This window comes from Novosphingobium sp. 18050, assembly GCF_902706195.1.
In the GTDB taxonomy this organism is placed as follows: domain Bacteria; phylum Pseudomonadota; class Alphaproteobacteria; order Sphingomonadales; family Sphingomonadaceae; genus Novosphingobium.
On the sequence record NZ_CACSJO010000008.1, the window covers coordinates 114,847 to 172,517 of the forward strand.

Here is a 57,671-nt window from a genome sequence, read left to right on the forward strand (position 1 = left end):
CGGCGAAGCGGGCAGAAAGGCGCTCCTCCTCCGGCGTCTGGGCCATGTCGATGGGGATCAGCCAGCCCATGACATTGGTTTCCCAGTCTGCATCGTCAGGCACCGCGCCGCGTGTCAGCGGCTCGCCAGTGGTGTGGACGTGGCAGTTGACGAAGCCGGGGGTGAGCACGAAGCGCGAGCCGTCGATCACCTCGCGGGCGGAGACTGCGGCCTCAATTTCGGCGCTCGGGCCTACGGCGTGGATGCGGTCACCGATCACGGCAAGGGCGCCGTCGCGGTAGATGCGCCGCTCTGCGTCCATCGTGACGATCCAGGCGTGGCGGATCAGCAGGTCGACCGGGGTGCGCATCTCTTTCATGCGGCGTAGCTCGCGCGGGCCATGTCTTCCAGATGTTCGCCGATGGTGCGAAGCGAGCCGCGATCCGCGCCGGTCACGCAAGTCGGTGCTGTTTCCATGCGGTAGAGCGGTTCCAGTTCGAAGAATGTCGCCACCGAATTGCGGGCGCGGGCTGCGTGGTTGTTGCGCACGCGGTGGAGGTTGGCCTTGTATAGGCCGCCGGTGAAGCGCTCCATCATCTGACCTATGTTGATGACGAAGCTGCCGGGGATCGGCGTGGCCTCGATCCAGTCGCCGTCGGTACCCCGCACTTCCAGTCCGGCCATGTCGTCCTGCAGCAGAATCGTGATCGAGCCCCAGTCGGTATGCGCCCCGGCGCCAAGCAGGTTGCCGAGTGCGTCCTGCGGCTGCGGCGGATAGGATAGCAGGCGCACGCCCACTTGCGGATCGGCAAGGCCATCGGCGAACCAGTCGGCCGCAAGATCTACCGACAGCGCCAGGCACGCCATCAGGTGACGGCCAAGGCGGATCATCTCGGCCTGATACGCCTCCATCTGCGCGCGAAAGCCGGGGAGGTTTTCAGGCCATTGATTGGCCCCTTGCATTGGAAGGCCTGCCAGTACCCATGGATGGTGCGCCGGCAGGTCACGCGCGAGCATGAAGCTTTCCTTGAAGTCGGCGGCGGAGCCTGCGTCCAGTACCTGCCGGCCGGTGGCCTCGTAGCCACGGCGGCAAGGGGAGAGTTCCACCGAAACTGCCGCCTTGGCCGCTTCGTTCTGGGCGAAAAAGGCGAGGGTCTGGGCGATCTGGGCGTCCAGCAGGGCCTGCGGTACGCCGTGGCCGGTGACATAGAAAAACCCCGTTTCGCGGCAGGCACGGTGGATTTCGCGCGCGGCGCGAGCCTGTTCGACCGGGTCCGCGAAGCTGCCGGAAAGGTCGACCGCCGCGATGTGCGTCGCGGCGCGTGGGGGTTCGTAGGCGATCATGATCCCGTCGCCGCGCTCAGGCGGAAGGCATTGCCCTCCGGGTCGCTCAGCACGGCCTGATGCTGGCCGAACGGGGTGTCCAGCCCTTCACGCACCAGCGCCGCACCGTGCGCAACGGCGCGCTGTGCCCACTCGGACACGGCGGCGACCGAACCGCCGTCGAAGGTCAGGATCGAGCGGGTGCCGACCGGCTCGATCTCCGGCAGGTTGACGTAAGGGCGAACAGTTTCGGTCGCGAAGCCGATCATGCAGCCGCCGCCCCTGACCTCGCGGTAACGCTCGTCGCGTGAGGACAGGACTTCCTCCAGGCCCAGCGCATCGATGTAGAACTGCGCCAGCGCCGCGACATCGCGCGCGAGAAACGTGACGTAGGCGACGTTGAGTTTGGGCATCAGGCCGACCATGCCGCCACCACAGCCTCGGTCGTCACCAGCAGCGAGGTATGTTCGTTGAGCGCGGTCAGGGTGTGGACGTGCAGCGCTTCGTCGAAGCTGGCGCAGGCGTCGGACACCACGAAGGTATGGAAATCTCGGTGGAAGGCGTCGCGCGTGGTGGAATCGACGCAGCAATCGGTGGTGAGGCCGGTCATCACCAGCGTGTCGATTCCGCGCGCGCGCAGTTGCAGTTCGAAATCGGTGCCGTGGAAGCTGGAATAGGCGAGCTTGCCCACCTCGATGTCGCCCGGCTCGGGGAAGACGCGGTAATAGTCCTCGCCGCCGCTGCCGATGCGGCAGATGCCCTCGCTGCCCGGCGTGCCGCGGCGGGCCATCCAGGTCTTCAGGGCGGTGGAATCGGTTTCGGGCCGGGTCATCACGCGCATGAAGCCCACGGTGGTCCCAGCCTTGCGGGCGGCGGCGATAAGGGCCTCGATCCTGTCGATGGCCGCTTCGGCGGGGGACATGTCGGTGCCATAGCGGCCGATGAGCCCCTCGGGAGAGGCGAAGTCCACCTGTACGTCGACGACGATCAGGGCGGTGCGCTGCGGCGCGATCATCTCGCCCGGCTCGGCGATGTGGGGGAGATCAGCCATGGGTGACCGCCTCCATCGGTGTGGGCATTCGCGCAGGGAAGCGCTCGCGCAGCACTGGCAGCACCTTCTCGCCGAAGATCGGCAGCGAGGCGTGATAGTCGGGGAAGATCAGCATCAGCCCGTCGAGCGAGGTGTTCTCGAAAATCGCGCTCAGCCGCTCGATCACCGTTTCGGGCGTGCCCAGCACATGCGGGGTCATGAAGGTGGAGCGGGCCTTCTGGGTGAAGGCGTTTTCCTTGCCGATCTCGCTATCGAGGAAGCCGTAGGCGCGCATCATGCCGTGCAGGGCGCCTTCGTCGAATCCGGCGCGGAAGTGTGCGGCGGTTTCCTCGGCTTCGGCGTCGGTCTCGCCGAAGACCACCGTCATCATCGAATACGTGCGGATCTTCGCGCCCAGCGCTGCCGCGCCGGCCTTGGCATCGGCGCTGGCCCTGGCCAGTTCCTCGACGTTACCGCCCGAGAGGAACAGGGCGTCCATCTCGTTGGCGGTGAACTCGATCCCGACCTTTGACGTGCCGGCGCAGACCAGGAACGGCGGGCTGGCGGGCTTGGGGTCGGAAATGCAGTCGTCGAGGGTGAAATACTTGCCGTGGCTGGTGACTGAGTCTTCGGTCCACAGTGCCTTGATCGCCTGTATCCACTCGGTCGCGAGGACGTAGCGCTCGTCGTGGTCGACGCCTTCGGGCCATGCGCCCATCTGCGAGAATTCGCCCTTGTAGGCGCCTGTCACCACGTTGAGCCCGGCGCGGCCGTGGCTGATCTGGTCCAGCGTGGCGATCATCTTGGCGGTGACGGCAGGGTTCTGCAGGATCGTATGGACCGTTGCCCAGACCTTCACGCGGCTGGTCGCCTGCGCGAGCCCGGCCATCATCATCGGCGAATCCAGGCTGGCGCGCCAGTGTTCGGTCTCTCCGCCGTAGCCGCGGTATTTCGCCATCGCCATGATGAAGTCGAGGCCGATATCCTCGGCCAGCTTCGCGGCTTTCAGGTTGTAGTCGTAGGAGCCGTCGAGCGTGGGGGCGTTCTTCGACAGGATCCAGCCGCCGTTCGCCATCGGCATGAAAATGCCGAGATCGCGGCCGCCGGTGTCGGACGGCAGGCCGAATGTAGCCGGTCTGGATTGGCTCTGGCTCATGTGGCTCCCCTGAATGGTCGTGTTACTGCTGGGTGGAGGCTAGAATGGGGTGTGCCTGCGATCTTGTCACCCTGCGCCCGCGCTCTTGTCGGTGATCAAGATGCCGGGCGCGGGCGGCAAAGATGTGGCGGGGCCGGCCGCGGTACGCCACACGTCATCTTGCACGAGGGAGATCGAACGTGAGCAACTGGTTCATCACTGGCGTAAGCACCGGCCTCGGCCGCGCGATTGCCCGCGCGGCGCTGGCGGCGGGGGATACCGTGGTCGGCACTGTGCGCAGCGCGGGGGACGCAGCCTCGTTCGAGGCTCTGGGCGAAGGCGCCATCGGCATGGTGCTGGACGTGACCGATGCCGCCGCCGTCGCCGCCGTGGTCGATGCGGCCGAGGCGCGGACCGGCGGGCTGGACTTCGTCGTCAACAATGCCGGCCTTGGCTATACCGGCGCGGTCGAGGAAACCCCGATCGCGGATGCCAGGGCATTGTTCGACGTCAATGTCTGGGGCGCGCTGGCGGTGATCCAGGCGGCCTTGCCGCACCTTCGCCGCCGAAAAGCGGGGCATATCGTCAATGTCGGCTCGATCAGCGGCATGGCCTGCTGGAACGGCACCGGCATCTACGGTGCCAGCAAGTTCGCGCTGGATTGCATCGGGCGCACTCTGGCGCAGGAAGTGAACCCGCTGGGCATCAAGGTGACGAACGTGGCGCCCGGCGGGATGCGCACGGAGTTCGCCGCCTCGCGCCTGTTGGGGGCAGAGCCCAGCATCGCCGATTATGCCGAGACGGCGCATGTCGCGCGTGAGGTTCTGACCGGGCACCACGGCGAGGAGCCGAGCGATCCCGACCTTATTGCGCAGGCTATCGTGACGGCGGTGACGTCGCCCGAGCCTCCGCTGGTACTGCTGTTGGGCAATGATGCGCTGGGTTACGCCACGCGGGAGTTCGCGATGCTGGGCGAGCAGTTCGAGACGTGGAAGCACCTGACGACGTCGGTGGGTGCCTGATCCTGCCCGGTGATGAAGACATCAGGACGAGAACAAACTCTTCCTGATGACCGCGTGGACGCCCCAGTTGCCGTTCGCCACCTGGCTGATCCCGAAGTCCACACCCACCGACAGCAGCGAGATCGCCTCGTCCTCGGTGAAATCGCGCAGGGTCATCAGGAAGCGGCGGGCCTTGCGGAAGGCGTCGCGCATGGCGGCGTCGATGGAGCTTTGCTTGTAGACCTCGCTTTGCGCATTGGCGCCCAGTTCCTTGAGGTAGTCGGGGTGGGAGAAGCCCAGGATCACCCATTCGTCGGGCGTTTCGATCATCGGATAATCGATGTCGCGGATGTATTTGCGGCTGGTCTTGGCCGGGTGCAGGATGACCTGGATCACCGCCGTCATCGAACATTCGATGGCGGTGCCGCACAGTTCGCTATCGCCTTGGCTGGCGTGGGGATCGCCCATCGACAGCAGGCCGCCGGGAACCCCAACGGGCAGGAAGCAACTGGCGCCCTTGCCCAGCCGCCAGTTGTCGATGTTGCCGCCGAAGTTGGCGGGCGGGACGGAATCGATCAGTTCCGAATGAGCCGGCGCCAGCGCGATCACGCCGAAGTGCGGGCGCACCGGGATCGTCACGTCGCGCAGCACGTCGAAGTTGCGGGTGATCGTCTCGGGATCGACCGGGACGCCGGGATAGTCGTAGCGTTCGTGGACCACGCCCGAAGGGTCGGTCTGCGGGGTCCAGCGATAGGAGTAGACCGCCTGCGCAGTGGCCCGGCCGGGTTCGTCGTCCATCTCGTAGATGGTGATGACTTCGCGGTCCTTGGGTTCGGTAAGCAGGTCCTTGTAGTGGAAGCCCCAGTACGCGGCGACGTTGCTGCCGAAGGAGCGGCCCGCAAAGCGCGGGTTCTGGCTGGGGCGGGCCTCCATGTCGAGAATGCGCACTTCGATCACGTCGCCGGGGCGGGCGCCCTCTACCGCGATCGGGCCGGTGCAGATGTGGACGCCGAAGCCCTCACCTGGGCCGCGCCCCAGGGCCGAAGCGTCGAAGGGGCCGGCGCCGCGCCGTTCCACCGCCTTGCCCTCTGCGGTCCAGTGGAACACCGCCTCGGCGCCCGCATCGCCTTCGATCATGCGTTCGGCATCGTCGTTGGCGTGGTGGGTCAGGGTTTCGATGGTGACATAGTCGCCCGAACGGACTTCCAGCGCCGGGCTGAGCGAGCGGCTGAAATAGCCCCAGTGGATGGTGTCGGGCCGGGCGGGCAGGAAGTGGTGGCGGCGGGTGCGCGCGGCATCATCCAGCGCGGGCAGGGCGTCCGCGCCGGGCAGCACGCCTTCGAGTACGCTCGCGGGTTCGCGGTTTTCCAGCCGTACGTCGCGGGCCTTTTCCGGGCGGCCGCGCCGGGGGGCTTCGACTGAAGTACCCACGGATTCGGGTGATTTACGGTATTCGCGCGGGCTCATCCCGTACTGCTCGCGAAAGGCGCGGGAGAACGAGGCGCTGTCGTTGAAGCCCCACTGGAACAGGATTTCCGAGATCGAACGCTGGGCGTGCAGCGGGCTGCCAAGGTCCAGCCGGCAGCGTTCCAGCCGGCGCAGCTTGACGTAGTGGCCGAAACTCTCGCCGTGCTGCTCAAACAACTTCTGCAGGTAGCGCGGCGAGATATTGTGCTCTGACGCGATCTGGTGGGTGCTCAGGTTGGGGTCGGACAGCCGCATCTCGATCGACTGGAACACCCGTTCCAGGATCGCGGCGCGCCCGCCCGCCGCGCCGCCCAGCGCCTTGGCGGGGGCGCGGTCGAGCAGGGTGGCGGCGATCATCTCCGGCAAGGCCAGTTCGACCGGGCGGATCTGGTCGTCGGAAATGTCGAGGATGGTGTCGGCGACGGTACGCAGCAGGCTGGACATCATCCGGCCCACGGCGGTGTCGGCGATGAGGTCGCTGATCTCTGTCGGCAGCTGCGAGCGTGATTTCAGCGCCGGCAGGCTGTGCGGCACTTTGACGATGAGCAGGCGGAAATCGCCCCCGGCGCCAATCCGGCAGCGGGTGTCGCCGCCGCCATAGACCATGTCGCCTTCGCCGATTTCGACCGTAGCATCGCCGCTGGTCGCTGTAAGGCGGCCTTCGAGCAGGAGGACGAGCCAGAAACAGCGCGCCTCCTGCCGGAAGTCGAGTGTCAGGGCCTGGGCCGTGCCGGTGCAGCGGATGAACTGGATCTTCTGGCCGCTGGTGAAGCTGACGAGGTCGCCATAGATTTCCTCGTCGCCGGTATCCAGTTCAAGGCTTACACGCTGCAGTGCAAAACGCCAGGCTTCAAGCCGCTGGTCGTGCGGGTAGGCATTGGTAGTCAATCGCACGCCGGTCATGCCGGATTACCCTTGTTAATTAACCCTGAATACCGAGCCTAGTCGATCGCCTCGGCACCCGCCAGACGCTTGTGTGCGTTGCGGTAACGGTGGACCAGCCACTTGTTGAACTGGCCCTGCGCGCCCTCCTGCCAGGAGTAGCGGCCACGCGGCGCGAAGCGCGAACGCAGACCTTCCTGCACCAGTCCGTCGACATGCATGTCCTGCGCGATGATCTTGCCCGAGGCGGAAAGGTTCATGTCGAGCAGGTTCTCGAAATTGGGCTCGGCCATGGCGCCCGGCGCGAACAGGAAGCCGGTTTCCAGCTCGTGCGATTCCGGGCCATCCGGGCGCAGGATGAGGTAGATCACCATGTCGCTCATCATCACCAGCGATAGCGACGGTGGGACGTTGGCGAAGGTCATGCGGCTGCGGCCCTCGTCGGTCAGGCCGGGGAACACGGGCAGCACCGCGCGCTGGGTGGCGTTGAAGCTGGCGTCGGCGTGAAGGGTGCCGTTGAAGCGCAGGAACCCTGCGTCCTCCGGCTCGGAATGCGGGAATTCGGCGCGGCCCGATGGCACGAAATCGTGCAGCGGTCCGGCGTGGAGGCGGCTGGCGTGGTACCCGTCGTTGTTGTTCTCGAACATGACCTTCCAGTTCCACGGCAGCTTGGCCGCCGGGTCTGGCTTTGGTCCTTCGGCGTTGGCAAGGTCGTAGCCGGAGATCGCGTCCGCCACCTTGGTCAGGCGGGGGGCGAGCGGGGCGGCGTCCAGGTCGAAGTTGACGAAGATGAAGCCGTTCCAGATTTCGACGGCAAAGCGCGGCAGGCCGTTTTCCTTGCGATCGAAATTGCAGGTCTTGTTCATGGCCGGGGCCGCCACCAGCGCGCCGTCGAGCGAGTAGCTCCAGTGGTGATAGGGGCACAGGAACCCGCGCGCCTTGCCTGCACCTTCGGCGACGAGCATCGCGCGGTGCTGGCATACCGCCGACATCGCGTTGATCTCTCCGGCAAGGTTACGCGCAACGATGATGGGCTCGTTGACGGTGCGGGTGGTGAAGAATTCGCCGGCTTCCGCGATCCACGATTCGCGCCCCACACACTGCCACTCGTTAAAGTAGAGCGCGTCCTTCTCGAACTCGTAGAAGTCGGTGCCGGTGTAGCATTCCGGCGGAAGCGTCACCGCATCGGCAAGGTCGACCGCAGATGCGGAAAGGGATTCGATGAAGCTGTCTGACATCATGGGGGCGGGCATCGTTGGGGCGGACATGGTGTACTTCCCTGGTGTGTTTAGGTGCGCTTCGGGTGCGTATGGGCGCTGCTTTGGCCGGACTTTCCGCATGCCGCATCTGCGAAGGCAAGAACGCAAATGCGAACGGGGTGTTCGACTTATTCGCGGGTGTAGTCGTCCGGGATCTTCGGCGGATCGCCGGCCTTGCCCCAGAGCAGGATCTCGTTGCCCCAGGGATCGCGAAAAGCGTGGTTCAACCCGTTGAACGTGCCCCAGAAATGGTTACGCCACAGCACCGTGGCGCCACGCTCCTCGGCGGCGGCAAGGATGCGCTCGGGTGTGTCGTCGTCGCTGATGAGAACCCAGATGCGAGGCTTGCGGCCTTCTGTCGAGATGCCGCGCGGGTCGACGCCGGCGTCATTGGGATGCGGGCGGGCGTTGGCGGGATCGAAGATGCCGACGTGGAGATTGCCGATTTTGCTGTCGCTGCCGTCGGGGTTGGGGAACATGCCGCCGGGGACCATGCGGTGATAGACGCCTTCCGGTTTGTGATCGTCGCGCCAGCCGAAGACTTCGGCGTAGAAACGGCCGGCAGCGGCGGGATCGTCGGCAGGCAGGTCTACGAAGATGAGCGTGTTGGGCATGGGCGTCTTCCTTGGTGTTCGATGCCCATGGGTCTTGCGCCAATCGGGCGCGGCGCTCTTGGCGGCAGGCGTCCGGTTTGTTGATGTTGGCGCGGCGAGGGCTTCGACAGGCTCAGGGTGGGCGGAAGTTGCCCTATGCCCCCAATCCCGCTCAGGCTGAGCCTGTCGAAGCGCTCTGCGGATCGCCGAACCGCCGTCCGCGCCAAGTTCGAGGGCGCGCACGGCCAAGACCCATTTCCGCATCCCCGCGAAGTTAAGAGTCTAGATCCTCCATCCAGCAAAAGGGGCAATGCATGGCTTCGGTCACCACTTTCGGTTCGGCGAAGGCACAGGTTCGGCCTTCGGCGATCTGGCATCTCAAGGCCACGCCGGAGACCATCCACTGGGGCTACTTCTCGCCCGATATCAAGCCGGCACTGCGTATCAGGAGCGGCGACCTCGTCCATGCCGAGGCCGTGACGCACCATGCCGGCGACGATGCCAGTCTGATGTTCGACGAAGGTATCGAGCGCATCTTCCGCGAGGTGGACCCCGCCAGCCGCGCGCCGGGCTGCCACATCATGACCGGCCCGATCTATATCGAGGATGCCGAGCCGGGCGACATGATCGAGGTGCGCTATCTGCAGATGGTGCCGCGATGCAATTACGGCTCCAACCTCGCCGCGAACTGGGGGCATCTCTATGAGGAGTTCGGCAAGCAGGAGCGGGTGACGATCTACGAACTCGATCCCAACGCCAATACCGCCCACGCCCTTTATGCTTATGATTTTCCCGGTGATTACACGGTGCCCGGCACGATCACCAATTGCCCGGAATGCGACCGTCATCCGGCGTTGCCGGGCATCACCATCCCGGCCCGCCCGCACCTGGGCACGGCGGGCGTGGCGCCGGCGGTGAACGAGCCGGTCTCGACCATCCCGCCGGGCTTGCACGGCGGTAACATCGACAACTGGCGCATCGGTGCCGGCTCAACGATGTTCTACAAGTGCCAGGTCAAGGGCGGGCTGTTCTCGATCGGCGATCCGCACGTCAGCCAGGGCGACGGCGAGATCAGCGGCACCGCGATCGAGGCTTCGCTCGACTGCCTGTTCCAGATCATCCTGCGCAAGGATTTCGACTTCCCCTCGCCGTTGCTGGAAACGCCGGAAAACTGGATCGTCCACGGCTTCGGCGCCGACCTCGACGAGGCGATGAAGAACTGCTCGCTCGATATGATCCACCTGCTGCACGAGAAGCAGGGGTTGAGCAGGAACGACGCCTATTCGCTGATGAGCGTGGCGGCGGACTTCGGCATCACGCAGGTGGTGGACGGCACGCTGGGCATCCATGCGCGCATCGAGCGCCGGATGTTCCCGTCCAAGGGCATGGTCATCGACCCCGGCCGGCGCGATCTCGAGTAAAGGACACCCTCACTCCTGACGGGGTTACCTGGAGCCCGGTTCGTAAGAGCCGGGCTCGTTCTTTACGTGCATGAGTAAGGTTGCATCCGGCCTCTTTGCCCGGCCGGAACGCCAGAGCGCGCGCGGCTTGTCGACCTGTGCCTCGCACGCCGTCACGAATACAGCCGCCGGGGCGCGTGCCCCGGCTAAGCGAAGGGAGGGCGCCTTATTAGCTCGCTGTCGGGACCAGGTCGCCCAGCGCATCGGCCTTTGGCGTGCGCCGAAGGTGGGTACGTCCGTCCGCCCCGATGCCGGGCAGGAGGAACAGCAGAGCCATGCCCATGGCCAGCACCACGATGATGACCAATGAGGCCTGGTCGTAGGAGCCGGTGCTGCCGTAGCTGAGGTCCATCACCGCCGGGGTCAGCCCTTGTGCGAGGATCACGGCGGCATAGAGCACCGCATTGATCGAACCGAAGTGCTTGAGCCCGAAATAGCGCGAGCAGAAGTACGAGAGCGCCCCGTATTCCGCGCCCATTCCGATACCGAGCAGCACGCCGGCTGCCGACATCGACAGGCTGCCCTGACCGAATTGGAGCAGGCCCAGACCGGCCATCGCCGCGCCGTACATCGGCACGACCAGCAGCGGCGTGCGCAGCCGGTCGAGCAGGCCGCCTGTCACCACCTGCCAGGCAGCGGTGACGAGGGCGAAAGTCGCCACGGTGCCGGTCGCTTCGCCAAGGCTGTAGCCACGGTCGGTCATCATGGGCACGACATGGGTGAACACGGCGGTCATCCCGCCCGCGCCGCTCGCCACCGCGATCAGCAGCACCCAGAAGCGGCGGGTGGAAGCCGCCTCGCGCAGGGTCATGCCTTCGAACACGCGCGCCGGCGCACTGGGGGCGCGTGTGGGGGTATCGTGCAGCCACAGCCACATCAGCGGGAAGCCGACGACAAGGACGATCAGCCCGATCGCGCCGTAAGTGGCGCGCCAGCCGATGATCGGCAGCAGAATGCCCGCGACGATCGGCATCAGCGTGGCGCCCACGCCGTTGCCGACCCCTGCGGTGACGCCCAGCATCAGGCCGCGTCGTTCGTCGAACCAGTTGGAGACGATCTTGGCGATCATCGGCGAGGCGCAGGTCGCGCCGGCAAGCCCGATCGCCCCGAACTGCGCGTAGAACAGCCAGATGTTCCCGGTGGTCTGCGACAGGCACATCATCAGTATTGCCAGCGCCACGTTGCCGCACAGGATCAGCGGGCGTGCGCCAACCCGGTCCATGGTCCGCCCGATCAGTGGATAGCTGATGGCGGCGACGATCGCGACCAACCCGAGTACGCCCGAAACTGCCGCGCGCGACCATCCCAGGTCCTGCGAGATCGGCACGAGCAGGGTGCCGAACGTGGCGCTGATGGCAGCGGTGACGCATACGAGGTTGCCGCTTGTCGCGGCGATGGCCAGCCGCGTTGCGGTTCGGTCCCGGGAAGTGGTGGGCATTGCGGGTCTCCAATTATCGGGATTTCCCGGAGTAAATGCCCACGCGGCCTCGATCCCAAGCGATTATCGCCGCGCTGCAACAAATCCTTCGCAGCCCATCAAGTCTGCACACTTGCACATGCGCCTGGTGCACCCGATTTTGCAGACAGCGCCCGGCCGTATCCAAAAACGTGCAGGCCACAGGAAATTCAGCAAGGGACGATTCGCGGCGATGAATGTGCAAACAGCCGATATGGCGCCCACGGGGCCAGTTTCAGGCACCCGGATGCCCACCTTCTTCATTCCCCATGGCGGCGGGCCCTGCTTTTTCATGGACTGGTCAGCGATGGGCGGCCCGGCGGATACCTGGGACAAGACCGAGGCGTGGCTTCGCGCGCTGGTTTCCACTCTGCCGGAAAAGCCCAGGGGCATCGTCGTGATCTCGGGCCACTGGGAGGAACCGGCCTTCACCGCTTCCGCCGCCGTCGAGCCGGCAATGATCTACGACTATTATGGCTTCCCGCCGCATACCTATGAGTTGAAGTACCCCGCACCGGGTGCTCCGGGACTTGCGGAGCGCATCGTCTCCCTGCTCACCGAAGCGGGCCTGCCCGCGCGCACCGATGCCACGCGCGGGTTCGACCACGGTGTATTCGTGCCGTTCCTGCTGATCGATCCCGAAGCGTCGATTCCGGTCGTGCCGCTTTCGCTGAAAGCAGATCTCGACCCGGCCGAGCATATTGCTGCGGGCCGTGCGCTGGCGCCGCTGCGCGACGAGGGTATTCTGATCGTCGGTTCGGGCATGAGCTACCACAATATGCGCGGCTTCCGCACGCCAGCGGCGACGCGGCCCTCGGCCGTGTTCGACCAGTGGCTGACCGGCGCGGTCGAAGCTGCGCCGCAGGAACGCGAAGCCGACCTGACGAGGTGGGCCGATGCGCCTGCGGGCCGTCTCTCCCACCCGCGCGAGGAGCATCTTCTGCCGCTGATGGTTGCAGCTGGAGCCGGTGGGGATTCGCCGGGCACCAAGGTGTTCGGCGACAACGTGATGATGGCCGATATTTCGGGTTACCGCTTCGGCTGAAACGCCGCCCCGTCCCGGACTTGCTCCGGGACGGGGCCTGCCTCAAGCGCGAACCGTCTTGCCGCCTGTCGGCAAGGCTGTAAGGGTGCCCTCATCGGTATCGAGGCCGCGTGAAGGAGCGAAGACGTTGGCGCAGGAAAGCGGGAAGGCGGCCTCATCGAGTGCCCAGCGTCCGACCCAGGACAGCGTCGCAGCGCGCATGGCCGAGGCCGGCATCGCCGCGCCTGAGAACTGCACGCCCGGCGTCTTGTCCAACCTGATCGTCCTGCAGGATCACGTCGCCACCCTGCGCGCCTTTGCACTCGACCCGCGCAGCGCCAGCGCCATGCGCTTCGAGGCCTGACATGACGGCTGTCGATACCGTGCCGCTCACCGCGATCGCCATGGCCGCGAAAGTCCGCTCGGGCCAGGCCACGGCGGTCAGCCTGTGCCAGGCCGCGCTGGACCGCGCCGAAGCACTGGGGGGTGAACATAGCGGCTTTACCCGCCTTCTGCGCAAGCGTGCCCTGCTGCGCGCCGCATCGGTCGACAAGCTGGTCGAGGCAGGGCTTGATCCCGGTCCGCTGGCAGGCGTCCCGTTCGGCGTGGCAGACCTGTTCGACGTTGCAGGGGAAATCACCACCGCCGGATCGAGGACGCGCCTCAGCGCGTCCTTCGCCAGCCGCGATGCCCGCGCCATCGTGCTGCTCGAAGCGGCGGGCGCGGTGCTGATCGGCACGCAGAACATGGACGAGTTCGGCTATGGCTTCGTCACCATGAACGCCCACTACGGCATCACCCGTAACCCGCACGACCCCGCGCGCGTCGCCGGCGGTGCTGCGGGCGGGTCGGCGGTGGCGGTGGCGACGGGCACGGTGCCGATCAGCCTTGCCTTCGACACCAACGGCTCGCTACGCGTGCCGGCCGGCCTCACCGGCGTGATCGGCCTCAAGCCGACATATGGCGATCTGCCGCGCGAAGGCGTCTATCCCTTCGTCGAAAGCCTCGACGTGGTCGGCGCGCTTGGCCGCGATCTGGACGACGTCGCGCTGGTCCGCACGGTACTGCGCGAAGGCGCGCCCGAGCGTTCCGATCCTCCGCGCGGCGAGATCGCTTTCGGCCGGCTGATGAGCTGGTTCGACGACAACATCTCCGAAGAGATGCGCGGGCCGCTCGATGCGTTCTGGAACCGCCTTGGCCGTATCAGCTTCGAGCTTCCCCATTCCGAGATCGCCCGCGCCGCCGCCTCGGTCATCATCGCCGCAGAGGGCGCCAGCCTCCACCGCCCCGCGCTGGAAGCGGACCCCATGCAGTTCGAGCCGCCGGTGCGCGACCGTATGCTGGCGGGCCTGTTGCTGCCTGCGGACGACTACCTTGCCGCACAGCGCTTTCGCAGCTGGATTCAGGCGCGCCTGCGCCGCCAGTTTGAGCTGGCCGATGTTCTCTTCACCCCTGCCGCGCCCGGCTTTGCGCCGACGATCGCCGATCCGGTGATGACCTTCGAGGGCAAGTCGATCCCCGCGCGCAGCCACCTTGGCATCTACACCCAGCCGATTAGCCTGATGGGCCTCCCCGCGCTGGTGCTGCCGCTGGCGGGTGATTTCCCGATGCCGCTGGGCATCCAGCTCATTAGCGCAGCCGGGAACGAGCCGCTGCTGTTTCGCGCAGCGCGCCAGTTGATCGACAAGGGCCTTTGCGCGGTTCCGGTGCCGCCTGCTGGGGCTGCCTGACCCTTCGACAGGCTCAGGGTGACCCTTCGACAAGCTCAGGGTGAGCGGGTGTTGCTCTTTTTTGCCTCCAATTCCGCTCAGGCTGAGCTTGTCGAAGCCACGACCGGCAAACATCTGCGTCAACAATTGCGCCGCGCTCGCACAAGCCGCTAAGTCCATCGCGGCTAGAGTGGCACCGCAACAAGGGCGCGAAAGTTCATGCAGGCAGACACTCTCATCACCGGCGCCACCGTCATCACGATGGACGGCGCGCGCCGGGTCATCCGTGACGGCGCCGTGGCTTTCGCGGGCGACACCATCGTCGCGGTGGGCAAAAGCGCCGACCTCGCTGCCATCGACGCGCGCGAGGTCATCGATGGGCGGCGCTTCGTGCTCACCCCCGGCTTCATCAACTGCCACGTCCATGTAACCGAGACGCTGATCCGGGGCTTCATCCCCGAGGCCCTGCCGTTCGACGCGGAACTGGGCGAATGGGTGATCCCGCTCTACAAGGGCCACGACGCGGCGCAGCAGGCGGTCAGCGCGAAACTGGCCATCGCCGCGATGCTGCGGTCGGGCACGACGACCTTCCTCGAAGCCGGCACCGTGATCGCGTTCGACGAGGTCATGGCCGCGATCGAGGACACCGGCATCCGCGCCCGCAATGGCCGCTGGACCGAGGACCGCGTCTGGGACCCTTCCGCAGACGGCGAAGCGCTCACCCGCGATGCGCTTGCTGCGCTGGTGCAGGATCTGGAACGCTACCCGCAGGACGGCCGCCGGATCGCCGCCTGGCCCAACCTCATCGGACACATGACCGCCACCGACGCACTGTGGCAGGGCGTCACCGCGCTCGCCAAACAGACCGGCACCGGCATTTCCGCGCATATGAGCCCGGTCGCGGGCGACAGCGAATGGTATCTCGCCAACACCGGCAAGCGTCCGGTGGAGCATCTGGCAGACCTTGGCGTGCTGGGCCCGCATCTCAACCTCGTCCACATGGTCCATATCGACGCGCGGGAAGCCGAACTGGTCGCGGCAAGCGGCACCCACGTCACCCATTGCCCCGGCGCCTCGATCCGCTGCGGCTACGGCGTGGGCAAACACGGCCTGTTCCCCGAAATGGCGCAGGCCGGGGTCAATATCGCGCTCGGCACCGACGGGGCCGACAATCACGACATGATGCGCGTCATCACGCTGATGGCGGCGCTGTTCAAGGACGCCCGGCAGGATCGCTCGCTGTTCCCGGCGCATGAAGTGCTGGAAATGGCAACCATCAACGGCGCGAAAGTGCTGGGCATGGCCGATGCGATCGGCAGCATCGAGGTCGGCAAGAAGGCGGACATCGTCGCCCACGACACCCGCCGCCCGGAATGGCAGCCGATCAACAATGCGGTGGACCAGCTGGTCTGGTCTGCGGACGGGCGGGGCGTGCATTCGGTCTGGGTCGACGGCGCCCGCGTGGTCGCGGATTTTGCCTGCACCACCATCGACGAGGACGCGCTTTATGACGAGGGGCAGGCGATGGCGGATGCCGTGCTCGCCCGCTCGGGCCTGCCGCTGATGAGCGAATGGCCGATCCTGTGACAGTATCAATCGAGGGAACGAACACGGTGGAATACTCGGCAATAACGGTCACTCCGCTCACCCCCGGCATGGGCGGGATCGTCTCGGGCGTGGACCTGACGCAGCCGCTTTCGGACATCCAGGTCACGGAGCTGCACCGTGCGCTGGACGACCGGCTGGTCATCTTCTTTCGCGATCAGCCGCTGGACCACGCTGACCACATCCGTTTCGCCAACTACTTCGGCGGCATCCACATCGCGCCCAGCACCAAGCCGTGGCAGGCGCCCGGCCACCCCGAAGTGACGGTGATCCACGCCGACGCGGATTCCACCTTCGTCGCGGGCGAGGACTGGCATTCGGACATGAGCTGCGATCCCGAACCGCCGCTGGGGTCGATCCTTTACCTGCACACCATCCCGGCCTGTGGCGGCGACACCGCGTTCTCGAACATGTACGCGGCCTATGACGCGCTGTCGGACCGGATGAAGGCTCACCTCGAAGGGCTGACTGCGGTGCACGACGCCGTCGTCGGCTTTGGCGGTATTACGCCCGAAGGCATGACCCTGCCGCGCAGCAGTCACCCGGTGATCCGCACCCACCCCTCGACCGGGCGCAAGTCGATCTATGTCAACAAGGGCTTCACCACCTATATCGAGGGCATCCCAAGGCCGGAAAGCGATGCGCTGCTTGCCTACCTGTTCGACCACGTAAAGCAGCCGCTGTTCCAGTGCCGGTTCACATGGGGCGCGCATTCGATCGCGTTCTGGGACAACCGCTGCGCACAGCATTCGGCGATCTGGGATTACTTCCCGCAAGTCCGCTCGGGCTTTCGCGTCCAGATTCTCGGCGACGTGCCGCGTTGAACCACCCGGCCACTGCTGCCACCGGCGCGATATCACGCCGCGAAGCGGCGGTGGTGGCAGCGGTTTCGACGGCGCTTGTCCTGTCGCAGGCGGTGGTTTTCGCGGCTTTCGGGCTGGCGCTGTTCGCCATGGGGCAGGACCTGTCGTGGTCGGCGACGGACACCGGTTTCGCCTATACGCTGGTGATCTTGGGTGCCTGCATCGGCGCGCCTATGCCGGTGGTCCTGATCCGCTGGATCGGCGCGAGCCGGACTATTGTGGCGGGACAGGCGATCCTGGGCTGCGCCTTTCTGGTTCTGTGGGGCACGGCGAGCCTGACCCAGCTCTATCTTGGCGCTGTGATGGCCGGGATCGGCTTTTCACTGAGCGGTAACACGCCGGGCGTCTACCTCGTCTCCGGCTGGGCGGGGGCCAGGGCGCCGAGGCTGATCGGCATCTACCTGATGGTGGCGATGCTCGGCAATGCGCTGGGCCCGCCGGTTGCACAGGCGCTGATCGCGCAGGCCGGATGGCGCGGGTATAGCCTGACCGTGGTGATCTTGTGTGCGCTTAGCGGCGTGTTCTGTTCGGTTTGCCTGCGCGATCCGCCGCTTGTCGATGCGGCCGATACCAGCGGAGGATGGGTGCGCGGGCTTGGCCGCGTGCTGCGCTCACCGATCTTCCTGCTGTTGGCCGTGAGCATCGTTGCCAGCCAGATCTGCCTCGTCACGATCGCCAGTGTCGCACCTGCGCATCTGGTGGGTGAGGGGTTGAGCAGCGCGTTCGCGGCCCGCCTGCTTGGCATCGAGGGGGGGGCGAGCGCGCTGGCGACAGGGTTGCTCGGCCACTTCGCGCATCGGCTGGCGCCGCGGTGCATGCTGCCGGTGACGCTGGCAGCATGTGGGGCCGGCATGATCATCCTTTCGATGAGCCGCGGCGTGGCTCCGCTCCACGCTTTCGCCTTGCTGCTGGGCGCTGGCGCCGGCGGCGCAACGCTGACGGTTACCCTGCTGCTTGTACGCTACTTCGGACCCACAGAAGGGTCGGCCAGCCTCGGCGCGATCTGGACGCTGGCGGGGTTTGCGGCGGTGGGCCCTTGGTTGGCCGGGGCGGTGGCCGACGAGACCGGCGGCTATACGCCTGCACTTCTGGGGATCGGCGTGGCCATGATCCCGATTGCGGCTGCCAGCCTCGCCTTACCGGAAGAGCCGGTGTCAGCTTAAGATTGGCACGCCGCGTCTGAACCACCCTGCTCAGGACGAGCTGGGCGGTTCTATTCGCAAAGCTGGCGCACTTTGGCTCAGAAGGCGAAAGCCTCTGTCACACGGCGGTCGGCGATCAGGAATGCATCGGCGACGAGCCGCAGCGGACGCAAGTCGACGTCGATGGCGCGTTGGCTCACGAGATCGGCGAAGCGTTCGTAAAGCCGCGCGTATTCCTCGTCCGGCGCGGTCTGCTCTGCTTCGCCGGGCAACTGGATCACGCTGCCGCCTTGCGTAAGGCGCAGGGTTCCGGCGTCGGTGTCAACTTCGATGGACCATGTCTGCGGGCCGGTCTGGAGAAAGTCGAATTCAGCGCGGACTTCGGCGCTGCCGCAGCGCATCGACAAGCTGGCGGCCAGCGGCGAGGCGCGGCCTTCGGGCACGTCCATGCTGGCGCTTTCCACGAAGAGTTCGTGCGGCAGGATTTCGGTCGCGATCGACAGCGCGTTGATGCCGGGATCGAAGACGCCGAAGCCGCCTGGGCCGAGAATCCACTCCTGACCGGGGTGCCAGCGGCGGATGTCTTCCTTCCAGTCGATCCGCACCGCTTCGATGCGCTTGTCGGCCAGCCATGTGCGCGCCGGAGCAACGCCCGCCGCCTCGCGAGAGTGCCAGGTGGCGAACAGCGAGACACCCGCCTTTCGCGCCGCCGCGACCAGCGCCTCGACATGTGACAGTGTCACCGCAGGCGGCTTTTCGAGCATGACATGCACGCCCGCCTCGATGGCGACGAGTGCCTGTTCGCAACGCCCGTCCGGCGGCGTGCAGAGCGAGACGGCGTCCAGCGGCAAGGCGGCGACCATCTCGGCGATATCGTTATAGCCCTCTACGCCGTCGAGGCGGCCGTGCCGGCTTGCGGTGGCGACGAGGTTCAGTCGATCATTGCCGGCAATCGCGGGAAAGTGCTGGTCGCGGGCGATCTTGCCGATGCCCACGAGCCCCAATCTGACAGGCTCCACGTCGAATTCCTCTTTTATAGTATTTATCGCGCTTTATCGCCGCATAGCGTGCCGATCAATCGCGAAAACGCCGGGCTGCCGCAGGAAAAAGACGGATTTTCAGAGCCGCGTGATCAGTCGCCCGCTGGCTGTCGGTCTTCGATCAGGCCAAGGACATCGCCGATGATCCGGCGCATCGCGATCCGCGCCGCATCGGGATCACGCGCAGCGATGGCGTCTCGCACCTTGGCGTGTTCGGCCACGTCGGCGGTGCGGCCCTTGATGCGGTTGGTGAAGCGGATCGAGGTCCGAAGCGCGGTGCTGACCACGTCGCGCAGCTGGATGTAGAACGGGTTTTTCGAGGCCCGCAAAACGGCGACGTGAAAGGCGATGTCGGCTTCCAGCGGGTCATCCAGCCCGTGCTCGGCAGCCTGCATGCGCTCCAGCCCGGCATCGATGCGCGCCAGATCGTCTTCGCCCGCGACCGTGGCGGCCAGCGCTGCGCCTTCCGGTTCCACTGCGACGCGCAGTTCGTTGAACTGGCGCAGCAGGTCGATGGAGAGCTTGCGTTCCAGCATCCAGCGCAGCACGTCGGTGTCGAACAGGTTCCACGACGAGGTCGGCTGCACCGTGGTCCCCTGGCGCGGGCGGGCGCTGAGCAGGCCTTTGGCGGTCAGCATCTTCACCGCCTCACGCGTGACGGAACGGCTGACGCCGTGCTGCTTGGCGAGTTCGGCTTCGGTGGGGAACACCGCCTTCTCGAACTGGCCGGTGACGATGGCGCGGCCGATATTGTCGAGCAGCCCGTATGTCAGGTTGCGGCCCAGCTGTGCTGCCGGTTCATCGACGATGAGGTGGGAAGAGCCTGTCACGAACATGTCCTTGTTGCCGGCCCGCGCGCCTCGGTCCGATCCTGTCGCACCGGGCATCGTAGAGAGCGGGGCTGGCTAAGCAAGGTACTTTGATATGATAAGTCAATTCATATGATAATTATGATGGATAGCGAGGATAAGGAGGAGGGATTGCTCTAAAATGTCGGCGAAGCGGTGGGCACGCAGGGATTGGTCAGCGCTGCCTTGCGAGGGATCGTGGCTTGGACTAGCAGCGCTGCTGTCGGCTTGTCCGCAGCCCGCAGTTTTCGCCGCCGGTTTCGAACGGCCAATCTCAAACGGAAAATCCGTGACGCGCAATTCGATCCGAGCCTGGTATCTGGTGCACAAGTGGACGAGCCTCGTCTGCACCCTGTTCCTGCTGATGCTTTGCCTGACCGGGCTGCCGCTGATCTTCCATGACGAGATCGATGTGCTTACCGAAGGGCGGCCAAAGGTGGGTATGCCCGGTGTCGGCTCGTCGTCCGATACGCCGGGACTGCTTCCGCTCGACAGGATGCTGAAGATCGCGCTGGGCAAGCGGCCGGGCGAGGTTGCCGTTTTCATGGCCTTCGACAACGACGAACCGCTGATGACCGTGACCACCGCGCAGCGCCCTGACTCGCCCGCCGCGCAGATGACGGTGCTCGTTCTCGACCGGTCCACCGGCAAGCTGGTGTCGCAGGCAGAAGAGAGCGGGGTGATGCATTTCCTTTTGCAGCTTCACACCGACATGTTCCTCGGCCTGCCGGGCATGCTTTTCCTGGGGTTCATGGGGCTGCTGTTTGCGGCCGCGATCGTTTCCGGCGTGGTCCTCTACGCGCCGTTCATGCGCAAGATCGCCTTCGGCACGCTGCGGACTTCGCGCAGCACCCGGCTGAAATGGCTCGACTATCACAACCTGCTGGGCATTGCCGTGCTGGCCTGGACGCTGGTGGTGGGCCTCACGGGCGTGGTCAACACGCTGGCGACACCGATAAACCAGCTGTGGCAGAGCCGCGAACTGGCAGCGATGACCGGCGCCTATGCCGGCAAGCCCGCGCTGGACCGTTCGCGCTACGTGTCGCTCGACAAGGCGATGGCGGAGGCGCGCAAGGCGCTGCCGGGCAACAACCCGCAGTTCATCGGCTTTCCGGGCGGGGCTTTCAGTTCCCGGCACCATTACGCGGTGTTCTTCCAGGGCGATACGCCGCTGACCGAGCGCCTGCTGACCCCTGCGCTTATCGATGCTGAAACCGGGGCGTTCACCGATGCCCGGCCGATGCCATGGTACAACCAGGCGCTGGCGCTGTCGCAGCCGCTGCATTTCGGGGACTACGGCGGGTTGCCACTGAAGATACTCTGGGCGGTTCTGGATATCTTCACGATCGTGATCCTGGGCAGCGGCCTCTACCTCTGGCTGGGCAAGCGCAAGACCTCCATCGAAGCGCATGTGCGCGAGGTGGAGACCGGCGGATCGGCGGGGGCGCCGGCATGAAGCGGCCCAGGCAGTCGCTGCGCCAGGTGTTCGCCGTGCCCATGACTCTGGCTGTCCTGAGCCTGGTCGGGCTGATTGCCGCGCTTACCGGCGATGGGCAGCGCGATGTCCTTTCGTGGATCGCGCTGGGGGTGCCGGTGCTGGCGGTAGTCTGGGCGATGAAGTTTCGCCGAAGCTGACGGCCCGAGGCGCGTTCTCCTCGCGCAACCTTTCGCCGTGCAGGTTGCGGCGAGGCTGCGGGCTTCCGATATAGCTCCGTGATCCCCGCCGCGCCGGAGCGATCCCGCAGGGTCGCCGGCTTTCGGCAAACCCATGGAGTCGTATCGAATGGCCTATCTGGACACCCAGCTCTTCATCAATGGCGATTGGCAGAATGCCGCCGATGGCCGTACGCTGGCCGTACAGAACCCCGCGACCGGGCAGGAAATCGGCCGCGTAGCCCATGCCGGCAAGGCGGACCTCGACCGCGCACTGGATGCAGCGCAGCGCGGCTTCGAGATCTGGCGCGATTACACCCCGGCCGCGCGCAGCAAGATCATGCGGCAGGCCGCCGCCTTGCTGCGCGAGCGCGCGGGCGACATCGCCCTGCTGCTTACCCAGGAACAGGGCAAGCCGCTGGCCGAGGCGCAGGGCGAGACCCTGGCCGCCGCCGAGATCATCGAATGGTTCGCCGAAGAAGGTTTCCGCGTTTACGGCCGCCTCGTTCCGCACCGCAGCAATCTTGCGATCCGGCAGATGGTCATCAAGGACCCGGTCGGACCGGTTGCCGCGTTCACACCGTGGAATTTCCCGATCAACCAAGTGGTCCGCAAGATCGGTGCCGGTCTTGCGGCGGGATGCTCGATGATCGTCAAGGCACCTGAAGAAACCCCGGCCAGCCCGGCGGCGCTCATCAGGGCGTTCCAGGATGCCGGCCTGCCCGAAGGCGTGCTGGGCCTGGTCTACGGCGATCCGGCCGAGATTTCGGAATACCTGATCGCCAGTCCGATCATCCGCAAGATCACCTTCACCGGCTCTACCCCGGTGGGCAAGCTGCTGGCGGGTCTGGCCGGGCAACATATGAAGCGGGTGTCGATGGAACTCGGCGGCCACGCGCCGGTGATCGTCTGCGAGGATGCCGACGTCGACCTTGCGGTGAAAAGCGTGGGCGGGGCCAAGTTCCGCAACGCCGGGCAGGTGTGCATCTCGCCCACGCGTTTCCTGGTGCACAACAGCGTGAAGCAGCAGTTCGCCGAGGCGCTGGCCGACCTTGCCCGCGGCATCAAGGTGGGTGACGGCATGGAAGAAGGCACCCAGATGGGCCCGCTCGCCAATCCCCGCCGCCTGTCCGCCATGGCCGAATTCCAGCAGGATGCGGTGGCGAAGGGCGCCACGCTTCTGGCCGGTGGCAGCCGCATCGGCGAGACCGGCAACTTCTGGCAGCCGACCGTCCTGAACGACGTGCCGCTCGATGCCCGCCTGTTCAACGACGAGCCGTTCGGCCCGGTTGCAGGCATTCGCGGCTTCGACAAGCTGGAGGAAGCCATCGCCGAGGCCAATCGCCTGTCGTTCGGGCTGGCGGGCTATGCCTTCACCCGTTCGCTCGCCAATGCGGACCTGATGACGCGGCGCGTGGAAGTGGGGATGTTGTGGGTGAACACCCCGGCCTCTGCCTCGGCGGAGCTGCCGTTCGGCGGCATCAAGGACTCGGGTTACGGGACGGAGGGCGGTCCCGAGGCGCTCGACAACTACCTCAACACCCGCGCGGTCGTCGTCGCCAACGTCTGATCTTTAGTGATGGGGAGGCACGGGCATGCCGTGCCTCCCCGCACTGGTTCAGCGGGCGGGGCCGCCGAAGCGGAAGCTGGCCTCGATACCCAGGGTGCGCGGACGCAGGCGGTTCGACGTGATGTCGAGCACGCCGGGAGCAAGAGCCTGGACCTGCCGGAAGCTGGTGGCGCCATTGTCGTTCGTCAGATTTTCCGCAAAGAGTGCCAGAGTCACCTGTTCGAGGTCGAGGCCGATCCGGGCGTCCACCCGGTCGATCGTGTCGCCCGGCAGGAAGCTGGCGTAGGACGAATTGCGGCGCGGCGAACTGTGCTGCCAGTCTACCCGCGCGAACAGCTGCGCGGTGTCCGAAAGCGTGGCGGTATAGTCTGCCGAGGCGTTGGCGGTGAATTTGGCGACATCGTCGACGGCGGCGCCCTTCCTGATTCCGGTGCCTGCGACGCTGCCGATATATTCCGCGTCCACGTAAGCGCCGCTCGCCGCCAGCGTAAGGCCGGGAAGAAGGCGGGCGGTGATGCTCAGTTCGGCACCCTTGGTGCGGGTTCCGTCGGAGTTGATGAGGCCATTGAACGAGGTTCCCGGGATCGGGATGCGCACTGCCACGTCCTTCCAGTCGCTGTAGAACAGCGCGGCTTCCACGGTCAGCTTACGGTCCAAAAGGTCGGCCTTGGCGCCGACTTCATAGGTCCAGATCGAATCCTGACTGAGCGTCGCCGGCAGGTCGACCCCGTAGACCGGACCTAGCGCAAGCGGCACGGTCGGCTGGATCTGGCCGGAGCGGAAGCCCTTGGCGGCGCTGGCGTAGATCGTCATGTCCGCACGCGGGTGCCAGGCCACGGAAAAGCGCGGGTTCCAGGACTTGTAGGTGTCACCCGGCTGCTCGGTGACGACGCCCGCATTGGCCTCGGAGCCGCGCAGGCGGTCCTCGAAGTAGCGCAGGCCTGCGGTCAGGTCCACGGGGACGCCGGGCAGGGTATAGGTGGCCTCGCCGAACAGGGCGCGGGCGCGGGTGTGAATTTCGGCATCGTTGTCGATGCCGGCGAAAGCGAACAGCACGCTGTCGTTGCGCTGGGCGTTGCGCAAGTAGCCGCCGACCGTCCACTGCAAGGGGCCATCGCCGGTCGATGCCATGCGCAGTTCATGCGATTCCACGCCGATGTCGATCAGGACATTGATCGGGCCGCGCACCGTTGAGGCCTGCTGCGGCAGCACGAAGTCGCTATGGGAAAAGGCGTAGAACAGCTGCGCCCCGGGCAGGTCGTAGCGTGCGGTCGCGCCGTAGAGTTCGAGCCTGCTGCGGGTGGTGGGCACCGTCGCGCGCGACTGCTGGCCATCGTCACGCGCGCTCGATCCGCCGCCCGGGAAGTCGGACTTGGACAGCCAGTAGCTGCCGGTGATCGACAGGTTTTCGACCGGGTCGAAGCGCATCTTGGCTCGGAAGGTGTCGTATGTCTGGTCGTTGACGTTGGTCTTGCCGGTGCTGCTGTTGTCGACCCAGCCCTGGTAACGCTCATGCGTGCCGGCAACGCGAACGGCCAGTACGCCGGGGATGATCGGGGCGTTGAAAGCACCCTTGGCGCCGGCATTGGTGCCGCCGCCCTTGGTGTCCGATACGAAGCCGAGGCCCTTGGCCTCCCACTCGTTCAGGTTGGCACCCTGCGTCAGGATGCGCACGGTACCGCCCATCGAGCCTTCGCCGAACAGGGTGCCCTGCGGTCCGCGCAGGATTTCGACGCGATCCAGGTCCCAGGCGCGCACGTCCGGGCTGATCGGGACGCTGACCCCGGTGAAGGGCAGGTCGTCGAGGTAGAAGCCGTTCTCGTTCGCGCCCAGCGAGGCCGAAATGCCGCGGATGGTGATCTTGGTGCCCAGCGACGAGCCGCCGTCGTAGATGCCCACGCCGGGGGCTTCCTGCAGGAAGTCCGCCAGGTTGCGGGCCCCGCGCCGTTCCAGCTGCGCGCCGCTGATGGCGGTGATGGCGATCGGCACATCGATCGCGCGTTCCTCGCGCTTGCGGGCCGTCACGATGATGTCGTCGTCGCCTGCCGCGGCAGGTCCGGCGCCGATCTGCTCCTGCGCATGGACGGGAACGCTGACAAGGGCGGCGCAGATCAGGGCTGCAGGGCTGGCGAAGCGGATGGGCATCATGAGACTTTCACAAGTCCGAACCTGACGACGGGGCGCCGGGGCGGAAATTTCTTCGAATTGCGAGAACCAGGGTACTCGGCTGGATATGGGGTATTCACGTATGAGCGGGCCGGATCGGTCTGGGTTGGCTCCGTGAGATCGGTCGAATCGTCAGGTTGTCATCAGCAGTGTTCTAAGTATCGGAAACCAAATATCTTTTGCCGGCGAGCACCAGTCTGGATGCCGGAGAACGCCGTGCATGAGCCCGGCGATTAGCCGGGAAACCGATAAATTAGGCTTAACATCCGGTGTTCTCGTGCGGGCGGCGCGGCGGGGCTTCCTTTCCGGGCGGGCACGTCTATGGCGCGGGGCACGATGACCCGCGCAGTGTGCGCCCGTGCATTTTTATGCCTTGCACTGCCCGTGCAAAAGGCGCCTTCCAGGTGGAGACTGCTAGCTACATGCGAACCGTGATGCCTCGCTTTTTTGCCGGACTGCTGTTTATGCTGGGTGTGGGTCCCCTCCATGCCGAAGACGTTGTCGCTCGTGACCTCTCCGGCGACGATGGCGCGCCGCCGCGCCGCGCTATCGTCGCGGCCGAATACCTCGACCGGGAATGGGGCAAGCCGGGAGACTGGAACGGGATCGAGGCGTGGCAGCGCTTCGTTGCCGTTGACGTCCTGATCGACCATGAGCAGCGGACCGGGGACAAGCGGTGGGGCGGCCGGATCGACGCTGCCGTGCGCAACCGCACCGGCCTCTATCTCAATGACGATGCCTTGTGGGCGATCATCGCGAACGTCCATGCCTGGCGGCGCGGCGGCGATCCGGAGCTGCTGGAATACGCGAGTTCGACCTATCACCGCCTCGTCGCCACGTATTGGGACGATCGCTGCGGCGGCGGCATATGGTGGAATCCCGCGCGCACGTACAAGAACGCGATCACCAACGAACTGCTCTTCTACGCCTCGACCCAGCTGTATCTGGCGACCGGGCAGCAGGGCTACCGGGACTGGGCGCTGCGCAGCTGGTCATGGATCGAGGGATCGTCGATGATCGGCCCGGACGGGCTGGTGAACGACGGGCTGGACGCCCAGTGCCGCAACAATGGCCAGCCCCGCTTCACCTATAACCAGGGTGTGCTGCTCGGCGGCCTCAACGATCTGGCCGAAATTACCGGCGATCCGAGATATCGCGCCGTCGCGGTGAAGACTGCGCTGGCCGCGATGCGGGGCCTTTCGACGCCGGAGGGCATCCTGCGCGAGCCGGTCGATGCGATCGGTTCGGACGGGCTCATGTTCAAGGGCATCTTTGCCTACCATCTCGGCCATCTTCTCGATGCCATGCCCGAGGGGCCGGAGCGCGCTGAACTCATGGCATGGGCGCGGGGCAACGCCGAAGCCGTATGGCGATCGAGCGCTTCGGGCACGGCCGGGGTCGACGGCGACTGGTCGGGTGGCACCTCCCGGACAGGCCCGGCGGCGCAGGCATCGGGGATCGCCATGCTGCTGGCTGCAGGCGACTGAGGCAGAGCGGCGGGACTATCGTTCCAGCTTGGTGGCCAGGATCACGCTGGTGCTGGTTCGCTCTATCCCGTCGAGCAGGCCGATGTCGTCGATCAGGTCGTTGAGCTGGCGACTGTCTTCCGCTTCCAGCATAGCGATGATGTCGAATTCGCCGCTGATGGCGTGGACGGCCTGAACGCGGCTGATCTGTTCCAGCGCCAGTTCCACGTCGCGGTGGCAGCGCGCCGCGGTCTTTATCATCATATGCGCCCTGATCCGGCTGGCGCTGTAGGCCTCCCCCAGGCGCACAGTATAGCCGGTGACGACTTCGGCCTCTTCCAGCCGGGCGAGGCGCGAATAAAGCTGGCTGCGCGGGATGTTCAGCTCCTTGGCGAGCTGGGCGATCGGCTGGCGCGCGTCCTGCCGCAGCAGGGCCAGCAGCCTGTCGTCGGTTTCGTCGAGCCGGGCACCGGACTGCAAATCAATCTCCCGGTTGTTCAGCCGCAGGGGTTGCCGTCCCAGCTGCGATCCATTCAAGGTACACGCCGGAACGGTTGCTGGCAAACGCCGGGCCTTGGGTAGTGCCGCGCGGCTCTCATTGCACTTGCGCCGCTTTGCCTTCGCGCACGGCATAGCTGCGCACGAATTCCGGGCTGTCGACTTTGCCCTGCGGCAGGTGGAGGACCGAGTTCGCGCCAATGCCGATGACCTGGACGCGGTCGACCCGCAGCGGCCCGGCTTCACGAGGGAGGCGCAGTTCCGCGCCTTTCACCAGCCATGCGCCGCCGTCCGGGGCGGTGGCGTAGATGCGTCCGGTGCCGTCCGCCTCGACCGCGACTGCCGCGCTTTCATCGACGCCCAGGCCGAGCATGGGCGGCGCGTCGGCAGGGCGGCCGTCCTGCGCCTTGGCGACGAAGGCGAAGAGGCGGCCCAGACGGTCGCGCTCCTTGAAATGGGTGTCGGTGACCACGCCTTTCAGCGATGCAAGGTGCAGGAAATCGCCCTCGATGGTGTTGGCTGGGCCGAATGGGTCGGCCAGCGCTTCGTCGCTGGTCAGGCTGCCGCCGTCCATCGCGCCATAGAGCTTTTCGCCCAGCATCGCGAGGCCGGCGCTGGTGCCGCCCAGCGGCTTGCCTGCCGAGACATGCGCATTCAGCGCTTCCGCCACCGGCGTACCGCGCCAGTAGCGCACATAGCGCGACTGGTCGCCGCCGGCGATGAAGATGCCGTCGGCCCTGCGCAGCGCTTCCAGCACTTTCGGGTCATAAGCGGCCTTGCGGCCCTTGAATACGAAGGTCTCGGCAGAACGGATGCCGCCGATGTCGTTGTAGAATTCCTTGCCGATCTCGGGCCCCAACGAAGCGCGCAGGATAACGATGTGGCCTTGCCCGGCATGGGCGAAGAACCACTTCATCGCATCGATATTACGGTCGCCCCCGCCCATCAGCAGCAGGCCGCCCGAGTGCGCGGCGGCCGCCGGCGCGGCAGTGTCGCCAAGCACGAAATGCCGGTAGCCCGGTGCGGCCCATGCCGGAGTGGCGGCGAGCAGTACGGTGCTGCCGACCAGGAGTGCCAATCTCTGCAATGGCCGAAACGTGCGGGCTCGAAACGTCAAATGGGAATCTCCGGGACAGATCGCAGGGTGCGCAAAGTTGCGACATTTTGCGCACACCATTCTGCAATGTGCAGTAATAAAATGTCAAACTGATTGAGCTGACCCGCATATTGTGGTCTTCCTTAACGCGCCGGAAGACATTGGGACACGCGGGGGCGGTCCATTTCGGCGCATGGGGGGCTTAATGGTTGCAGGTTCGCTTCGTCTTCGCCGGGCGTTGATTGCCGGTTGCGGGATTGCCGCGCTGGGCATTTCGATGGCGGGCGCCGCCTCTGCCCAGGACCTGCAACAGCAAGCCGAAGCACCGACGCCGGAAGACGCCATCGTGGTTACCGGCTCGCGCATTCCGCGCGTGGCGACTGAAGGCCCCGCGCCGGTCACCGTGATCAATTCGAAGACCATTCTTGAAAACGGGTACGCCAGCGTGCCCGACATCCTGCGCGCCGTTACCCAGAACGGCGGCGAGACGCAGAGCCAGCAGTCCTTCAGCGGCGCCAGCTTCACCCCCGGCGCACAGCAGGTGGACTTGCGCGGGCTTGGCCCGAACCACACGCTGGTGCTGGTCAACGGCCGCCGCATCGCCGATTTCCCGCTGCCTTTCCAGGGCCGCAGCAACTTTACCGACATCTCGAACATACCCGTCAGCATGATCGAACAGGTCGAAGTGCTGAGCGGCAGTGCCTCGGCTATCTACGGTTCGGATGCAATCGCGGGCGTCATCAACTTCAAGCTGAAGGACAAGATCGACGGCACCACGATCGACTACCGCCACGGCCGTACCGAACATGGCGGCGGCATGTCGCACCGCCTTTCGGTGACCAGCGGGTGGTCGAGCGACCGGTTCCACATCGTCGGCGGTGCCGAATACATGCTTCAGCGACCGCTTTGGGCATATCAGCGCAAGATCCAGGACAGCACGGCCGACAATCCGACGACGGCCAGTCCCCTCGCGCGGCGCACCTTCCTGCGCTACGATCCCGATGCCGACGAATACGTGGACCCCGGCGCGGCGACCTGCGGCAGGCTGTCTTCGCTCAACGGCGGTTCCACCTATTACGCGTCGCGTCCGCGCTACGGCGCTTATGACGACGATCTGGAGGATTACGGCCCCGGCTATTTCTGCGGCAGCAACACCTCCGTCGGCTACGGCACGGTGATTTCGCGGCGCGAAGGGTTCAATAGCTACGCCTCCGCCGGTTACGAACTGTCCGACGCGGCTGAACTGTTCGTCGATGTGCAGTTCGGTATCAGCAAGGTGGCGCTGATGTCCGACGTGCTCGACTGGGGGTTCCAAAGCTCTTCGGGCAGCAGCGACACGACTTTCTACAACGCCTACGACGACCGGCTGGACGACTGGTATCGCCAGTTCACGCCCGAGGAATCGGGCGGCTTCGGCAAAGTCATGACCCGCAACCGGCAGACCACATTCAGCGTCACTCCGGGGGTCAAGGGCGCGCTTTCGGACAAGTGGTCCTACGAGCTTTCGTTGAACCACAGCGAGTACCGGGCCAAAGTGCAGTTCCCGCAGGTCATCGCCGCCAAGGCCAACGCCCTGTTCCTGGGAGAGCAGGCCGGCACCGACGAGGACAGCGGATACCCGATCTTCAACGCCGATCCCGCGCGCCTCTACACGCCGCTGAGCGGGGCAGAGTACGACAGCATCACCGCCTATTCGGTATACCGTCCCAAGAGCTGGACTGACAACCTTTCGGCGACGATCACCAGTACCAGCCTGTTCGACCTGCCGGCCGGCCCGGTGGGCTTCGCGGCTGTCGCCGAAGCGGGCAAGCAGGGCTATGATCTCAACCCCGACCCGTTGGCGCTGACCGACTATTACTACGGCCTCAAGGACAGCGACGGCCACGGCAAGCGCAGCCACTGGGCACTGGGCGGCGAACTGCGTGTGCCGGTGACGAGCTTCCTCCAGCTATCCGGCGCGGCGCGCTATGACGGGTTCCGCTTTGCCGGCAGCACGATTGGCAAGTTCACCTACAACGGCGGTCTTGAACTGCGCCCGATGCAGAGCCTGCTGCTGCGCGCTGCATACGGCACGGGCTTCCGCGCGCCCGACCTGCACTATGTGTTCACAGGCCCGGGCAACACCCATCCCTCGGCCACCGACTACTACTTGTGCCGCTCGGAGGAGCCGGATGAGGATATCGGCGATTGCTCCTATTCGGACGAGGGTATCGTCGCCCAGCGCAACGGCAATCGCAGCCTCAAGCCGGAAACCAGCAAGTCGATCAACGCGGGCTTCGTGTGGCAGCCCAGCCGCCACTTCGACGTCTCGGTCGACTATTTTCGGGTTTCGTTGTCCAATCAGGTCCAGGACCTGTCGATCGACCAACTTCTGCGCGACGAGGCGGACTGCCGCCTTGGCGAAACCAATTCGGGCAGCGCGGTCGATATCAATTCGCCCACCTGCCAGGACGCTCTTGCGCGCGTACAGCGCTATGCCAGTGGTGTGAACGAGGGCGAACTCGACGCGGTATCGGTCAACCCGATCAATATCGCGCGTGAGAAGACCAGCGGCATCGACATCGCGTTCCACGGCAATCTGCCCACCAGTTTCGGCCTGTTCGCGCTGTCCGCCTCGCACACGCATGTGTTCAAGCACAGTTTCCGCCAGTACCCGGGCGATCCGACAATCGACAAGCTGGCCTATGACAGCGGCTATGATATCCCGCGGGACAAGTCGACCGCCAGCCTGACGTGGAGCCTCGACCAGCTTAGCTGGACCGTGTCGGGTACGCGCCTGGGCAAGTTGCCGAACTACGACGAGGACGCCTACATAAAGGCCAGCTACCTCTTCAACACCAGCATCCAGTACGACTTCACCGACCACCTGCGCGGCTCGCTGACGGTCAACAACGTGCTCGACAAGAACCCGGTGAAGGATCGTACTTACGCCGCTTATCCCTATTACGACATCAGCTGGTTCGACAGCGTCGGCCGCAGCATCTACCTGGAGATGACGTGGAAGCTGGGCGGGAAGGGCCTGTAAGCACCGCTCGATCACCCGTTCGTCATTGCCGCTCCGCGCTGGGCCGCGCTGGCAATGACGAACGGCGCGTCAGGGCGCGGGTTTCGCGGCGTCAGGGCAAAACCCCATTTCCGCAAGCACGTCCATCAGCCGCTGTCCGTCGGCATTGACCCGGCTGCGCCAGTCCTGATGATCCAGATGTCCTAGTACGGACCTTTGAAACGATCCCGCAGCCCGCGCTGCATCGCGCAGCAAGCGTTCCGGCATTTGCGCCGGCTCGCCGCGGACCGCCTCTTGATCATGCGCGCGCGCCGCCTCGGTTGAACGGCGAGCGGGGAGGGGCCCCTTCGCTCGCGGTTCGAGACCTCCGCCCAGGCTGCGGTCCTGTGTATTCGTATCCACTTTTCAGGCTCCCGATCAGGCAGTGTTTCCGTCGTGCCGGTTCTCTCTTTCCTGAACACGCGAACGTCCGTCAGGTTTCGCTCGGATCGTGGGTAAATTACGGGTGGTCATCAATCTGACGTAAAACTGGTACATACCAGTTTGGGCAACAACGACACGGCCCCATGTCAGATCTACAGCCCGCTCACCGCATCCGACCGTTCCCCTTGGCTATGGGTGGGGTGGCTGCGTTTGCCGCCTATTTCGCGATGTATGCCTTCCGCAAGCCGTTTGCGGCGGCGACGTTCGGTGACACCGGCCTGACGTTTTTCGGCATCGACTATAAAACCGGCCTGCTGATCGCGCAGGTGCTGGGCTATGCAGTATCCAAGCTGATCGGGATCAAGGTGATCGCCGAATTCGGCCGCAAGGGCAGGGCCTGGGCCATCCTGGGGCTGATCGGCATATCGTGGCTGGCGCTGATCGCCTTCGCGCTGCTGCCGCCCGGTTGGGGAGTGCTGTGCCTGTTCCTCAACGGCTTGCCGCTGGGCATGATCTGGGGGCTGGTGTTCAGCTATGTCGAGGGGCGCCGCGCTTCCGAGATGCTGGGTGCGATGCTCTGCGCCAGCTTCATCCTCTCTTCCGGCGTAGTGAAGTCGGTTGCTGCGATGCTTATGCAGTCCGGGATCAGCGAGTACTGGATGCCCGCCGCTACAGGACTGGTCTTCATCCCGATTCTGCTTGTGTCGCTGTGGATGTTGGAACGCCTCCCCCCGCCCGATGCACGCGACGAGGCCGAGCGCACGGTGCGGGTGCCGATGCGCAAGGCAGACCGCGCCGCCTTCCTGCGCGAGCATGGCGTGCCGATGCTGCTGCTGATAGCCGGTTACGTGCTGCTGACGGCGGTGCGCGATTTCCGGGACAATTTCGCGGTGGAGATATGGAGCGCGATGGGACTGGGCCATGTCGCCTCGGTCTTTTCGCAAAGCGAGCTGCCGGTAGCGATCATCGCCTTGACTGGCCTCGGCGCCCTCATGCTGGTGCGTGACAACATGCGGGCGCTGCTGGCTATGCACGGGGTGATCCTGCTGGGAGCGTTGGTGCTGGGGCTTTCGACGGTGGCGTTTCAGGCGGGCCTGTTGCCGCCGCTGGGCTGGATGGTCCTGACCGGAGCCGGTCTCTATCTGGCCTATACCCCGTTCAACGCGATGCTGTTTGACCGTATGATCGCGGCGCTCGGCCGCGCGGGCAATGCCGGATTCCTGATCTATGTCGCCGACAGTTCGGGCTATGCCGGCAGCGTTGCCCTGTTGCTCTACCGCAGCCTGGGCGCGCCGGCGATGAACTGGCTGCCTTTCTATATCGACTGCCTCTACATCACGGCGGTGCTGGTGTCGGTGCTGACCTGCCTTTCGGGCTTCTATTTCCTACAACGAAGCCAAAGCCTGGGCGTGTCTGTTCATGCGTGACACGCCGGAGCAGGACGTCATCGTCGTCGGCGCCGGGATCGTCGGGCTGGCCCATGCCCTGGCGGCGGCGCGGCGCGGCAGGCGTGTGGTGGTGATCGACCGCGACGCGCAGGCGAACGGCGCTTCCATCCGCAACTTCGGCTTCGTGACCGTCACCGGGCAGGAACGCGGCAGGGTGTGGGAACGAGCCCGGCGCAGTTCCGAAATCTGGCGCGAAATCGCGGGACCGGCGGGCATCCGTATCGAACAGGAAGGCCTTTTGCTCCTGGCCCGGCGACCCGAGGCGGCGGCCGTGCTCGATGCGTTTCTCGCTACCGAGATGGGCGGACAGTGCGAGCGTCTGACGCCTGCCCAAGTACGCAGCCATTGCCCGGCAGCGCGGTCGGTCGCGGCGGGTCTGCGCAGTCCGCATGACCTGCGCGTGGAATCTCGCACCGCCATCCCGCTGCTGGCGGCGTGGCTGGCGGCCGAGCACGGCGTCAGCTTTCGGCGCGGCGTCAGCGTCCGGCACGTCGAGCCCGGCCGTCTGCATTGCAGCGACGGTGAGTACCGCGCCGAGACGATCTTCCTGTGTCCCGGCGACGATGGCGGCGCGCTTTATCCCGCGCTGTTTGCGCAGGAGGGCATCACCCGCTGCAAGCTTCAGATGCTGCGCCTCGCCGCGCCGGGGTGGACGTTGCCGTTTCCGGTCATGAGCGATCTCAGCATGGTGCGTTACCTGGGTTACGCCGCGCTGCCCGAGGCGCGGGCCCTGCATTTGCGGCTGCGCGCCGAGCAGGGCGAGGAAATGGCTCAAGGCATCCACCTCATCGCGGTTCAGGGCGCCGATGGCAGCCTGATCGTGGGCGATAGCCACGACTATGCGCAGACGCCCGATCCATTCGGCAGCGAGGCGGTGGATGCGATGATCCTGCGGGAATACGAGGCGGTGCTGGGCCCGGCGCCTGCCGTGATCGAACGCTGGACCGGCACTTATGCATCCGCATCCAGCCACAGCATCGTGCGCGATGTGGCGGCGGGAGTGCGCCTTATCGTGGTGACCAGCGGCACCGGGGCGTCGACGGCCTTTGCGTTGGCCGAAGATGTCGTCGGCGAAGTGTTAGACAGCGAGAGGAAACCGGCATGCACCCAGGCCTGAAAGCCGTCGTCTTCGATTGGGCGGGTACGATGATCGATTTCGGCAGCCGTGCGCCGGTCGTGGCTCTGTGCAAGCTGTTTGCGGCTGCCGGTGTTCCCATCACCGAGGCCGAGGCGCGCGCCGACATGGGTATGGCCAAGAGCGATCATATCGATGCGCTGCTGGCCAGTGCTCGGGTGCGGCGGGCGTGGACACTGCATCACGGGCAGGCGCCGACCCCAGCGGATTCCGCTGCGTTGTTCGCCGATATCGGGCCGATGATGCAGGCCTCTGCGCGTGAGTGCACGGATCTGATACCGGGCGCTGCCGAAATCGCGGCGCGGATGCGTTCGGGCGGCGTGAAGATCGGTTCGTGCACGGGCTATACGCGCCAGATGATGGTCGACATCCTGCCGCTGGCAGCAGCCCAAGGCTATGCGCCCGATGCGTTGGTCTGCGCGGGCGACACGCTGGCCGGGCGGCCTACTCCGCTCATGCTGTGGAAGAACTTTGTCGATCTGGGTGTCTGGCCGGCAAGCGCCTGCGTTAAGGTGGACGATGCCGCCGTGGGCATCGCCGAAGGCCGAGCGGCAGGCGCGTGGACGGTTGGTGTGGCGGCCAGCGGCAACGGCGTGGGTCTGTCCGAGCAGGCGCTTGCGGCGCTAGCCCCGCAGGACCGCGCGCAGCGTATCGAAACTGCCCGCAGCGTGCTGCTGAAGGCAGGCGCGCATGTGGTCATCGACAGCGTTGCCGACTTGCCCGAGGCGCTGGCGCAGTTGCCGATCGGTTAGGCCGGGCCCCGCCAGCGCGCGCTCAGGGTCTGACGCTGAGGTCCACGTGCACGCGGATCGCGTCGTGCCGCCAGTATTCCTGGTCGTATTCGACCACCCGGCCCTGGCTGTCGAAGCTGGTGCGGACTACCAGCAGGCCGGGGGTGCCCGACTTTGCGCCCAGCGCGTCGGCCACTTCCTTGGTGAGTGCGCAGGGGCGCATGTCGACCCGATTGCGCGTCACCGTCACGCCGTAATGCGTGGTGAGGATATTCGTCAGCGATCCATCCAGCGAATGGGACAGCAGGTCCGGCGCCAGCGCCGGGTCCACGGTGATCCGTTCGACCAGCACGGCGCGGTCGTCGATCCGGCGGCGGCGATCGATTACGTGCAGCGGCGCGCCGGGCGATACGCGGAAGATGTCGGCGACGGCGGAGGGCGCGGGCGCGGTTTCCTTTTTCAGAGTTTCCGTGCTGGGCATGCGTCCCTGTTCGCGTACATAAGTCATGAACCCGGCCCATCGCATGGGGTCGTACGTGACCGCAGGCGGCGAGACGTACCAGCCGCTGCGATCGCGGCGATAGATCAGTCCTTCCGCTTCGAGCTGGAACAGCGCCTCGCGGATCGTGCCGCGAGCGGTGCCCGTGCCGGTCTGCATCTGTCGCTCGGATGGCAGCCGGGTGCCGGGAGCCAGTTTGCCCATGTCGATGTTGAGTGCGATCTGATCGCGCAGGGCCAGATATTGCGGCCCTTCCACCGCGCCCGGAGAGCGGGTCCACTGCAACAGGTCGTTCTTCGCGCGCATAAAACAGCCATGCTGGAGGAAAAAACGAGGGTCAATGCGCAAAGCGCCGCCCGGCCCCGCCGGACGACGCTTTGGCGGTTCCTATCGAAGATGCGTCAGAAGATGTAGCTGGCGCGCAGCTGGAAGGTGCGGCCCGGCTCCATGTAGTCCTTCATGTAGCTGGGGTTGTCGCCCTTGGTGGTGTAGTATTTCCAGCCGCCCAGGATATTGCCCACGTCGAAATCCATCGCCATGTGGCTGGTGAAGTTGTAGCGCGAATGGAAGTCGAGGCTCTTGTTGGGCTGTACCCATTTGTCGACGGCGTTGTCGCGCAGGTCCTCGATGTACTTGCCGCGGTAGTTGTACGAGAGCTTCATTTCCACGCCGTATTTCTGGTAGGTCAGCGCCGCATTATAAAGCAGGTGGGGGGTGTTGACGAAGCGGATGGGTTTGCCCTCGCGGTAGGGCAGGCCGGTTTCGGCGCTGCTGTGCTGGACCGTCACGTTGCCCTCGATGCCGAAGCCGTCGAACGGCGAGTCGAGTCCCTGCAGGGTCTTCACCATGTTGAGTTCGATGCCGTAGATTTCGGCCGTCTCGCCGTTCTGCGGCTGGGTGATCTCGATGCTGCCGTTCTGGGTGGGCGCATCCACCTGGCTGCCATTGGTAAAGATGAAGTTCTTGATGTGCTTGTAATAGAGCCCGGCTGAAAGGATGCTGGTGGCATCGGGGTAGAATTCAGCGGAAAGGTCGGCGTTGATCGACTGCGCCGCCTTCAGGTCCGGGTTACCGCGGCTGATCGCGACGATCTCGTTGTTCTCATCGCGCGAAACGGTTTGCCCGCCCGAGACATAGCCATATTCCGGCGGCGAATAGCCGGTCCAGATCGCGGCGCGGTAGACCTGCTTGTCGCCCCGGCGCCAGATCGCGGTGAGGCTTGGCAGGAACATCGTGTAGGAGCGGTCGGTGCTGTCGAAGCCGCTGTCGTCGCCGTCGGATGACCAGAAGACGTTGTGGGTCTCGCGGTGCTCCACGCGGGCGCCGGCGATGATCGAGAGCTCGTCCATGGTGAAGTGGGTTAGCGCATAGCCCGCGTACACCCGCTCGGTGCCGCGCTTGTCGTCGGCAAGCAGGTCGACGGGGTCGATGCCGGCGGGATTGGCGCCCATCGCGGCCTGGACGGCGCTGACCACGGCGCTGCGGTCAAACACGTCGCCGTAGTAGTATTTGCCGCCCAGGATGCTCGTCACTTCCTTTTGGACGAGGCCGGACTCCGCAAGGTTCAGCCCGTCGAGCGATGTGCCGGTCAGGTCGCCGTCGTACAGCGGGGTGTAGTCGTACTGGCGTTTGGACTGCATGAACTTGCCGCCGAACTTCACGTAGTCGAGGATACCGTCGAAGTCGTAGCGCGCGTCCAGCTTGGCGGCGATGCGCTTGTCGGTCTGCCTGTCACGCGATGCGCTGGCGCCGCTGAAGGGCAACAGCGAGGAGTCCCGCTCTACGTTCCGGGCATAGGCGGGCAGGCCGGCCATCGGAAAACGCGGGTCGGCCGATACCCAGTCGATGCCGGTGGCGGTCAGCGGATAGGCGCACTTGTCGCAGTTATAGCCGATCGAGTAGCTTTGCGGGGTCGAACGCTCGCCCCCGGAATAGCTGACGTCGTAGTCCAGATGCAGGCGGCCCAGGTCGCTCCTGCCGCCCAGATTGGCAGTGTAAAGCGTCTGGTTCATGTCGATCGTGCTGAAATTGCGGGCGAACTGGAACTGCTGCGGGCTCCAGACGCCCGACCGGCCATTGAGCGACCAGTAGCCGGTGTCGCCGGCATCTGCGTCGGTGATCAACCCGTCGCCGTCGGCGTCGACGATCTGCGCGGCGGTGTAGCTATAGATGTTGCCCTTGACGGCATCCTTGCCGACCACGGCCTTGTCCGGCTGGAGCAGGCTGGTGTCGTCCTCGTTCACCTGCGTCAGGCGCGCGGTCGGTCGGTTGCGGTAGTCGGTTACGTCGTTGGTGCCGCGCTGTTCCTGGCGCGAATACTGACCGCGCAGATAAAGCTGCGTGGTGTCGCCGCGATAGTCGAACGATGCGTTGCCGCCGAAACGAGTCTGTTTGAGGCGGCGATAGTCGAGGTCGATGCCGGGCAGGTGCATGTTGCTCGTATCGATCTCCTCCTCGCTGTTCTTGCGCCAGTTGTATGGTTCCCACTCGCCGTCGTTCTCGGTTTCCTGGCCGTTGCCGTGAGAAATGCCGTAGTTGGCGGATACGAACACGCCGAAGCGGTCGTCGGCGAAGCGGCGGCCGAAATCGACCTGGCCCTGATAGTTGGCCGAGTCCTCCTTGGCGTCGCGGGCCTGCTGGTTGAAGCCGCCGTTGGCATAGAGCCGCAAGGTGGTGTCGTCCTTGAAATCGAACGCGGTGGGCGTGCGGAAATCGATACTGCCGCCGATGCCGTCGCCGTCCTGGTCCGGCGTCAGCGTCTTGGTGACGCGGATTTCGGCAAGGCCGTTGGGCGGAAGCACGGTAAGCGAGACGTCGCGGCTGTCGACATTGGTCTGAGCCACGCGGACACCGTTGATGTAGACCGCGTTATACGTGCCCGAGAGGCCGCGAATGGACACATATTCGCCCTCGCCGGTGTCTTGGTTGACGATGACGGAGACCCCCGGCAGGCGCGCCAGGGCATCCGCCACGTTGGCATCGGGCAGCTTGCCCAGGTTGTCGGCCGAGATGATATCGACGACGTTTTCGGCCTTGCGCTTGGCGTCGATCGCCGCCGTGGCGCTCAGGCGCTGGCCGGTGACGACGATATTGTCGGCGGGTTCTTCCTCGGCATATGCCGACGGCGCGATGCTGCCTGCAACCAGCGCCAGCGCTGCGACTGAAATCGATAGCGATACCTGTCGGCGCCGCGCGGTCCTTGACTTGCCCATAACGTACTCCCCGTGAAATCCCGATCGACCGCCCGCGACGCGGATCGGCATTGATCCAGCCTGCAGGCCAGGGAACTGGGGGAGGCGCACGGCTTCGCGTGCGGCATCGACTCAGTTCCCTCGGTCAACTGGTATAAACCAGTTTGGAATTACATCTCCGTGACAGGCTCTGTCCTCGCGGCGTTTTTTCCGTCAGGGGTAGTTTGTGGAGGCGGGTGAACTATTGCGCGCCGGTCTTGCTGCGGGGCCTAGAGACGCACCGATTCCAGCAGCGGGCGATAACTTTCCAGGTCCGGGACATCCCACTGCGGGCGCTTGCCGTGATCGTCGTAGCGGCGAAGGGCGATGGCGTCCGTAAAGTGAGGGTCGCGCAGAAATTCCGCCTGTTGCGCCGCATTCATGGGGCCGCCCTGCATTCCCAGGCTCAGGATCGAGGCCCGGCTTAGCGCTTCGGTATAGCCCGGTTCCACGGCGCAGAGATAACGCTTGGCTGCAACATGCAGCAAGATCGGCCGGGTGACCGCAGGCGGGAAGTGGGGCGCCAGGAAAGCCGCGCCGGACACTTCGTGGCGCGCGTCGATCCCTTGCTGTTCGGCAGCATCTCCGGCTCCGTCGAGGAATTGCCCGATATCGTGCATGAGGGCCGCCGCGACGAGAGAGGCGCTGGCGCCATCCATCTGGGCCAACTGCCCGCATTGCAGCACGTGCTGCATCTGGGTGATGTCCTCGCCGTAGTGGACATGGCCCATATCGTTGAAAATACAGAATATAGTGTCGATGATGTCGGCGCTCATAGCTGGTCCCATTCGATCCGTCTGTGTTCTTCCAGAGCGGCCAGCCCGGCGTGGGCCCTTATGCCGTGAAGAACTGTCGTCAATATGTAGCGATTCTGGACTATACCAGAATTATGTCTTGAAGACGACAGATTCCGTCTTCGGAAAAAGTTCGGGAAAGGGACCGTGAATGGAAGGAAACAGCAGGCGGCAGTTTCTGCGTATGGCAGGCGGCGCCGGCGCAGCTTCGGCGCTGTCGATGACCGGGTTGATCGACCGCGCGCTGGCTATCGCCGCGTCGGGCCGGACGAGCACGATCATGGACGTGGAGCACGTCGTGGTCTGCATGCAGGAAAACCGCTCGTTCGATCACTACTTCGGCATGCTCAACGGGGTGCGGGGGCTGGGCGATCCGCGCCCGCTGCGCCTGCCGGGCGGCCGCACGGTATGGTCGCAGCCCTCCAAGCAGCATCCCGACGGCTATGTGATGCCGTTCCACGGCGATTCAAAGACGAGCCGGTCCTTCCTTGTCGACGGCGCGGACCAGTCGCACGTCGAGAACATGCACATCTTCGACCGGGGCCGCTACGATCGCTGGGGTCATACCGGCGAACTGCACAACCGCATGTTGCACTATGGCGCGGGCGACCTGCCCTTCTATTACGCGCTGGCGGATGCCTTCACTGTTTGCGATGCCTACCACTGTTCGACGATGACGCAGACCTACCCCAACCGCATGCACCTGTTCACCGGGTGCAACGGCGGCGGCGGCGTGGGCGGCGATCCCGAAATGCAGAATTACGGCGAGGATGAAACTCCCAGCGCCGACATGGCGACCGACCGGCCCCTGCGCCCGGACGCCTACCGCTGGACCACTTATGCCGAGCGGCTGGAGGCGGCGGGCGTCAGCTGGAAAGTCTATCAGGAATACGATAACTTCGGCGACAACCTGCTGTCGGTCTTCCCTGCCTTCCGGCCCTGCGACAAGGCATCGCAGCTTTACCGGCGGGGCCGTTCGTGGGTCAGCGAAAACGCGCAGGGCGCCGACCGCACCCGGTCCGACGGCGAACAGCTGGTCACCGCCTTTCGCCGCGATGTGGAGACGGGCTCGTTGCCGCAGGTGTCCTGGATCGTCACCGCCGCCGACCTGTCGGAACATCCCGCGGCAGAACCCTCGAAAGGTGAGCATGTGGTCGCCGGACTGATCGAGGCGCTGATCGACAATCCGCAGATGTTTGCCAAGACCGTCTTCATCCTCAATTACGACGAAGCCGGCGGCTTTTACGACCACATGCCGCCGCCGGTCGCGCCGGTGGGTGATTACCGGGGCCACAGCACGGTGCCGTTGGACGGCGAGGCCAAGGATTATGGCGGCGGCAAGCCGGGGCAGATCGCCGGGCGGCACCCGGTGGGACTGGGCATTCGTACACCGGCCATCGTGGTTTCGCCGTGGAGCAAAGGTGGCAATGTCTGCTCCGAACTGTTCGACCACACTTCGGTGTTGCGCTTTATGGAGCGGCGTTTTGGTGTGGCTGAACCGAACATCAGCGCTTGGCGCCGGGCGGTCTGCGGGGACTTGGGCTCCGTGTTCGATTTCGCCGGCGCTGCCTCCGGTCCGCCGGGGCGGCCGCTGCCCTCCACCGCCGATTTTCGCGCGCGTGTCGCCCGCTCGGCGGCGGGGACGGCCAATGCCATTCCGGCCCGGCAGCAGCCCACGGCGCAGATGCCCGGCCAGCGCGGTCACCGGCCGCTGCCCTATCGCTTCACCGTGGACGGGCGTGTCTCCGACGAAGGGCGTTTCCAGATTGTCATGGCCAACCACGGCTCCGCCGGGGCAGCCTTCACCGTCCATGATAACAGCGACCGGCAGGAGCCATGGCACTATACCATCGGCGCCGGAGACCAATTCACTAGCGAGCAGTGGCACGAGGGCCAGCCGCTGGACGGCTATGACCTGACCTTGCGCGGGCCGAACGGTTTCTGGCGGCGCTATGCCGGGGAACTGGGCGGCGCGGCCACATCGGTGGAACTGCTCTGCGCCGATCTGCCGGGGATGGACGGGGTGGAACTGCGGATGCTGAACCGGGGCGAGAGGTCAGTGACCGTGACTGCCGTTATGGACGCGGCCTATCCCATAAGCGGCCAGCGGTCGCGCCGGGTGACGATCGCTCCGGGCCAGCAAGTGAAAGACCTTTGGACGCTGCAGGCAAGTGACAACTGGTACGATCTGAGCGTTTCGATAGACGGCGATATCCGGTTCCTGCGCCGCTTCGCCGGGAAGGTCGAGAACGGCAGGCAGGGACGCACCGATCCGGGCATCGGGGAGATGCGGCTGCTGGGCTGAGGGCTTTGCGGGCGCCGCGGTGAGGCCGCTGGTTATTTGATGGCCAGCGGTCCCGTGCCGCCCGCTGCGGGGTCGGAGAAAGAGGCTTTGCCGTCCTCGACATGGCCCGCCATCCGCCATGATTGCGTAGGTACGTAAAGCTCGAGGTCGTACCAGCCGTGACTATGGGACAGGTCCAGAGGCAGGCGCTTGGTTTCACGGGGTTTCACTGCGACCGTGCGAACGGGGCGGCCATAGGACTTGTCCGTCAACGCGATCCGCAGAGGTTCACCCGAAAGGTTGCCGACCACCAGTTCCGCCACTTTGCCCCGCATTTCCAGCCGGGCGGAAAAATGGCGGGGGCTGCCCTTCAGGCGGCGGTGAAAGCCGTTGGGGCCGACCAGAAACAGGTCGCAGCCGTCCTTCAGGGGAGCGCCCTGCAGGGTTTGCCGGGCGCCGACGGTATAGCGCGCGGGCGGTCCGTCCAGTCGGTCCATGTCGTAGAGGTGGAACACCGCAGCGCGCGTCGTCCCGGCATTGGCGAAGATCAGGGACGGACCCGCATCGCCCGGCGTCAGCCATGCGTCGATGGCATAGGGCGTGGGCCTCCGGCGGCGCAGGCCGGTCTCCTGCACCGGGGCGGTGAGGGCCGCAGGCAGCGGCGGGGCAACGCCTTTCAGCGTCGCGGCCCGCTCGGACAGGGCCCGTGTCCGCGGCAGGGCGGCGAGGAAATCGGCGCGGTCGGGGTGAGCGAAGTCGAAGCAGCTGGTAAGGTCACCGCAGACCGCGCGGCGCCAGGCGCTGATGTTCGGCTCGGCCACGCCGAAGCGCGCTTCGAGAAAGCGGATGACGCTGGTGTGGTCGAACACTTCGGACGAGACGTAGCCGCCCTTGCTCCACGGCGAGATCGCGTAGAGCGGCACGCGCGGGCCCAGCCCGTAAGGGCGGCCGAGGAACACGGCGTCTTCGGCGTCCTGCGAATGGGTGTGGTATTCGTCGTCGGCGGGGATCGTGGTGCCTCCCAGTGATGCCGCGCCCATGCGCGCGGGTGGGGCCGGCGGCGGTACGTGGTCGAACAGGCCGTCGTTCTCGTCGAAATTGATGATGAACACGGTGCGCGCCCAGACTTCGGGGTTCGCGGTCAGCGCGTCGAGAATCTGTGCGATGTAGTCGGCCCCTTGCAGCGGGGTGGATGCGCTGGGATGCTCGGTGGTTGCCGCCGGGCCGACGATCCAGGAAACCGGCGGCAGTTTGCCTGCGGCGGCATCGGCGGTGAAGCGGGTCAGCGGGCAGGTCTTGACCGTGCGGCGCGCCAGTTCGGCCAGCGCCCCCTGCGCGGCGCGGTCCGCCTCGCGGTAGCGTTTGAAGCCGACCAGAGGGTTGTCGGTGAAGTTGTCATCCATGTCCTGGTAGATCTGGAAGTCGATCCCCGCCGCCATCAACCGCTCCGGGTAGGTAGTCCAGGTGTAGCCGCCGTGGCCGCGCGGGTCCTGCGTCAGCGCGTCGTAGCCGTTGTCGATCGCCGGGCCGTGGTTGCGGGCCATGGCGTCATGGCTGCCGGTCCACAGGTAGAGGCGGTTCGGATTGGTGCTGAGATGCAGTGCGCAGTGATAGGTGTCGCAGATCGTGAAGGCCTCGGCCAGCGCGTACTGGAAGGGCATGTCCTCCCGTGTGAAGTGCGCCATGGCGTGGTTGCGCTTGTGGCGCGGCCATTCGCCCATGCGGCCGTTATCCCACGCGGCCTGGCTGTCGGTGAAGCCGTGCGGCGTGCCGAGCGGGCGGTAGAGCCGGAAATCTGCCGGGGTGTCGAGCCGGAATGGGGCCAGCAGGGCAGGCGCCTCGCCTTCCTTCTCGTTCGGCTGGACCAGCACGGTACGGCGCGGGGCCTGCGGCAAGGGCGGGGCGGGCACGGCGAAGCGGTCGCTATAGCCGTGGACCCCGCGCATCGTTCCGAAATAGTGATCGAAGGCGCGGTTTTCCTGAGTCAGGATGACGACATGCGCGACATCGGCGATGGTGCCGCTGCGGCGGTCGGCCGGGATTTCCAGTGCGCGCGCGATTGCGGGCAGGAACGCGCCAGCGCCGCCACCCGCCGCCATCATGGAGCGGATGAAACTGCGGCGGTTCTGCGTGGGGATCATGGTGCCTGTCCGTAAGCTGCTGTTCGAAAGAGCGCCGAGGTGCCCTTTCGTTCACTTCAAACCGGCACCGCTAGGGCACTTCTGTTTCATTCGTGAGATAGCCGTAAAGGCAGGTCGCCGCTTTGCGCGCGCGACCTGCCTTTACGGATCATTGCGTCCGCGCGGTGAAGACCTCGCGCAGTACCTGCGCCGCGATCGAAGGTGTCATCGACATATGATCCTCGCCCGGTTGGATGCGCAGCGAAGTGCGCAGGCCGTAGGCCGACAGCGGCTGCAGGCGTTTCTCCAGCGCGGTCACATCCTGCACTTCCTGCGCCGGCTCCACGTCTCCGGCAGCGAGCATCAGGCTGGTGTGGCGCACGTCCACCTCGCCGCGCTCCACCCGGCCCACGAAGGCGCGTTCGGGCGGGAGCAGGTAGCGGTTCGCCCACCACAGGGTGGGGCTTGCCGCGACGTAGTGGTCGAACAGGGCCGGGCGGGTGTACATCGCGTAAAGCGCGAACATGCCGCCGAAGCTGTGCCCGAACAGGCTCTCCTGCTGGCTATCGATCTTATACCGCGCGGCGATGGCGGGCTTCAGGGTTTTTTCGAGGAAATCCAGCAGTTCGTCCTGCCCGCCCTGCGGCGGCTTCGCGCCGGGGGCTGGGGGCGTCAGATCGTAGGCGCGACGGTTGAAATCATGCGGCTTGTCGGTGGGATAGCCTACTGCGACGATGATCGTATCGGCAAAGTCGTCCTGCAGGCGCTTGGCATCGTGAAAGGTGCCGAAAAAGGCATTGCCGTCCAGGACGTAGAGCACGCGGTAACCGCCGGTATAGGGCACGGGGCCGGACGGTTCGCTGATCCAGATACGGTATTGCGCGCCCTGCTGCGATTTCAGCGCCAGTTCCTGGGTGCCGGGCATCTGTACCGGCGCCGCCAAAGCCGGGCCGGTAAGTCCGAGCAACGCCGCCGCCAGCGCGGGCATGACCCGTCGAGCCTGTGCAATCGTGCGGCGGATGGCTGCGAAAGGATGGAAAGTCATGCGTGTCTCCATTCGCCCGATCAGAACCTGTAGCCCAGCGTGCCGATCACGGTGCGGGCATAGCCGGTGCCGCAAGCCGAACGCACCGAACAGCTCGAATAATAGGTCTTGTCGAACAGGTTCGTCGCATTGACCGAAAGCGACCACTGTTTCCAGTCGAGCGCCAGCAAGGCATCCACCAGCGTATAGCCCGGGGTCCGCTGGGTATCCACCACGCTGCCGCCCGCATCGTCCTGATAGACCGCCAGTTCGTTGGTGGGCCCGACATAGCGCACGCCGCCGCCCAGCCTCAGGCCCATGTCGCCGCCCAGATCGAGGCTCTTTTCACCCCAGATACCGGCCGAGTGCTTTGCCACCGTGGGGATGGGGGCGCCGGTCTCCAACGGGTCGGTGGCCTTGCTGATCTCGGCGTCGACATAGGCGTAGGAGGCGGAGAGCGTGAAGTCGCGGGCTACCGTCCATGCGGCTTCGACCTCGATGCCCTTCGACTTCACCTCGCCCTGCTGGATCTGGTTGTTGACGTTGGTCGGGTCGGTCTGCAGCCGGTTAGTGCCCTTTACGTCGAAGGCCGCGATCGAGGCGAGGATGGCCGGGGTCGGCTGCCACTTCACGCCCACTTCGTACTGGGTGCCGCGCTGGGGCAGGTAAGCCTCTCCGTAGACATTGAGGCCGAGGGTCGGCTGGAACGATTCCGAATAGCTGACGTAAGGCGCGATGCCATTGCCGAGGTCGCCGATCAGGCCGGCGCGGAAGGTGGTGACGGTATCCACCTGCCGGTCGACGCCTTCGTTCACCGTCTTGGCCCGGTCGCGCCGCGCGCCCAGTACCAGCGTTACGCGGTCGGCATAGCGGATCTGGTCCTGCACGTAGATGCCAAGCTGGCTGGCGACCTGGCGCGGCTGGGGATCGAATGCGCCCATCTCGACGCCGGTATAGACGGGCGCATAGATGTCGATCGGCCCGGCGGTGCCGAAGGCATAGTCGGTGCGAGCCGAGCTGCGCAGGTAGTCGATGCCCACCAGCACCTTGTGCTCGAACGGGCCGGTCGCGAAGTCGAAGGTCAGGTTGTGGTCGGTGGTGAGCATCTTCACGCGGCTGCGAAAATCGAACACCGTGCGGTCGATCTGGCGGTTGTCGGCGTCGATGAAGGGGTCCTCCAGCCCGCTCCAGACGGAGAGATTGACCGTCCCGTTGTCCGATTTGTACCGGCTGTACCGGACCGCGCCGCTGTAACGGATGGCGTCCGAAAAACGATGCGACACCAGCAGCGTGGCGCTCTTTTCCTCGGTGTCGTAATAATCGTGGCCGGGCTCGCCAAGGAAGGCGCTGCGCGAAAGCCGCCGCCCCGCAGGCGCGTTGACGCTGGCGACCACCGGCACATAGGCGGAAATCGCAGCGGCCTTGTCGCGCTGGTAGAGGCCCAGCAGGGTGATGTCGGTGTTCTCGTCCGGCTGGAAGCGGATGGAGGGGGCAACGGCGATGCGGTCATCCCGGCCGAAATCCACCTGATTGCCTGAATCGCGCACCACGCCCACGAAGCGGGCGGCCACGGTGCCGTTCGCATCCAGCGCGCCGGTTACGTCGACTTGCGCCTGCTTGCGGTCGAAAGTGCCGTACTGGACTGCCACTTCGCCGGCGGTCTTGAATTCCGGGCGCTTGGTGATCGTGTTGATGATGCCGCCTGCGGCGCCCTGTCCGTACAGCACGGAGGACGGCCCGCGCAGGACCTCGACCCGCTCGAAGGTATAGACATCGGTGCGCGGCGCGGCCGAGATATCGGCGCGTTTCATGCCATCGACGAACTGCGCCGCGGGAAAGCCGCCGCGCGCGGTGACATAATCCCAGCGGTTGTCGACGCCGTTGGGTTCGGTGCGCAGGCCGGGCGTATAGCGCAGCGCTTCCTGCAGGCCGATGGCGCCGCGCGCGGCGATCTGTTCGCCGGTGATGGCGCTGATAGACTGCGGCGTTTCGGTGAGCTTGGTGTCGGTCTTGGTGGCGGTCACCGCGCGGTTGCCCAGCACGGTGATGTCGCTCGCCGCCGCCGCGCCCTCGGCGGATGCGCTCTGAGCGCCGCCGACCAGCGTGAACCCGCCGTCGCCATCGGGGCGGGCGGAAAGGCCGGTGCCGGCCAGCAGCCGGGCCAGTGCCTCGGCCGGGGTGAAGCGGCCGCGTACGCCCGGTGTGCTACGCCCGCGCAGCATCACGGGATCGGCCACGATCACCACGCCTGCCTGCCGCCCCAGCCGTGCGATGGCCGCGCCCAGCGGCCCGCTTTCGATCGCGATGGCGCGCGGGGCGTCGGCGGCCTGCGCGTTATTGGTCTGCGCAGCCGCGATGCCGGGCGCCAGAATGGCCACGGCGACGGCAATGCAGGAAATGGAAGTCGGGAACCGGGTCATTGCTGTGCCTCATTGTGCTGGTCTTGCCTTTGAGACGAGCGAGGTCGGCGGGACTGTTCAGGCGCCTGCGATATTTTATGGACGCTGCGGGCCGCGGCGGCGGATGAGCCGCCATGCACCGTCGCCGTCCTGCACGATCGCGGCGCCCGGAGTGCGCCCGATGGCCTTCAGCGTGCGGTCCTGATCGGCAAGGGGATAGCTGCCGGTCACCCGGATACCGGCCAGCGCGGCGGCGTCGTGCCGGATCGGTACGGTGCGATAGCGGTTGAGGGCGTCGACCACGCTGGACACTTCCTGATCGTCCACCTCCAGCCAGCCGCTGGCCCATTGGCCGATCCCGGCGGCAGGCGCGGAGCGTAGCGCCGAAACTCGGCCCCCGGCGATAAGCGCGCGGCCTCCGGGGCCGAGGTCGCGGCACGGGGCGCCGCCTGCCGCGCAGGCCCGCACCCGAGAGGCGGCGACTTCGACCAGCGTGCCCTCCTGTTCGCGGCTGACGGTGAAGGCGGTGCCCAGTGCGGTGGCGGTGCCGTCCGGCGTCTCGACCACGAAAGGCCGCGCCGGGTCGTGCGCGACATGGGCCAGCACTCGCCCGCGAAGAAGGCGGATGTTCCTTGAGCGCCCGGCCACATCGGTACGCACCGCGCTGCCGCTGTCGACGGTCAGGGTGCTGCCATCGGCCAGATCGGCGCTGCGCAGGCCGCCTACCGCCACCTGATAGTCGGGGAAACGATCCTGCACGCCGTCGCTGCGCCAGCCTGCCACGCCGCCAAGGCCTGCCAGCAGAAGGGCCAGCGCCGCGCCGCCCATGAGCCGCCGCCGCCCGGCCTCCGGTTCGGCCCCTAGCAGCCGGTCCAGTGCGCGCCGTTCCAGCCGCGAAACACCGGCTGCGGGGGCGCAGGCCAACATGCGCTCGATCGTCTCGCGGTGAGCGGGATCGGCATCGCGCCATCGGCGGAAGGCCGTGTGCTGCGCCGCGCTGGCCGATTGGGAATCGAGCAGCGCGGCCCAGTCTGCCGCCTCGGCAACGATCCTGGCGGATGCCTCAGTCAAGGCTGGCGACGGCATGGCACTGCACATAGGCCTGCGCGGTATAGCGGCGCACCGAACTGATCGAAATACCAAGGCGCTCGGCGATTTCGTGCTGCTCCAGCCCTTCGATGCGCCGCAGGATGAAGGTATCGCGGGCAGGCTTCGAAAGGCTGTCGAGGACGCGCATCAGCGCGGTGAGCATCTGCGAGGCCATGACGATCCGCTCCGGCGTCACGGCGTTTACAAGGTCTTCTTCGGCGATGGCGGCCATGATCGCCTGCTCCACCTTGCCGCGCCGCACGTCGTCGATCAGTAGGCGCCGGGCCACTTTCGCCAGATAGCTGCGGGCATCGCGCAAGGGTTCGCCGGGCGCGCGCTCCAGCAGACGGCAGAAGGTATCCTGGGCAAGATCCTCGGCGCGGGTGCGGCAGCGTGTCTGGGGCGAAAGCCAGTCCCGCAGCCAGAGCCAGTGGCTGTCATAGAGCCGATCGATCCGGGATATGTCCCGCGCGACAGTGCTCACCCAACCTCCCGACCACAATGCAACTCGGCAAACCGCCTACACTAATGCGAACTATTAGCAACGCAGTTTCCGTCCGGCCGTCATGGCCCCTGAGCGGTGAAGGGATCGGACGTGAAAAAAGCGACCACATTGGGAAATTGTATAGTGCGTTCAAACGGCGCCCAATGATGGCCGGGTAAGCAGGCCCGATGCGCAAGATATCCCTCATTGTACTGCCCGTCATCGTGGCTGGCTGCAGCGAAACCGGGTCGAAGCCCGCCGCCCCCCGGCCCATGCGGAACTGATTGCTCATGAGGGCGAGCTGTTGAAGCTGACGCTGACTCCGGCGGCTCAGTCACGTCTGGGTGTCGTCACGGCACGCGTAGCTGGTGGTACGGCCGGTACGATCCGGCAGGCTTCCGGCGAGATCGTGGTGCCGCCCAGCGGTGCGGGCGGGGTGCCGACAGGCTCACTTGCCAACCTTCAGCAGATGGGCGCGCAGCAGGCGGCGGCCGACGGCGAAGTAGCCCGTGCCTCGGCGCAGGCCCGCCTTACCCGCATCGCATTGGGCCGGTCCGAGGCACTGGTCCGCGAGGAAGCCGGCAGCGTCCGCGCCCGTGATGAGGCAGCGGCAGCGGCGGCGGCAGCCGATGCCGCGCTGGGCGTGGCGCGGCGGCAGCGCCAGTTACTTGGCCCGTCGATCGCGGCGATGAATGGGCAGGCGACGGTGTGGGTGCGCGTCTCGGTGTTCGGCAGCGATCTCGATGCGGTGCAGCGCGGCGGGGCAGTGACCGTCAGGCCGCTGGGGCAGGGCGGGGCCTCGCGGGAGGCGCGTCCGGTGCAGGCGCCGCCCTCGGCCAATGCGGCGTCAGGCACGGTGGACCTTTACTACAGCCTCCCTAATCGCGACCGGGCTTACCGGGTGGGCCAGCGGGTCGCCGTGGACTTGCCGATGAGCGGGCGGACGGAGGGGCTTGTCGTGCCCTCGTCCGCCCTGGTGCGCGATGTCTACGGCGGCGACTGGGTCTATCAGAAGACCGCGCCTAACACTTATGTGCGCCAGCGCGTGGCGGTCGCATCTGAAAGTGGTGGAAAGGCCCTGCTTGCGCGCGGCCTTGCACAAGGGGCCGAGGTGGTCACTGTGGGCGCTGCCGAACTGTTCGGCACCGAGTTCGGAGCAGCACACTAATGCTGGCAGGACTGGTCCGCTTCGCGCTCGTCCAGCGCGTGTTCGTGCTGGCGGTAGCGGCATTGCTCGTGGTGCTGGGCGTGCGCGCCGGGCGCGATGTGCCGCTCGACGTGTTCCCCGAATTCGCGCCGCCGATGGTCGAAATCCAGACCGAGGCGCCCGGCCTTTCGACCGAGGAAGTGGAGAGCCTTGTCACCGTGCCGATCGAGACGGCGTTGAACGGCGTGCCCGATCTGATGACGCTGCGCTCCAAATCGGTGCTGGGTCTGTCTTCGGTGCAGATACTGTTCGAGCGGGGTAACGATGTCCTGCGCGCACGTCAGATGGTGGGTGAACGCGTGGCGCAGGTGCAGGCGCGTCTGCCGCTGGCCGCACGCCAGCCGGTGTTGATGCCGCCGCTTTCCTCCACCAGCCGGGCGATGAAGATCGGGCTGACTTCGGCCCGGCTCGACCAGATGAAGCTGTCCGAACTGGTGCGCTGGACCATCCGGCCGCGCCTGATGGCGGTGCCGGGCGTCGCTAACGTCGCCGTATGGGGACAGCGCGACCGGCAGTTGCAGGTGCTCGTCGATCCCGACCGCCTGCGCGTGGCGGGCGTCACGCTGGCCGAAGTGCGCGCCGCTGCAGGGGACGCGGTGCTGGTCGGCGGCGGGGGTTTCATCGACACGCCCAACCAGCGCTTGGCGGTGCAGCAGGCGGGCATGGCGCAGGGTGCGAGCGATCTGGCGCAGGCCATCGTCAAGCAGTGCGGCGAGGCCCCCGTGCGCATCGGCGACGTCGCCCGCGTGGTGGATGGCCATGCCCCGCCCATCGGCAACGCCATCATCGATGACGTGCCCGGCATCATGCTGATCGTCGAGAAGCAGCCGACCGCCAACACCCTCGAACTCACCCGCACGGTCGAGGCCGCGCTGGCCGAGCTTAAGCCGGGGCTTACGGACGTAAACGTCGACACCACGATCTTCCGGCCCGCGACGTTCATCGAACGCTCGATCCACAACCTCACGCGCGCCTTGCTGATCGGCTGCCTGCTGGTCGCGGGCGAGGTGCTGCGGCCGGGCTGATCGGGTGGATGACGCGCCGGCGTCTCGAAGGGATCGACGCCACGGCACAGACGATCATCGCCGGCGACCTGTCTCGCCGCGTGCCGCGCGACGGTTCGGATAGCGAGTTCAACCGCCTCGCCGGGACGCTCAATCGTATGCTTGATCGTATCGAAGGGCTTATGGAAAGCCTGCGGCAGGTGTCGAGCGATGTCGCGCACGATTTGCGCACGCGGCTGACACGCCTTTGCAGCAGCCTGGAAAGGGCAGCCGGGGAAGCGGAACCGGCGGCCCGCACGGCAGAGATCGAGAAAGCGCGCGGACAGGCCGCCGAATTGCTGGAGATATTCACCGCGCTGCTGAGGATCGCAAAAGTGGAGGGATTGTCCGACCGGCTACCGCTCCATTTGCTCGATCTTTCCGCCTTGGTCGAGCAGATGGCGGAGAGCTACCGGCCGGATATGGAGGATAGCGGAAGGCACCTCGATACGCGGATCGAACCTGGTCTTGCGGTCGCGGGGGACCGCAGGCTCATGAGCCAGGCGGTCGCCAACCTGCTCGACAACTGCCTTCGACACACGCCCGAGGGCAAGATGATCTCGCTGAGTGCCAAGGCAGGTGCGCGCGGCATCGTCTTGGGCATTCTCGACGATGGGCCGGGGATACCGGACGAGGATCGGGCGCGCTCGACGCCGGGGCACGGGCCTGCACATTGACATTCGGTCGATCTCGGTTCGCTCATTTGCAGGAGAAGGTTTTAGGAGGGGTTCAATCTGGCCAAGGATCGTGAACTGGCCCATTGAGGCTTACCAATTGCCGATTACGATGATTTCTGCGTGCCTTCGCGCGGTGATGGAGGACGCGGCTTCGGCCGTCTTGTGGAGTTTCTGTAATGAGCGATGACCGGCAAGACGGTGCCGCGCACCGGGAACACTCTTCGACCCATTCGATCGGGCTTTTCATATCCGACATCGACGGTACTCTGGTGCGGTCGGACAAGACCCTCGCGCCGGCGACGGTCGCCGCGGTGAAGACGCTCACCGAGGCGGGGATGCCGGTGAGCCTCATCAGTGCCCGGCCGCCGTCGGGCATCCTCTGGATCGTGCGCGAGCTTTGCCTTGCCGGTCCGTTCGGGGCTTTCAATGGCGGAACTCTGTTCGACAGCGACGGCACAGTCATCGTGCATCGCAGTCTGGAGCCGGAGGTCGCTGAGGCTATGGTCGGGCTCGTGCTGGAAGCCGGAATTACCTGCTGGGTCTTTGCCGAGGGGCAGTGGTTTTCGACCGACATCGCCGACCCCCATACCGAGCGGGAGGTGAAGTCCGCCGGGATCGAGCCGACCTTTGTTGGAGACTTTCGGGGGCGGCTGGCGCTGGTCGACAAGATCGTCGGCGTCAGCGACGACCATGCTGTCATCGCGCGGCTTGAAAGCGAAGCCTTAGCGCTGGTCGGCGATCGTGCCACGGTTGCCCGTTCGCAACCCTATTACCTCGATATCACTGCCGCCGGGGCGAACAAGGGCGACGGCGTTGCGCGGCTGGCGGCGGCCTTTGGCATTTCGCTTGATGCCGTTGCGGTGATCGGGGATCAGATGAATGACCTGCCGATGTTCGCGCGGGCCGGCATGTCGATCGCGATGGGGCAGGCCAGTGACGCGGTGAAGTCTCAGGCCGTGTACAGCACTGCCAGCGCCGACGAAAACGGCGTGGCGGCGGCGATCGCGCGGTACGTTCTGCCGGGCTGGTGACGGTCCTTCAGGATGCTTTCGGATCGGCTTGGCGTCGATAGTTGCTCTTTATGTAATCGTTACATTTTTGCGCCTGACAGCGTGCCGCGCCGTCTTTTCAGGATAGTCGGTAATTCCTTTCTTCCGCGTCTTCCGGGAAAAGTGGCGAGGTCGAATAAATTGCCGCAGCAGACGATGAAATGCTTTTCATAAATGGTTGTGCGATACGTTCGATTTTCCGCCCCGAAAATTGGTGGTGGCTGCGTTCAGGGCGGGACCGCCGGCCCTGAGCACACCGTTTTACCGAGCCTTATCCTGGGTGACAGTCACGATCACGCGCCGGTAGCGGGTGATCGCGGGGCTGCCGCTATCCGTGACGGAGAGGATGACATGCGCCTTGCCGCTGGCCGGGCAGGGCGGTGCCAGATCGGGCAGCCAGCCCGCGGTGCAGGTATCCCGCGCGGTAATGACTACGTTTGCGCCTGAGGCCCCGGACAGCGTGAGGTCGGCAGGTCGTTCTCCGTTTTTCACGCCTGCCTCGTTGTAGAGGAACCAATGGTAGGTCAGCTCTTGCCCGTCGGGATCGGTGCTGGCGCCTGCGTCGAGGTGCAGGACTTCGCCTTTGTGCACGGTGCGCTCGACGACGCCGGTGCCCACGCTGCCGTCGATGGCGATGCGCGGGGCGTGGTTGGCCTGCGCGAAGGGCTTGATGGTCCAGTCCATGCGCGCGGCGAAGTCGTTCTGGAATGCGGTCCGCCAGCGCCAGATTGTCGCCTGGTCCGATGTGTGGGTGCGGCCGTCCACGCCTTCCACGGTGTCCTGCGAGGCGGCGCGGTAGAACATGTCGCCGCCCTGGGTCCACAGCAAGCGGTTCTCGCCATAAGGCTGACGCATCACGTAGCGGCCGCCCCATCCGCCCCACGAAGGCGAGCGGCGCGCTTCCAGTCCGTTGTCGATGAGGCCCAGAAAGGCGGGAGTATCACCCTCCATGATGAACCAGTAGCGCGGATAATGAGCGCCCAGAGGTCCTTTGCGGATATGCACGCCGAGCCATTCGTTGGTGACCGTGGTAAAATCCGCGCCTTCACCGTTTAGGTAATACTTGTCACCGCTGATGCCGGTCCAGGTCGCCTTGGCGAAATCGCCGGAATCGGGTGTCGAAGGGGAGCCGATCCAGAACAGGTCCGGGAATTCGCGGCGGATCGAAGGCCCGGCGTCATCCTGGTCGGAGATGGCATAGACCCTGAGACGCGCCACGAAGCGGGCGAGTTCCTCGGGGCTGCGCGTGGCCCGGACATGGGCCAGCGCATCGGCCAGCGCGTTGGCGCCGCCCCACAGATCCACCCAGAGTGGACGTGCATCGGCGCGGTCGGCAGCGGCGATGAGCTTGCGCGCGCCTTCGCTGGGTGAAGCGGCGTCGATGGCGGCCATGCCGTAGGCTGCGGGGCCGCTGGCGATGGTTGCTGCAAGCGCCTGCGCGGTCGGCCAGCCGGGCGCATTGTCCAGCAGGCGCGGGCGGACTTTGCCGAAATCGGTTACGATGGCGCGGATCGTCTCGGGATGGATGACGGATTTCTGGAAGGTCGAAGTGGTGGCGACCAGCCCCTCGATGTCTATCTCGTTCGAATAGAGCAGCAGCCGCACCAGTGACATCTGGTCGTCCGGCTCATTGCCGATGTCGCTGAGAACGAAGAGCCGGGGTTTGCCCTCTGCCATATCGAGATGGTCGGCAGGCAGCGGCGCGGCCAGTGCAGGCGCCGGACAAGCCGCCATCAGGAAGGCGGCGAATGCAGGCAGGGCAATGCGCGAAAGCGGGCCGGGGCGAAGGGTGTCATGGCAGGAGGGCAAGCGGTCTTGCTCCTTTTTCGGGTTTCAGGAGAGTGCCGGCAGGGCCGGGCGCCGACATGAAAAAGGGATCCGGTCCCGAAGGACTGGATCCCTTGTAAGGAAAAAGGCGGGTCATGCCGAGCCCGCCTTTCCCGCATCATCAGAAGCGGTAGGTGACGCGCGCGCCGTAAGTACGCGGATCGCCGAACTGCACGAGGTAGCCGCCGGCGTAAGCGGCTTCTTCCGAGGTGGTAAGGATGACCGAGTTCTCGATGTTGCGCACATAGGCAGAAATCTCGAAGCCCGAAGCCTCGTTGGGGACGTAGGTCAGCATGAGGTCGGTCTTGGTGTAGCCCTTCTGCATTTCCGTGCCGATATTGCGGAAGCTGAAGAACGACTTCGACTGGTAGCGGCTCTGCGCGCGCGCGGTGAGCTTGCCGTTGCCGATCAGGAAGTCATGGCTGACGCCGCCCGACAGCGACCACGAAGGTGCCTGGGGCAGAGTGTTGCCGGCATACTGCACGCCGTTGTTGTTGAAGTCACGGTAACGGGCGTGGAGGTAGGCGACGGTGAAGTCCACCTTGTCCAGCGTAGTGGGCAGCCAGCTGGTTTCCAGCTCGCCGCCGTAGATGCGGGCGCGGCCGGCATTGAACACGCGCGAGACAGCGGTAACCGGGTCGTTCTGCTGCACCTGAAGGTCGGTGTAGTCGTAGAGGAAACCGCTCAGGTTGACCTGCAGCGTGCTGCCCAGGAAGCGGTTCTTGACGCCTGCTTCATAGGCCGTGATGCTTTCGGGGCCGTAGGTGAAGCCGTTCTGGAAGCCGCCTGCCTTGAAGCCGGTGTCGTACTTTGCATAGACGAGATTGTCCGGCGTGGCCTGCCAGTTGACGCCCAGGTGGTAGGTGTCCTTGTTGCCGGTGTAGCTGGCGTCGACGTCGGTATAGGTGCCGGCAACGTCGCTGAAGCCCACCTGCTTCTTCTTTTCCCGGGTGTAGCGGGCGCCGGCCTCGATCTTCAGGTCGGGCGTGATCTCATAATAGGCCTGGCCGAAACCGGCGTAGGACTTGGCATCCGTTACATAGTCGAAGGTGTAGAAGTTGATCGGCGCGGCGCCGCCCAGGATCTGGAAGTTGGTCAGCGAATCATTGTGGTCGCTGAAGTAGTACAGGCCGACCTGGAAGCCGAACGGGCCGGCGCCGTTGGTGCCCAGGCGCAGTTCGTGGTTCTGGGTCTTGGTGGTGCCGTCGGTCGGGAAGGCGAAGCTGGCGCCGGTGCCGCCGTCCTGGTCGTTCTGGCGGCTGATGTCCTGGGTGCGGTAGCCGCCGAAGTATGACAGCGTTACCGGCCCGAAGTCATAGTTCAGGTTGGCGCGCACGTTCTTGATGGTGAGGTCGATGAAGCCCTGGGTGTTGAGCGCCCAGTTGCGATCGCTGCCCAGTTTCAGCTTGCCATCGACGACATCGCTATAGGGGATGCCCTTGATGACCGCGCCGACGCCGCCGACGTGGGTATATTCGCCGGTGACCAGGGCTGTGAAGGGCGAACCCGAATCGTAGGCGACGTGCAGGCGCGCGGCCTGGCTGACGTCATCGTTGCCGCCTTTGCGGACCAGTCCGCCGTCGGACAGCGAACCGTTGTTGCGGTAAGCATCGCGCTGGTGGACCGAAAAGGCGCCGCGCACCTTGATGGAATCGCTGACGGGGACGTTCAGCATGCCTTCCGCGATCAGCGCGTTCTTGTAGCCGTATTCGAGGGCCATCGAGCCTTCGAGCTTGTCCGTCGGCTTGGCGGTGGAAATGTTGATCGCGCCGGCGGTGGCGTTGCGGCCGTACAGCGTGCCCTGCGGGCCGCGCAGCACTTCGATACGTTCCAGGTCGAAGAAGCCGACGTTCAGCGCGGTGCCGTTCTGGAGGTAGAAGTTGTCGATGCTGACCGCGACGGCGGGGTTGCCGGTCTCGGTGTAGTCGCGGCTGGAGACGCCGCGAATGGTGATGATCGTGTTCTGGTTGTTCTGGGCGATGCCCAGTGTGGGTGCGATGTTGACGAGGCTGTTGACGTCGCTGACGCCGTTCTTCGTTAGTTCCTCGCCGGTAGCGACGGTCATTGCGATCGGGGTCTTCTGCGCAGTGCTTTCACGCTTTTCAGCGGTGACGACGATGTCACCGAACTGGCCGGACGCGCTTTCTGCGCCTGCATCCTGCGCCATGGCGGGGGCGGCGATGCCGGTCGTAGCGATCGCCGCTGCAAGGGCGAAGGTCGAGATTGGAGACTGAAACATGGTACCCCTCATGATGGTCGCGCTCCCCGCGCATGTCCTGAAATGCATTACATTCGTATTAGGCGATACCCTCTTCCTGCTGGTCCAACGAGAAGAGAGAGGTGCCGTAAACGCCCTGTCATTAGCAGATGGTAACGGTTACATCGCAAATGTGTATCGCAACCGTCACGGGATGCAATAGGCAATTTGCCGAAGTTCCGGGAAACGGCCGCCATGCGTTGCATCCGGGGCTCATTCGGTCGCCTGGCTGCAATATTCCATGTCAGGCCCTGATCGTATGGGCGCGCGGCGAAACGCTTTTTCGGCCACCGTTATATTTTGGGTTATGAGGGCCGATGGGTGGTGACAGGCGCGGGTCGTGACTGAAATCAGTCGCCGCCGCCACTCCGCCCAAAGTCCAGGAACGCATCAACCGAATCCGCCATAGTGCCCGATGAAGCGGTTCTGCGGGTTCGCTGACGCGCTAGCAATCAGGTTTCGCCCTGGTTTTTCGACCCGTCAGTCATGCCTGGCACGATGAGGTGACAAGCAAGGAGAACGGTGCCTCCTCGCGCAGCGCCCGGACCACGGTCGCGGCCGTGGTCCGGGGGCGTCTATTCTGGCTTTGCGCGCCTGGATTTTGCAGGGCGCAGATGCCGCCAGCCCACGACGATCCCTGTCACGGAGATGGCCAGCCCTGCTGCGGAGAGTACCCACATCA

Annotated in this window: 46 protein-coding genes (2 of these 46 only partly in view); 21 read left to right on the top strand and 25 right to left on the bottom strand. The window is 65.6% G+C overall.

Annotated elements, in window-relative coordinates:
- The 5 genes in view from GVL61_RS10425 to GVL61_RS10445 are tightly spaced (each overlapping or abutting the next) and all read right to left on the bottom strand, a layout consistent with a single transcriptional unit that may run on beyond the window.
- Positions 1 to 358, bottom strand: partial view of an amidohydrolase family protein gene (locus GVL61_RS10425; RefSeq protein ID WP_159979651.1) — the beginning only. Its footprint begins 1,043 nt before the window's first position; only the first 358 of its 1,401 coding nucleotides appear in the window; it begins with the start codon at positions 356 to 358; its stop codon lies beyond the left edge, outside the window.
- Positions 355 to 1,323 carry an isopenicillin N synthase family oxygenase gene (locus GVL61_RS10430; RefSeq protein ID WP_159979653.1) on the bottom strand — a complete coding sequence of 323 codons (969 nt, stop codon included), beginning with the start codon at positions 1,321 to 1,323 and terminating at the stop codon, positions 355 to 357. Before GVL61_RS10430 ends, GVL61_RS10425 begins: the two co-directional genes overlap by 4 nt.
- Positions 1,320 to 1,715, bottom strand: a complete 396-nt coding sequence (locus tag GVL61_RS10435) for a VOC family protein (protein WP_159979655.1) — start codon at positions 1,713 to 1,715, stop codon at positions 1,320 to 1,322. Before GVL61_RS10435 ends, GVL61_RS10430 begins: the two co-directional genes overlap by 4 nt.
- A complete protein-coding gene (locus GVL61_RS10440) occupies positions 1,715 to 2,353 on the bottom strand; it encodes a cysteine hydrolase family protein (protein WP_159979657.1) in 639 nt (212 codons plus the stop codon). The genes GVL61_RS10435 and GVL61_RS10440 overlap by 1 nt, the downstream gene beginning before the upstream one ends.
- On the bottom strand, positions 2,346 to 3,488 hold the full coding sequence (locus GVL61_RS10445) for an LLM class flavin-dependent oxidoreductase (protein WP_159979659.1): 1,143 nt from the start codon (positions 3,486 to 3,488) through the stop codon (positions 2,346 to 2,348). Before GVL61_RS10445 ends, GVL61_RS10440 begins: the two co-directional genes overlap by 8 nt.
- Positions 3,489 to 3,667: 179 nt before the next feature.
- On the opposite strand from GVL61_RS10445, the gene GVL61_RS10450 reads away from it, so the two are divergent.
- Entirely contained in the window at positions 3,668 to 4,489 is an 822-nt protein-coding gene (locus tag GVL61_RS10450; protein WP_159979661.1) for an oxidoreductase, read from the top strand.
- A gap of 21 nt (positions 4,490 to 4,510) precedes the next feature.
- On the opposite strand, the gene GVL61_RS10455 is transcribed toward GVL61_RS10450, so the two are convergent.
- From GVL61_RS10455 to GVL61_RS10465, 3 genes are all read right to left on the bottom strand, one after another.
- Complete coding sequence (locus tag GVL61_RS10455; protein ID WP_200844739.1) at positions 4,511 to 6,838, bottom strand: acetamidase/formamidase family protein; 2,328 nt, start codon at positions 6,836 to 6,838, stop codon at positions 4,511 to 4,513.
- Between the two features lie 38 nt (positions 6,839 to 6,876).
- Complete coding sequence (locus GVL61_RS10460; protein ID WP_235037623.1) at positions 6,877 to 8,085, bottom strand: aromatic ring-hydroxylating dioxygenase subunit alpha; 1,209 nt, start codon at positions 8,083 to 8,085, stop codon at positions 6,877 to 6,879.
- Positions 8,086 to 8,204: 119 nt separating this feature from the next.
- Positions 8,205 to 8,690: a VOC family protein gene (locus GVL61_RS10465; protein WP_159979663.1), complete on the bottom strand. Its 486-nt coding sequence runs from the start codon at positions 8,688 to 8,690 to the stop codon at positions 8,205 to 8,207.
- A gap of 293 nt (positions 8,691 to 8,983) precedes the next feature.
- Between GVL61_RS10465 and GVL61_RS10470 the strand changes: the two genes are divergently transcribed.
- Positions 8,984 to 10,090, top strand: a complete 1,107-nt coding sequence (locus GVL61_RS10470; protein WP_159979665.1) for an acetamidase/formamidase family protein — start codon at positions 8,984 to 8,986, stop codon at positions 10,088 to 10,090.
- A 208-nt stretch (positions 10,091 to 10,298) separates the two neighbouring features.
- Here the strand turns inward: GVL61_RS10470 and GVL61_RS10475 are convergent, their stop codons facing one another.
- On the bottom strand, positions 10,299 to 11,567 hold the full coding sequence (locus GVL61_RS10475) for an MFS transporter (RefSeq protein ID WP_159979667.1): 1,269 nt from the start codon (positions 11,565 to 11,567) through the stop codon (positions 10,299 to 10,301).
- Between the two features lie 211 nt (positions 11,568 to 11,778).
- Here GVL61_RS10475 and GVL61_RS10480 point away from each other — a divergent pair, with 211 nt between their 5' ends.
- The 6 genes from GVL61_RS10480 to GVL61_RS10505 all read left to right on the top strand — a co-directional run bounded on the left by GVL61_RS10480 (position 11,779) and on the right by GVL61_RS10505 (position 17,949).
- Positions 11,779 to 12,630, top strand: a complete 852-nt coding sequence (locus GVL61_RS10480) for a class III extradiol ring-cleavage dioxygenase (RefSeq protein ID WP_159979669.1) — start codon at positions 11,779 to 11,781, stop codon at positions 12,628 to 12,630.
- A 127-nt stretch (positions 12,631 to 12,757) separates the two neighbouring features.
- Positions 12,758 to 12,973 carry a hypothetical protein gene (locus tag GVL61_RS10485; protein WP_159979671.1) on the top strand — a complete coding sequence of 72 codons (216 nt, stop codon included), beginning with the start codon at positions 12,758 to 12,760 and terminating at the stop codon, positions 12,971 to 12,973.
- 1 nt (position 12,974) lies between these two features.
- Positions 12,975 to 14,339 (top strand): AtzE family amidohydrolase, encoded by a 1,365-nt coding sequence (locus GVL61_RS10490; RefSeq protein WP_159979673.1) that lies wholly within the window; start codon positions 12,975 to 12,977, stop codon positions 14,337 to 14,339.
- Between the two features lie 198 nt (positions 14,340 to 14,537).
- Positions 14,538 to 15,905: an amidohydrolase family protein gene (locus tag GVL61_RS10495; protein ID WP_159979675.1), complete on the top strand. Its 1,368-nt coding sequence runs from the start codon at positions 14,538 to 14,540 to the stop codon at positions 15,903 to 15,905.
- 26 nt (positions 15,906 to 15,931) lie between these two features.
- Positions 15,932 to 16,747 (top strand): TauD/TfdA family dioxygenase, encoded by an 816-nt coding sequence (locus tag GVL61_RS10500; protein ID WP_159979763.1) that lies wholly within the window; start codon positions 15,932 to 15,934, stop codon positions 16,745 to 16,747.
- On the top strand, positions 16,744 to 17,949 hold the full coding sequence (locus GVL61_RS10505; protein WP_200844747.1) for a CynX/NimT family MFS transporter: 1,206 nt from the start codon (positions 16,744 to 16,746) through the stop codon (positions 17,947 to 17,949). The genes GVL61_RS10500 and GVL61_RS10505 overlap by 4 nt, the downstream gene beginning before the upstream one ends.
- Positions 17,950 to 18,026: 77 nt before the next feature.
- Here GVL61_RS10505 and GVL61_RS10510 read toward each other — a convergent pair whose 3' ends face one another.
- Together GVL61_RS10510 and GVL61_RS10515 are read right to left on the bottom strand one after the other, a co-directional pair.
- Entirely contained in the window at positions 18,027 to 18,947 is a 921-nt protein-coding gene (locus tag GVL61_RS10510) for a Gfo/Idh/MocA family protein (protein WP_159979679.1), read from the bottom strand.
- A gap of 113 nt (positions 18,948 to 19,060) precedes the next feature.
- A complete protein-coding gene (locus GVL61_RS10515; RefSeq protein WP_235037624.1) occupies positions 19,061 to 19,798 on the bottom strand; it encodes a FadR/GntR family transcriptional regulator in 738 nt (245 codons plus the stop codon).
- A 307-nt stretch (positions 19,799 to 20,105) separates the two neighbouring features.
- Here GVL61_RS10515 and GVL61_RS10520 point away from each other — a divergent pair, with 307 nt between their 5' ends.
- From GVL61_RS10520 to GVL61_RS10530, 3 genes are all read left to right on the top strand, one after another.
- Positions 20,106 to 21,272 (top strand): PepSY domain-containing protein, encoded by a 1,167-nt coding sequence (locus tag GVL61_RS10520; protein WP_159979683.1) that lies wholly within the window; start codon positions 20,106 to 20,108, stop codon positions 21,270 to 21,272.
- Positions 21,269 to 21,451, top strand: a complete 183-nt coding sequence (locus GVL61_RS10525) for a hypothetical protein (protein WP_159979685.1) — start codon at positions 21,269 to 21,271, stop codon at positions 21,449 to 21,451. Before GVL61_RS10520 ends, GVL61_RS10525 begins: the two co-directional genes overlap by 4 nt.
- 148 nt (positions 21,452 to 21,599) lie before the next feature.
- The gene (locus GVL61_RS10530) at positions 21,600 to 23,039 is read left to right on the top strand and encodes an NAD-dependent succinate-semialdehyde dehydrogenase (RefSeq protein ID WP_159979687.1); all 1,440 of its coding nucleotides are present in this window, start codon (positions 21,600 to 21,602) and stop codon (positions 23,037 to 23,039) included.
- 48 nt (positions 23,040 to 23,087) lie between these two features.
- On the opposite strand, the gene GVL61_RS10535 is transcribed toward GVL61_RS10530, so the two are convergent.
- Entirely contained in the window at positions 23,088 to 25,187 is a 2,100-nt protein-coding gene (locus GVL61_RS10535; protein ID WP_235037625.1) for a TonB-dependent receptor, read from the bottom strand.
- Positions 25,188 to 25,639: 452 nt separating this feature from the next.
- Here GVL61_RS10535 and GVL61_RS10540 point away from each other — a divergent pair, with 452 nt between their 5' ends.
- Positions 25,640 to 26,692 carry a glycoside hydrolase family 76 protein gene (locus tag GVL61_RS10540; RefSeq protein WP_235037626.1) on the top strand — a complete coding sequence of 351 codons (1,053 nt, stop codon included), beginning with the start codon at positions 25,640 to 25,642 and terminating at the stop codon, positions 26,690 to 26,692.
- Positions 26,693 to 26,707: 15 nt separating this feature from the next.
- Here GVL61_RS10540 and GVL61_RS10545 read toward each other — a convergent pair whose 3' ends face one another.
- Both GVL61_RS10545 and GVL61_RS10550 read right to left on the bottom strand, forming a co-directional pair.
- A complete protein-coding gene (locus tag GVL61_RS10545; RefSeq protein WP_235037627.1) occupies positions 26,708 to 27,151 on the bottom strand; it encodes an Lrp/AsnC family transcriptional regulator in 444 nt (147 codons plus the stop codon).
- A gap of 115 nt (positions 27,152 to 27,266) precedes the next feature.
- On the bottom strand, positions 27,267 to 28,247 hold the full coding sequence (locus GVL61_RS10550; RefSeq protein ID WP_235037628.1) for a cyanophycinase: 981 nt from the start codon (positions 28,245 to 28,247) through the stop codon (positions 27,267 to 27,269).
- 223 nt (positions 28,248 to 28,470) lie between these two features.
- On the opposite strand from GVL61_RS10550, the gene GVL61_RS10555 reads away from it, so the two are divergent.
- The 4 genes from GVL61_RS10555 (at position 28,471) to phnX (ending at position 35,027) form a co-directional block, all read left to right on the top strand.
- Positions 28,471 to 31,290 carry a TonB-dependent siderophore receptor gene (locus GVL61_RS10555; protein ID WP_159979693.1) on the top strand — a complete coding sequence of 940 codons (2,820 nt, stop codon included), beginning with the start codon at positions 28,471 to 28,473 and terminating at the stop codon, positions 31,288 to 31,290.
- 545 nt (positions 31,291 to 31,835) lie between these two features.
- On the top strand, positions 31,836 to 33,119 hold the full coding sequence (locus GVL61_RS10560) for a DUF5690 family protein (protein WP_159979695.1): 1,284 nt from the start codon (positions 31,836 to 31,838) through the stop codon (positions 33,117 to 33,119).
- On the top strand, positions 33,112 to 34,257 hold the full coding sequence (locus tag GVL61_RS10565; RefSeq protein ID WP_159979697.1) for a TIGR03364 family FAD-dependent oxidoreductase: 1,146 nt from the start codon (positions 33,112 to 33,114) through the stop codon (positions 34,255 to 34,257). The genes GVL61_RS10560 and GVL61_RS10565 overlap by 8 nt, the downstream gene beginning before the upstream one ends.
- Complete coding sequence (gene phnX, locus GVL61_RS10570) at positions 34,242 to 35,027, top strand: phosphonoacetaldehyde hydrolase (protein ID WP_159979699.1); 786 nt, start codon at positions 34,242 to 34,244, stop codon at positions 35,025 to 35,027. Before GVL61_RS10565 ends, phnX begins: the two co-directional genes overlap by 16 nt.
- A gap of 22 nt (positions 35,028 to 35,049) precedes the next feature.
- On the opposite strand, the gene GVL61_RS10575 is transcribed toward phnX, so the two are convergent.
- The 3 genes from GVL61_RS10575 to GVL61_RS10585 all read right to left on the bottom strand — a co-directional run bounded on the left by GVL61_RS10575 (position 35,050) and on the right by GVL61_RS10585 (position 39,511).
- Positions 35,050 to 35,811, bottom strand: coding sequence for a UTRA domain-containing protein (locus GVL61_RS10575; RefSeq protein ID WP_159979701.1), 762 nt, complete (start codon positions 35,809 to 35,811; stop codon positions 35,050 to 35,052).
- A gap of 95 nt (positions 35,812 to 35,906) precedes the next feature.
- Positions 35,907 to 38,717, bottom strand: coding sequence for a TonB-dependent receptor (locus GVL61_RS10580; protein ID WP_159979703.1), 2,811 nt, complete (start codon positions 38,715 to 38,717; stop codon positions 35,907 to 35,909).
- A gap of 248 nt (positions 38,718 to 38,965) precedes the next feature.
- The gene (locus GVL61_RS10585; RefSeq protein WP_235037629.1) at positions 38,966 to 39,511 is read right to left on the bottom strand and encodes a phosphohydrolase; all 546 of its coding nucleotides are present in this window, start codon (positions 39,509 to 39,511) and stop codon (positions 38,966 to 38,968) included.
- A 169-nt stretch (positions 39,512 to 39,680) separates the two neighbouring features.
- Between GVL61_RS10585 and GVL61_RS10590 the strand changes: the two genes are divergently transcribed.
- On the top strand, positions 39,681 to 41,834 hold the full coding sequence (locus tag GVL61_RS10590; protein WP_159979707.1) for a phosphocholine-specific phospholipase C: 2,154 nt from the start codon (positions 39,681 to 39,683) through the stop codon (positions 41,832 to 41,834).
- A 32-nt stretch (positions 41,835 to 41,866) separates the two neighbouring features.
- Here GVL61_RS10590 and GVL61_RS10595 read toward each other — a convergent pair whose 3' ends face one another.
- From GVL61_RS10595 to GVL61_RS10615, 5 genes are all read right to left on the bottom strand, one after another.
- Positions 41,867 to 43,954 (bottom strand): phosphocholine-specific phospholipase C, encoded by a 2,088-nt coding sequence (locus GVL61_RS10595; RefSeq protein ID WP_159979709.1) that lies wholly within the window; start codon positions 43,952 to 43,954, stop codon positions 41,867 to 41,869.
- A 148-nt stretch (positions 43,955 to 44,102) separates the two neighbouring features.
- A complete protein-coding gene (locus GVL61_RS10600) occupies positions 44,103 to 44,978 on the bottom strand; it encodes an alpha/beta hydrolase (protein ID WP_200844741.1) in 876 nt (291 codons plus the stop codon).
- A gap of 20 nt (positions 44,979 to 44,998) precedes the next feature.
- Positions 44,999 to 47,377 (bottom strand): TonB-dependent siderophore receptor, encoded by a 2,379-nt coding sequence (locus GVL61_RS10605; RefSeq protein WP_159979711.1) that lies wholly within the window; start codon positions 47,375 to 47,377, stop codon positions 44,999 to 45,001.
- 75 nt (positions 47,378 to 47,452) lie between these two features.
- The gene (locus GVL61_RS10610; protein ID WP_159979713.1) at positions 47,453 to 48,427 is read right to left on the bottom strand and encodes a FecR domain-containing protein; all 975 of its coding nucleotides are present in this window, start codon (positions 48,425 to 48,427) and stop codon (positions 47,453 to 47,455) included.
- Complete coding sequence (locus tag GVL61_RS10615; protein WP_235037630.1) at positions 48,420 to 48,929, bottom strand: sigma-70 family RNA polymerase sigma factor; 510 nt, start codon at positions 48,927 to 48,929, stop codon at positions 48,420 to 48,422. Before GVL61_RS10615 ends, GVL61_RS10610 begins: the two co-directional genes overlap by 8 nt.
- 304 nt (positions 48,930 to 49,233) lie before the next feature.
- Between GVL61_RS10615 and GVL61_RS10620 the strand changes: the two genes are divergently transcribed.
- The 4 genes from GVL61_RS10620 to GVL61_RS10635 all read left to right on the top strand — a co-directional run bounded on the left by GVL61_RS10620 (position 49,234) and on the right by GVL61_RS10635 (position 52,887).
- A complete protein-coding gene (locus GVL61_RS10620; RefSeq protein WP_235037631.1) occupies positions 49,234 to 50,097 on the top strand; it encodes an efflux RND transporter periplasmic adaptor subunit in 864 nt (287 codons plus the stop codon).
- Entirely contained in the window at positions 50,097 to 51,161 is a 1,065-nt protein-coding gene (locus GVL61_RS10625; protein WP_200844742.1) for an efflux RND transporter permease subunit, read from the top strand. The genes GVL61_RS10620 and GVL61_RS10625 overlap by 1 nt, the downstream gene beginning before the upstream one ends.
- Before the next feature lie 8 nt (positions 51,162 to 51,169).
- Positions 51,170 to 51,856: a HAMP domain-containing sensor histidine kinase gene (locus tag GVL61_RS10630; RefSeq protein ID WP_159979715.1), complete on the top strand. Its 687-nt coding sequence runs from the start codon at positions 51,170 to 51,172 to the stop codon at positions 51,854 to 51,856.
- Between the two features lie 176 nt (positions 51,857 to 52,032).
- Positions 52,033 to 52,887 (top strand): Cof-type HAD-IIB family hydrolase, encoded by an 855-nt coding sequence (locus GVL61_RS10635; RefSeq protein ID WP_159979717.1) that lies wholly within the window; start codon positions 52,033 to 52,035, stop codon positions 52,885 to 52,887.
- Positions 52,888 to 53,166: 279 nt separating this feature from the next.
- Here the strand turns inward: GVL61_RS10635 and GVL61_RS10640 are convergent, their stop codons facing one another.
- The 3 genes from GVL61_RS10640 to GVL61_RS10650 all read right to left on the bottom strand — a co-directional run.
- Positions 53,167 to 54,714 (bottom strand): nucleoside hydrolase-like domain-containing protein, encoded by a 1,548-nt coding sequence (locus GVL61_RS10640; protein ID WP_200844743.1) that lies wholly within the window; start codon positions 54,712 to 54,714, stop codon positions 53,167 to 53,169.
- A gap of 139 nt (positions 54,715 to 54,853) precedes the next feature.
- The gene (locus tag GVL61_RS10645; RefSeq protein WP_159979719.1) at positions 54,854 to 56,971 is read right to left on the bottom strand and encodes a TonB-dependent receptor; all 2,118 of its coding nucleotides are present in this window, start codon (positions 56,969 to 56,971) and stop codon (positions 54,854 to 54,856) included.
- A 593-nt stretch (positions 56,972 to 57,564) separates the two neighbouring features.
- Positions 57,565 to 57,671, bottom strand: partial view of a PepSY domain-containing protein gene (locus GVL61_RS10650; protein ID WP_159979721.1) — the 3' end only. The gene runs 1,465 nt beyond the window's last position; only the last 107 of its 1,572 coding nucleotides appear in the window; the start codon falls outside the window, past its right edge; its stop codon occupies positions 57,565 to 57,567.

Excerpts from the sequence above, each read along its gene's own strand:
- GVL61_RS10430 (WP_159979653.1), bottom strand. The coding sequence starts at position 1,323 with ATGATCGCCTACGAACCCCCACGCGCCGCGACGCACATCGCGGCGGTC.
- GVL61_RS10435 (WP_159979655.1), bottom strand. The coding sequence starts at position 1,715 with ATGCCCAAACTCAACGTCGCCTACGTCACGTTTCTCGCGCGCGATGTC.
- GVL61_RS10440 (WP_159979657.1), bottom strand. The coding sequence starts at position 2,353 with ATGGCTGATCTCCCCCACATCGCCGAGCCGGGCGAGATGATCGCGCCG.
- GVL61_RS10445 (WP_159979659.1), bottom strand. The coding sequence starts at position 3,488 with ATGAGCCAGAGCCAATCCAGACCGGCTACATTCGGCCTGCCGTCCGAC.
- GVL61_RS10455 (WP_200844739.1), bottom strand. The coding sequence starts at position 6,838 with ATGACCGGCGTGCGATTGACTACCAATGCCTACCCGCACGACCAGCGG.
- GVL61_RS10460 (WP_235037623.1), bottom strand. The coding sequence starts at position 8,085 with ATGTCCGCCCCAACGATGCCCGCCCCCATGATGTCAGACAGCTTCATC.
- GVL61_RS10465 (WP_159979663.1), bottom strand. The coding sequence starts at position 8,690 with ATGCCCAACACGCTCATCTTCGTAGACCTGCCTGCCGACGATCCCGCC.
- GVL61_RS10470 (WP_159979665.1), top strand. The coding sequence starts at position 8,984 with ATGGCTTCGGTCACCACTTTCGGTTCGGCGAAGGCACAGGTTCGGCCT.
- GVL61_RS10475 (WP_159979667.1), bottom strand. The coding sequence starts at position 11,567 with ATGCCCACCACTTCCCGGGACCGAACCGCAACGCGGCTGGCCATCGCC.
- GVL61_RS10480 (WP_159979669.1), top strand. The coding sequence starts at position 11,779 with ATGAATGTGCAAACAGCCGATATGGCGCCCACGGGGCCAGTTTCAGGC.
- GVL61_RS10490 (WP_159979673.1), top strand. The coding sequence starts at position 12,975 with ATGACGGCTGTCGATACCGTGCCGCTCACCGCGATCGCCATGGCCGCG.
- GVL61_RS10495 (WP_159979675.1), top strand. The coding sequence starts at position 14,538 with ATGCAGGCAGACACTCTCATCACCGGCGCCACCGTCATCACGATGGAC.
- GVL61_RS10525 (WP_159979685.1), top strand. The coding sequence starts at position 21,269 with ATGAAGCGGCCCAGGCAGTCGCTGCGCCAGGTGTTCGCCGTGCCCATG.
- GVL61_RS10530 (WP_159979687.1), top strand. The coding sequence starts at position 21,600 with ATGGCCTATCTGGACACCCAGCTCTTCATCAATGGCGATTGGCAGAAT.
- GVL61_RS10535 (WP_235037625.1), bottom strand. The coding sequence starts at position 25,187 with ATGATGCCCATCCGCTTCGCCAGCCCTGCAGCCCTGATCTGCGCCGCC.
- GVL61_RS10540 (WP_235037626.1), top strand. The coding sequence starts at position 25,640 with ATGCCTCGCTTTTTTGCCGGACTGCTGTTTATGCTGGGTGTGGGTCCC.
- GVL61_RS10555 (WP_159979693.1), top strand. The coding sequence starts at position 28,471 with ATGGTTGCAGGTTCGCTTCGTCTTCGCCGGGCGTTGATTGCCGGTTGC.
- GVL61_RS10560 (WP_159979695.1), top strand. The coding sequence starts at position 31,836 with ATGTCAGATCTACAGCCCGCTCACCGCATCCGACCGTTCCCCTTGGCT.
- GVL61_RS10565 (WP_159979697.1), top strand. The coding sequence starts at position 33,112 with ATGCGTGACACGCCGGAGCAGGACGTCATCGTCGTCGGCGCCGGGATC.
- phnX (WP_159979699.1), top strand. The coding sequence starts at position 34,242 with ATGCACCCAGGCCTGAAAGCCGTCGTCTTCGATTGGGCGGGTACGATG.
- GVL61_RS10575 (WP_159979701.1), bottom strand. The coding sequence starts at position 35,811 with ATGCGCGCGAAGAACGACCTGTTGCAGTGGACCCGCTCTCCGGGCGCG.
- GVL61_RS10580 (WP_159979703.1), bottom strand. The coding sequence starts at position 38,717 with ATGGGCAAGTCAAGGACCGCGCGGCGCCGACAGGTATCGCTATCGATT.
- GVL61_RS10585 (WP_235037629.1), bottom strand. The coding sequence starts at position 39,511 with ATGAGCGCCGACATCATCGACACTATATTCTGTATTTTCAACGATATG.
- GVL61_RS10590 (WP_159979707.1), top strand. The coding sequence starts at position 39,681 with ATGGAAGGAAACAGCAGGCGGCAGTTTCTGCGTATGGCAGGCGGCGCC.
- GVL61_RS10595 (WP_159979709.1), bottom strand. The coding sequence starts at position 43,954 with ATGATCCCCACGCAGAACCGCCGCAGTTTCATCCGCTCCATGATGGCG.
- GVL61_RS10600 (WP_200844741.1), bottom strand. The coding sequence starts at position 44,978 with ATGACTTTCCATCCTTTCGCAGCCATCCGCCGCACGATTGCACAGGCT.
- GVL61_RS10605 (WP_159979711.1), bottom strand. The coding sequence starts at position 47,377 with ATGACCCGGTTCCCGACTTCCATTTCCTGCATTGCCGTCGCCGTGGCC.
- GVL61_RS10625 (WP_200844742.1), top strand. The coding sequence starts at position 50,097 with ATGCTGGCAGGACTGGTCCGCTTCGCGCTCGTCCAGCGCGTGTTCGTG.
- GVL61_RS10630 (WP_159979715.1), top strand. The coding sequence starts at position 51,170 with ATGACGCGCCGGCGTCTCGAAGGGATCGACGCCACGGCACAGACGATC.
- GVL61_RS10635 (WP_159979717.1), top strand. The coding sequence starts at position 52,033 with ATGAGCGATGACCGGCAAGACGGTGCCGCGCACCGGGAACACTCTTCG.
- GVL61_RS10645 (WP_159979719.1), bottom strand. The coding sequence starts at position 56,971 with ATGTTTCAGTCTCCAATCTCGACCTTCGCCCTTGCAGCGGCGATCGCT.